Below are 43,791 nucleotides of genomic sequence, written 5' to 3'. Positions count from 1 at the left end.
CGACGGCCTGCTGACCGCGTCGGCAATGCCGGGCGTTGGCCGGCACTACACTGGGTTCCCGCCCCGGAGCCCTCGCCATGCCCCAGACCGTCATCCCGCAACTGCGCATGCGCCATGCCGATACCACCCTGCCGTTCTACGTGCAGGGGCTGGGTTTCGTGGTCGACTGGGAACACCGCTTCGAAGCCGGTTTGCCGTTGTTCGCCCAGCTCACCCGCGATGGCCAGACGATCTTCCTCACCGAGCACAGCGGTGACTGCGAGGTCGGCGGCGCGGTGTACTTCATCGTCGACGACGTCGACAGCCTGTACCGCGCCTTCAGCGCCGCCAACGTGCCGATCGAGCAGCCACCGCATGACACCGACTGGGGCAGCCGCGAGATGCTGCTGCGCGACCCCGACGGCAACCGCCTGCGTTTTGCCACCCACCTGGACTGAACAATGCGGACTTGAGGCATATATACGAAACATATATGCTTCGTATATCCACTCCGCCAGGACCGCCCATGGGCATCGTCAACATCGATGACACCCTGCACGACCAGCTGCGCCGTGCCTGCACTGTCTCCAGCCGTTCGATCAACGCCCAGGCCAACTTCTGGATCCGGGTCGGCATGCTGTGCGAAATGAATCCCACGCTGAGCTTCCAGGACATCGTCGCCAGCGAACTGCGGGCTGCCGGCGTGCAGCCGCCGCTGCTGGCACCGGGACAGGTCTGAGCAGATGGCGATCATCAAGCGCCCCGACGAGATCGCGCTGATGGCCGAATCCGGGCGCCTGCTTGCGCAGGTGTTCGCCGCGCTCGACCGGCTGCCGCTGCAGGGCCGCAGCACGATGGAGATCAACGATTTCGTCGAACGCATGATCGTTGACGAGCTGCAGGCGCGGCCGGCCAGCAAGGGCCAGTACGGCTTCCCGTACGTGCTCAACGCCTCGATCGACAACGTGATCTGCCACGGCGTACCCAGCACCACCGACGTGCTGCGTAACGGCCAGATCGTCAACCTCGACATCACCCTGGAGAAGAACGGCTACATCGCCGACTCCAGCACCACCTACCTGGTGGGCGAGGTCGACTACGCCGCGCGCAGGCTGGTGCGGACCGCCTACCAAGCGATGTGGAAAGGCATCGCTGCGGTGCGCCCCGGTGCACGCCTGGGCGACATCGGCCACGCCATCGCCCGCCACGCGCGCAGCCACGGCTACAGCGTGGTGAAGGAATACTGCGGCCATGGCATCGGCCAGGAAATGCACGAGGAACCGCAGATCCTGCACTACGGCCATCCCAACACCGGCAGGGTGCTGGAGGAGGGCATGGTGTTCACCATCGAGCCGATGCTCAACCAGGGCAAGCCGGCCATCCGCCAGCAGCCGGACCAATGGCCGGTCTACACCCGCGACGGCAAGCTGTCGGCGCAGTTCGAGCACACGGTGGCGGTCACCCGCAACGGTGTGCGCGTACTGACCCTGCGCCCCGGCGAAGCGCCATTGTGCGCGGTGGATGCGGCCTAGAGCGGACGCAACAGAAGCAGCGTTGCCAGGCAGAACATGAAGATCGCGACGCCCCCATCCAGCACCCGCCAGGCGTCCGGCCTGCGGAACACCGGCTGCAACAGGCGCGCGCCATAGCCCAGCGTGCAGAACCAGGCCACGCTGGCGGCGCACGCACCGGCGGCGAACGCCCAGCGCAGGTCACCGGGGTAGCGCGTGGACAGGCTGCCCAGCAGCACCACCGTATCCAGATAGACGTGCGGGTTGAGCAGGGTGAAGGCCAGGCAGGTCAGCAGCACCTGCCGTCCGCTGCCGCCCTGCGCCTCGGCGGCGGCCAGCGCACTGCCACCGCGCCATGCGCGCAGCCCCGCCTGCAGGCCATACCAGAGCAGGAAGGCCGCGCCACCGAAGCGCAGCCCCTGCAGCAGCAGCGGCCACTGCAGCACCAGCGCGCCCATGCCGCCCACGCCCGCCAGGATCAGCACGATGTCCGCGCCGGCGCAGGCCAGCACCACCTTCCCCACATGGCGCTGCTGCAGGCCCTGGCGCAGCACGAAGGCGTTCTGCGCACCGATGGCGATGATCAGGCCGGCACCTGCGAACAGGCCGGCGGCGGCAGCGGCGATCCACATCAGGACAAGCCAGGCAGCGAAGGGATGCGCAGGGTGGGGCCAACGGCCGGTTAAGACAATCTGGTTTTTCTTTATCCTGTGCAGAAAAACTGAAGGGGCACCGGCATGGATCTGGTACATCCACAATTGGCCGCATTCGCTGCGGTGCTGGAAGAAGGCAGCTTCGAGGCTGCGGCACGCCGCCTGTCGATCAGCCCGTCGGCACTGTCGCAACGGATCAAGGCCCTGGAGGACAGGCTCGGGCAGGTGTTGCTGGTTCGCCAGGCCCCCTGCCGCCCCACCGCCGCGGGTGAAGCGCTGCTGCGCCGGGTACGGCCGATGCAGGCGCTGGAAGCCGAGGCGCTGGCCGAGCTGCTGCCCGAGCGTGGCAGTGACACCGCGCGCACGCCGATCCCCCTGGCGGTCAACGACGACTCGCTTGATACCTGGTTCGTGCCCGCCATCGCCGACCTGCACCAGCGCCACGGCTACCTGTTCGACCTGCGCATGGACGACCAGGACCACACCCTGCAGTTGCTGCGCGATGGCAGCGTGCTCGGCGCAGTGACCGCCGAAAGCCAGCCGGTGAAGGGCTGCAACGTGCACCCGCTCGGCGCCATGCGTTACCACGCGATCGCTTCGCCCGGCTTCGCCCGCCAGTACTTCAACGATGGCATGCAGGCCGCGGCCCTGGCGCGCGCACCGATGCTGGTGTTCAACCGCAAGGATGAACTGCAATGGCGCTTCGTGCGGCGCCTGACCCGCGCGCGACTGCAGCCGCCGCTACACTACCTGCCCTCTTCCACCGGTTTCGTCGAAGCTGCCGCGTGCGGACTCGGTTGGGGCATGGCCCCGGAAACCCTGGTCGCGCCCGCCGTGCGCGCCGGCCGCGTGGTGGTACTGGAACCCCGCCGCTGGCTGGATGTGCCGCTGTACTGGCAACATGCCGCCGTGCGCTCAAGCACGCTGCAGCACATCACCCAGGCGCTGCGCACTGCGGCCAGCGGCACCCTTCGTTGAGGACAATCCGATGACCGCAGACTCGGGCTTCACGCCGCGCGCACTACCGTTTGCGCACTTCTTTACCACTGGGACGGCATGGGCGTGATCGGCCGACGTACAAGGATGCACCGCGCGAAGGCCGCGCTGGCGCTGGTGCTGGCGACCTGCCTGCCAACCGCTGCGTCCGCGCAGAACAGCAACGACGCGCCCGCATTGGACTGGGAACAGGCACGCCAACGCCTGGAGCAGGTCTCCGATGCGCTGGCAGCCGCTGATGCAGCGGTACGCAACAAGCAGGACCTGCAGGACGCCACGCGCCTGCTGCGCCTGCCGGAGATCACCGGCGAAGTGCGCCGCCTGCAGTTCCAGAAGACCCTGACCCTGCCACTGGGTTCGCTGGCGCCCGTGGCTGAAGCCTTCGGAATCGATTCGCCGCTGTCGTTCACCGAGCGCGACTGGCGTACACGCCCGGTAGTGACCGCGGTGCTGCCGCTGTACACCGGCGGCGTGATCCCGGCCGCGCAACGTGCGGCCAGCGCCGCCCATGAGCAGGCCAACGCCGAGCGCGAGGCACAGCGCCAATCATTGACCGTGCAGCTGGCCCAGGCCTACTTCGGCCAGCGCCTGGCCGAGCAGGCGGTGGACGTGCGCCGCGACGTACGCGACGGCCTCAACCGCCACCTGTCCGATGCAGAAAAGCTGGAGCGCGAGGGCTTCGCCACCCGCGCCCAGCGCCTGCAGGCCACCGTGGCCCGCGACAAGGCCGAGCGCGAATACCAGAAGACGGTGAACGATCTGGCTACGCTGAAGGCCGCGCTGGCCACGCTGCTGCGCAGTGGTGGCGAGGTGCAGCCGGTGTCGCCGCTGTTCGTGCAGCGCGTGCCGATGGAACCGGTGGCCAGCTTCGAGCGCACGGCGCAGGCGCGCCAGCCGCAGATCGCGCGCTTGCGCGCGATGGTGGCGCAGGCCGAACAGGGCGTGCGCGTGCAGCAGGCCAAGCTGAAGCCGCAGATTTTCGCCTTCGGCCAGTACGACTTCCGTCGCCGCGACGAGATGCTGACCGACCCGGACTGGGCGTTCGGCATCGGCCTGAAGTACACCTTCCTGTCGCCGAACTCGCGGCCGGCGCAGATCAGCGCCGCGCGTGCGCAGCAGGACCAGGCCGAAGCGGGCCTGCGCGAGGCCGAGAACCAGGTCGCACTGGGCGTGCGCAAGGCCTGGAACGAACTTGAGACCGCGCGCCAGCAGTTCGTGCTGCTCGACAGCAGCATCGCCCAGGCACAGGAAAACCTGCGCCTGCAGGAGCTGGCATTCCGCGAAGGCCAGGCCACCTCGCTGGATGTGATCGATGCGCGGCTCGGCCTGGGCGGCGCCCGTGTCGAGCGCGCACAGGCCGCCTACCAATACGACATTGCGCTGGCACAGTTGCTGGAGATCAGTGGACAGATGGACCGTTTCGAAGAATTCCGGCGGCGTGCGGACGAGGTGATGGACCATGAGTGATGTGCTGCACGACGATGCGACGACGCCCCCCGGCAAGCGACGGCTGGGACCGATCCTGCTGGTGGTCCTGCTGGTCGCGGTGGTGCTCGGCCTGTGGCTGGCCTGGCGCAGCCCGGCCGACCAGATCCAGGGCATGGCCGATGCGGACACGATCAACGTGGCCGCCAAGATCACCGCGCGCGTGGCCGAGCTGAAGGTGCGCGAGGGCGATCGCGTGCAGCCCGGGCAGGTGCTGTTCCTGCTCGACAGTCCCGAAGTGGCCGCCAAGGAACAACAGGCGCACGGCGCATTGGCCGCTGCGCAGGCGGTGGCCGACAAGGCCGATGAAGGCGCGCGCAGCGAAGACATCCGTGCCGCCGAAGCGAACTGGAAGCGGGCCGAAGCCGGCGCGACGCTGGCCGAAGCGACCTACCAGCGCGTGCAGAACCTGTTCAACGAAGGGGTGATGACCCGGCAGAAGCGCGATGAAGCGCATGCCCAGGCCACCAGTTCGCGCGAACTGGCCCGCGCCGCCCGCGCGCAGTACGACATGGCATTGGCCGGCGCCCGCGAGCAGGACAAGCGCGCCGCGCAGGGCCAGGTACAGCAGGCGCAGGGCGCGGTGGCCGAGGTCAACGCCGCGCGAGCAGAAGTGGAAGGACGTGCGCCGGTGGCGGGCGAGATCAACAAGCGCATGGCCGATCCGGGCGAGCTGGTGCCGGCCGGCTATCCGGTGTTCACCCTGGTCGACATCGACCGCATGTGGGTGGCGATGAACCTGCGCGAATCGCAGATGCAGGGCCTGAAGGTCGGCAGCAAACTGCAGGGCAGCGTGCCGGCGCTGGGCCTGGATGGTGAGTTCGAGGTCTACTTCATCAATCCGGCCGGCGACTACGCAACCTGGCGTACCACCCGCCAGTCGTCCGGCTATGACGTCCGCAGCTTCGAGGTGCGGGTGCGCCCGGTACGCCGCATCGAGGGCTTCCGCCCCGGCATGAGCGTGCTGTTCGCATGGCCCCAGCACTGAGCCCGGACCGCAACGGCTTCGCCGCTTCGTGGCGGCGCGAGCTGCAGTCGCTGCGCGGCAACCGTGCCGACCTGCTGCTGGTCATCGTGCTGCCACTGCTGATGCTGGTCGTGATGGCATGGATGTTCACGCCGTCGGTGATGCGCGATATCCCGATTGCTGTGGTCGACCTTGACCACAGCAGTGACAGCCGCCTGCTGCTGCGCATGCTCGACGCCAGTCCCGGCGTACGCGTCGCCAGCCAACCAGCGGACCTGGAGGAGGCACGATCGCAGCTGCGCAGCCTGGACGTGTTCGCCATCGTGCTGGTGCCGCGCGATGTCACCCGGCAGGCGCTGCGTGGGCGCCAGGGCACGGTGTTCGCCTATTACAACGCCACCTACATGACCACCGGCCAGTCGGCGTCGCGCGACATCGGCGACGCGGTTTCCGCATGGAACGCACGCCTGCTGCGCGAGCGCATCGGCCTGCAGGTCGGCCCGGGCAAGCTGCGCGCGGCGCCGATCGCGGTGCAGTCGGACATCCTCTACAACCCGGCGCGCAGCTACGAATTGTTCCTGCTGCCACTGATCTTCCCGGCGGTGCTGTCACTGGTACTGGCACTTGCCGTGGCCGGCAGCCTCGGCCGCGAGATCCGCGATGGCACCCTGCCCGCCTGGCTGGCTCGCACGCCGTGGTCGGCGATTGCCGGCAAGGTCGCGCCGTACCTCCTGCTGTTCTCGCTGTATGGCGCGCTCGGTATCGGCTACCTGGCCTGGCTGCGCGGCGATGGTGTGGCCGGCAGCGTGCTCCTGCTGCTGCTCGCACAGCCCCTGTTCTACCTGGCCACGGCCGCCTACGCGTTGTTCTTCGTCGGCGTCACCCGCGACATGGGTACCGCGCTGTCCGCGGTGGGTCTGAGCATCGGCACCGCACTGGCGTTTTCCAGTGCCACCTTCCCGGTGCTGGACGGGCCGTTGTTTACCCGCGTCTGGCACCAGCTGCTGCCATTGAGCGCCTACATCAAGCTGCAGACCCAGCAGCAGTTCATCGGCTCGCCGCTGCAGGTTTCGGCATGGCCGCTGGCTACGCTGCTGTTGATGACGGTGGTGGCCGGTGGCATCGGCGGCCTGCGCCTGATCGCCTTTGCACGCACGCCTGCCGCCGCACAATCCGCAGGGGCCGACGCATGAGCATGCTCTGGCGCAGCCTGCGGCAGACCCTGATGGCGGTGCTGTGCGACCGCTACGCGATCGTGGTGATGGTCGGTGCGGTGATCCTGTATTCGTTCTTCTATCCAGCCGCCTACCGGCACCAGGTGGCCGGCAACCTGCCGGTGCTGGTGGTGGACGAAGACCATAGCGCGACCAGCCGCGAGCTGCTGCGCAAGCTCGACGCACTGCGCGTTGCGCGCGTGGTCGGGCAACCGGCGGACGTCGACAGCGCACGCCAGCAGCTCGAAGCCGGCCACGCCGAAGGCATCGTCGTGATCCCGGCCAACCTGGAACGCGACATCCTGAGCGGCCATCCGGCCAAGCTGGTATTGCTTGGCAACGGTGCCTACCTGGGCCGTGCCAGCTGGGTGCTGGGCAGCGTGGCCGATGCACTGGGCGCATTCGGGCGCGACGCCGTGGTCGGCCAGGCCGCCTTCATGGGCGCGCCACAGGCACCGCCGGTCACCCTGGTACAGCGCCCGCTGTACAACACCCAGGAAGGCTATGGCAGCGCCATCGTGCCCGGCGTGGCCGAGCTGATCGTGCACCAGACGCTGTTGATGGGCATCGGCGTTCTCCTCGGCGGCCGCCGCCTCGCGCTCGGCCGGCGCCTGCGCTTCGACCTCCCGACCCTGGCCGGCATGGCGATGGGCTTCGGCCTGATCGGCCTGTTCGGTTTGTTCTGGTATGCCGGGTTCACCGCCTGGGTGCAGGACTATCCACGAGGAGGCAACCCGCTGGGCCAGCTGCTGGGCGGCACCTTGTTCATCGCCGCGACGGTGGCGTTCGGCCTGTTCATCGGCAGCTTCTTCCGTACCCGCGAACGCGCCTTCCAGTACATCATCGCCACCTCGATCCCGCTGTTTTTCCTCGCCAACCTGTCGTGGCCGGCGGTGATGACGCCGCAACCGCTGGTCTGGCTGGCACAGCTGCTGCCGACCACCTCGGGCATCAACCTGATGGTGCGCCTGAACCAGATGGACGCCCGCCTGGCCGACATCAGCCACGAACTGATCACCCTCACCGTCCTGCTGCTGCTCTACGGTAGCCTCGCCACCTGGCGCCTCCTCGCAAAAAAGGGGACGGAGGGAATTAAGTCGTAAGCGGCCTGTTCAAGCGGCGCGGCATGGCCGTTTTGACCCACGTTTATGGATCTGGGGCGTACCAGAACGGGATGCGGAACGCGCGGCGCCGTCCGGCCCCCCGCTCGCCGCCTGCAGCATTCCACACCAGCTCCAGGTCATGGCGTCCGGGTGCGAGTCCCCGGGTAGGCAGGTACCCCACCAGGCCGCGCATATCCAGGTCACGCCGCTCCATGGGCACGAAGCCATGCAGGTCAACCGGGGTGCCGTCCAGCTTGACCTGCCAGAGCCGGGAAAGGCACTCCACTGCGGCATTGGCGGCCTGTTGCCCGGTGGCCTCATTGCGCGCGTCCGGAAGTGCGGTGCAATGCTGGCGCGCCAGCGGATTGTCGCGTTGCGGGCGATGCGGAATGAACAAACGAAGCTGCGCACCGCTGATCGTGTCCGACGGGATCATCGGGTACGGCAGCAGCTGGTCATGCGCCGACCGCATCGATTCGTAATGCGCACTCAGCATGCCGTGCTCAACCGCCGCTTCCGTGACGATCTGGTAACGGTTGAACAGCGAGAACTTCAACGACGCCATCACCTGCACGGCCGCCAGCAGCATCGCTACCAGCACCGCGAACAGGTAGGCCGCCATGAACGAGCGTGAGCGCAGGTTGCTCTGCATGGTCAGCTGCATGGTCTGCATCAGGCGCAACAGCGGAACCCGTTGCAGTGCCGCCAGCATGCCCTGCAGCAGTCGCTGCGGTCGCTCATGGGGCTGCCCGCGCGCCTGCCGCCGCGCCACGATCTTCTCCAGGATCCCGGGGGTAACAGCCAGCGCCAACATTGCGGCCAGCACGGTGCACAGGGCGAGCATGGCGACATGATCGGCGCCACCGGACAGCGCGCCGATCACCATCGACACACCAAGCGTCAGGACGGCCAACACCAGAGTGCCCGCCAATGTCTGTACGGCAAGCAGGGTGGTCGAGAACAGCATCGTCGCCAGCCGGTCGGCACGTTCGATGCTGCCATCTAGGCCTCCGTCCCGGGCCTGCAGGAAGGCGCGCGTGACCGCCCCCATTCTTGGCAGGCGCCCCCAGTCAATGCCATCGGGGAAATGCGACCTGAGGCCGATCAGCCCGATCCAGTAGCCGCGCACCGTGAGGTGGATGATCAAAGCCACTGCCAGCACATAGCACATGCCGACACTGATGCTGAAACCGAACCAGAGCATCTGGAAGTACATGCCTTCGGTGTGCAGGCTGCTGCGCGCCCAGGCGTCGAACAGATAACCCGGCACGGCCAGCAGCGCGAACGCCAGCAGGCCCGAAATGAAGAGCTCGAGTTCATCGGTGCGATCACGCACCCGATGGGGATGGGCAGTCGCTTCCGGTATCGGGTCGTGCCTTGCGAGCGGTGCCGGTTGGGGAGCTGGAGCCGATTCGTTCACTGGACATTCATCCGTTGAGTCCGCGCAGTATAGGCACGACGCCGGAGTCAGCGATACAGGTCCGGAACGAAGAACGCCGGCGCGGGGCCGGCGTTCGAGTACTGCGATGTGTAAGGCGGAACGGGCGCTGTCGGCAACCGATCAACGATAGACACGCTCGCAACGGCGCTCAACCACGCGGTCGCCATTCTTCTGCTGGCTGTTGCCCTGGATCTGGCGACCCGCCGCACCACCGGCAACAGCACCGGCCACGGTAGCGAGCTTCTTGCCATTGCCGCCGCCCACCTGGTTGCCCAGCAGGCCACCGATCACCGCGCCGGTGGCCGTACCGGCGATGCGGTTCGGATCGCGCGAGTTGCGCTGCACTTCCACGTTCTTGCAGACCACGCGGCTGCCGTCGTTGAACTTGCGTCCCTCATCGCGCGGCCCATACGTCTGCGCGCCGGCCACCGACGAAGCCGCCAGCAGGGTGCCCAGCACAAGCAATCGGGTCGAGGTCTTCATGGCCATCTCCTGAGTTCCGGTATGACGCAAGTCTCCTCCTGCGGTTGGCAACCGGAAGTGAAATGCGCGTGTCCGCCACCTCATCGGCCATCGCGCGTTCAGGAAGAAAGTTGCGCCCATCGCGATCAGCCGTCGTGATGGGCGCCGTCTCCCTACCGGCCTGCCACGTTCTAGAACTCTTCCCAGCCACCGGCGTTGGCCGCCAGCGTCGGCTCGATGCGCGGCGACAGTGCCGCCGGCCTGCGCACCGGAGTGACCGTTGCGGCCACCGCAGCCAGGACCGGACGCACGGCTGCAGCCGCGGTTACCGCACCGGTGCGGAACACCGAAACCGCCTCGGCCAGCAGGTTGGCCTGCTCTTCCATCGAGCGTGCCGCTGCACTGGCCTCTTCCACCAGCGCCGCATTCTGCTGCGTGGTCTCATCCATCTGCACCACAGCCTGGTTCACCTGCTCGATGCCCGAGCTCTGCTCCTGCGATGCGGCGGAGATATCAGCCATGATGTCGGTCACGCGCTGCACCGACGCCACGATCTCGCCCATCGTGGTGCCTGCCTGGCGGACCAGCGCCGATCCATCGGCGACCTTGCCGACCGAATCCTCGATCAGGCCCTTGATCTCCTTGGCTGCACCGGCCGAGCGCTGTGCCAGCGTGCGCACCTCACTGGCCACCACCGCAAAGCCCCTGCCCTGCTCGCCGGCACGCGCGGCTTCCACCGCCGCGTTCAAGGCCAGGATGTTGGTCTGGAAGGCGATGCCGTCGATGACACTGATGATCTCGGCGATCTTCTTCGACGAGGCTTCGATGGCCGACATCGTGGTGACCACCTGGCCGACCACCTCGCCGCCCTGCGAGGCGACACCGTGCGCGCCGATGGCGAGCTGATTGGCCTGGCGTGCATGCTCGGCGTTCTGCTTCACGGTGGAGGTCAGTTCCTCCATCGATGCTGCGGTCTCTTCCAGGTTTGCCGCCTGCTGTTCGGTACGCCGCGACAGATCGGTGTTGCCCGAGGCAATCTCGCCTGCTGCCAGGTTGATGCTGGACGCACTGGACTGGATGCGGCCGACAATCTGCTTGAGCTGATCGACGGTGGCATTGCAGTCATCTCGCATGCGGGCGAACACGCCGTGGAAATCACCTTGCATGCGTACGGTGAGGTCACCGCGCGAAATCGCCTGCAGCAGCGTCGACACCTGCACCAGGTTCTCGTCGGTGGTCTGCATCAGGCGATTGAGTCCAGCCACCATGTCGCGGAAATCGTAGGCGAAGCGATCTTCATCGCCGCGCAGGCTGAAGTCGCCCGCCGCCGCGGCCGTCGCCAGCCGGCGGATCTCGCAGTTGATCGCCGACAGGCTGGTCTTGGTCTCGTCCATTGCCTGGGTGATCGCCGCCTTCTCGCCCGGCAGCGGATCCATGTCCACCGACAGGTCGCCACGGGCGTAATGCTTCATCACTTCGATCAGCCGGTTCTGCACCTGCACATGCGAGCCGACCAGCGCATTGGTCTCGTGCACCATGCGCCCGTAGTCGCCGGGGAAGGCAGCCTCGTCCATGCGATAGCTGAGGCTGCCGGCATCGTGCTGGCGGGCCAGCTCGCCCTGCGCCGCCATCACCGACTGCAACTGCGCCTGCATGCGCTGCATCGACCTGAGCAGCTGCGTCACCTCATCGTTGCCGGACGCGTCGATGCTGTTGTCCAGCCGCCCGTTGGCGATGCCGTCGGCCAGCTTCACCGCACCTTCCAGCGGGCGGGTCAGGCTGCGGGTGATGGCCCACGCGGCCAGCGAGCCCAGTATCAGGCTCAGCACGCCGAACACGATCGACAGCGTGCCGGTCCAGGATTCGGTTGAACGGTATTCCTCGCGGCTGCGCGCGGTCAGTGTCTCCTGATGCCGCAGCAGGGTCGAGATCGTCTCATTCCATGCGGCAGCCAGGCCGTGCTCGGCGAGCAGTTCCTTGGCCGCACCGTCGAAATCACCGGCCTTCATGCGCTCGTGCAGATGCTGGGTGGAGGCGTCGGTGGCCTTGCGTGCCGCGTCGATCTTCGCCACCAGGGCATCACCGGTGGCATCGCGTGGAATCTTGATGTACTTGGCCCAGATACCGTCGTAGGTCTGCGACAGCTCCTGCGCCTTCTGATAATCCTTGTCGAAATCCTCACCGCGCTTGATCACCATCAGCCGGCGATGCATCAGCACCGCGTTGTTGGTATCCAGCATCTCGTTCAACAGCCGCATCTTCACCATATTTACGTCCACCACTTTCGAGAACTGGGCAGACTTCAGATGGTTTCCGTACAGCGCCAGGCCGACGATGGCCACGATGAACAGCAGCAGCAAACCGAACCCGGCACCCAGCCGGGATCCCACACGGAGGTTGCGTAAGGCGAGCATCTCAATTCCCTTGATCATGGCCGTACGATCGATGGCGGCGCAGGCAGGGGAAACTTTATGGGTCGATATTATTATATCGATCTAAAACTCTGGAACTGTGCAGACAGGTGTGAAATAGGACGACTCACAAGGGCTTTCTATCCATAAGGTATATCGCCACGGATAGCGAGATGGGATCAGACAGGGACCTGCCAGCCCGTTGCGCGGCATTACGGGGTAGCTGGCCCCGGGAAGACCAGATCCTTCCCGAGCCTTGCCGCATAGACGCTCTCGAGCTGGAAGGAGAGTACAAACCGGAACCCGCACGCCGCAGCGTAACGCTTGATGAAGTGGCATATTTCCTCCCAGGCACGTTCAAACCCGGTCGCCTGGAAATGAAACGAGCCGAGCAGGCCCACCCGCCACTCGGCTTCAATCCCTTCCGCCACGACAGCTTCCGGCGGGTCGACGATGCTGAATCCGAAGCCCGTGTTGGAGGCTGGAAGATACCCATGCAGACCGTCAGTACCGTCGGAGTACTCGGCCTGGATCGAATCCAGAGCGTGCACCACGGCAGCCAGGTCGGCACCGGCTTCGACTTCGAGAAACAGCGAAATGCTCATTACCTGCGCAGGCCGATGAGGGTATGCCTGTTGAAGAACCGCATCTTCCCCTCGATCGTGAAGTCCGTGCGCCTGATCTCGCCCAGCATCATCTCGCGCTGCTCCTCGCTCAACGTGCAGGGCTCCAGAACATTGGCCTCCAGCACTCGCCCCGGGGGCGCCAGTCGCAGCTCGACAATGCAGGCATTGCCCTCGATGGGAACACCTGCTGGCCACGCCGTCATTGCGATCGCACGCATTTGCTCCTGGTACTCCACCTGCTCCGCTTCCTCTATCTGCGGGTCCGGCAGATCCGGCGGGTTCGCCGCCACGTGCAGAGCAGACTGCGTGGGCGTTGGCTCTGATATCGAACCAACGATCAGTTTGATCAGGGTGTTCTGTGAGGCCGTTACCGCCAAGGCGATCACCAGAGCGGTGTAGCTGACACCACCAGCCTTCTGCAGCTCAAGGTGCCGCCGATGTGCCCCGCGATGCTCAGCATCAACCTTGCGGACAATCCTTCGGCAATGCGCTAGGTACAGCGGATTCGCCAGGATTCCTGCAAGTACGCGAAACACCACGAAGGAGAGCAAGGACAACCATGGCAGCCCCAGCAGCACGAAGGTGGTCATCAGCAACGGCGAAAGGATGAACCAGATTGTGCCCCACGCATGCATGCGCCGGAAGAAGAACCAGAGTGACGAGAACAGGAACGCCGGCCAGTTCCATCGCCTTGGCGCCCTGCCGCTTGCTTCGTAGAGCCTCCAGTGATGGAGATAGGTGCGGAACCTGTCACCTACCACGATCGCCAGTGCTTCCTTCTCGCTCAACCCATCTGAGGCTGCATCTGTGCGCTGTACTGCTCCACCGTCGGCGCCACCGAAGGTGGGTTCAATCCTTGCTGTCATTATCTTCTATCCAAACTCGACACGAAATCACTCAAGACCACTTCCAAAGCGGCATCCCGGCCACTGCCCCCCCTGCCTGCATTCAAGGGCAATGCAGCGATGCATGATGATTTAATCACTGCGCCCCGACAGAAATCCAACGCACCAGTCAAACAGAAGACCTCATCCGTTGGAGCACACACTCAAATCAGGTCCAGACGTCTCCCTCAGGCGCGATCCAAACCAGTCCAAACGGAGCATCTGTAAGAAACCAAAATCCGTCCTCATCGAGATCTTCCTGATCTCTTGTACTAGGCCAGGCACGACGCAGAACACCCAATTGCGCATCGATATCGCCATCGGCAAAGACGCCGTCCGAGGCAAGCTTCAGCCTTCCTTCCTCCATCAGCATCCTAAGCATCGAAAAGAACTCTTCCGTTTGCTGCTCAAAAGTAACCCCACCCCCATCAAACTCCATATTCATATTTCTCCACAGAACCCCCATGGAGTATCCATAAGAGTAATGAAGAACATTCCTGATCGCATCAGACATCATTTGAACTTGATCTCCACAATTCTATTGGCGGCAGCCGCCGTCGCCTGCCTGTCTATCAGCAACGTGCTTGCATCAGCAATGCCTTCACCGCGCGCTGCGCTGGTATCGATGTTGACGCCCAGCTCAGCCGCCAACATCTGTTTGCCGTCGATGGTGAGGTGCGATCGATTTGGACTGGAATGCTACGTCCAATGCTCACGGCCATCTGCGCCAATCCAAACCAAGCCCGCCGGAGCATCGATCAAGAACCAAAGGCCGAATCCATCAATATCATCTTCGCCAGGACTCTCAGGCCATGCCTTTGAGATGAACAACAATTGTTCCCGCCAGTCACCCTCCAAGGTCCTCCCGTCCGATGCGAGTTTTACTTTCCGCTCTCTCAGCAAACGCCCCATCAACTCGAAGAACGCGTCCCTCCTTCCAGAAATCCCAACATCCCCCATCTCCATCGTCATGTGCTGCCAGACGGCACCAAGAGACAACCCAAACGAAGAATTCATCACTGCAGAATAGACTTCATCCCTCATTCTAGCCTCACCCCTACTTGCCCCCATTACCTATCGACTTGTCCCGCACATCAGTCGCCCAACTCGCACCAGATTGCGCTCGCCTGATCCCCTGCGTGGAAGTTGTTCTCAAACAAGTTCCTGGCAATCCTCACATTCAACACGGTCCCCGCCAGATCCTGCCCGACAACCCACCCGCCAGCGCTCCCACCGCTTTAGAGAGCGCCAGAACCGCCTCCGTTTGAATCATCGAACAGTCCAAGCTCTCCGGGCCACGAACCCATACTTGTACGAAACAGCCGCATTCACAAACGCCTGACACGCAGGGCTCGCCGAGTTCGCTGTACAAACCGAGAGCAGCTCACAGTCCATTCGCTCCGACAGTTGCTTGGCAACGTCACGCACCATCTTTTGGCATGACGTGTCGCTGCCATACTCGTCGAGTTGCTGCTTCATTACTCGAGCTTGATCCTCAGCAAGGAAGTTATTCTCAACCGAGTTCTTGGCAATCCCCGCATTCAACGCGATCCCGGCCAAATCCTACCCTAAAGCACCCAATAAGTTTCTGGCGATGGCACAGGCACAGCGAGCTCGCCAGTAATGCGTAAGCAGACGGCTCATCAGCGATGGCAACAGCGCCAGCCACAGCGCCCGCATCAACGATGCTGCAATCATCAGCAGGGCCGCAGTCTGGATTAGCCATTTCCCAGCTCATTCCGGCACAGCATTGAGCGAACGTACTCAGCCGATCCCGGAGTTCTTTCTATATACTTGAGACATGCCATACCCAGGTATCGACTAAACTCTTCATCACTAACAATCACAACGTCCGGGTCATACTTGAGCCCATATGAAAATTCCACCCCAGAAAAGTGATCATCCACGTCGAAGCTACTATTATCTGGGAATCTACAGTCAACATCATCGGTGCCAAAACCCCAGCCCCTTGATAAACACTCGAGCATCTGAATAAACACTCCCGAAGAATAAATCCAATCAAAGTAAGCAAAAACCACCCAAACAGAATCCCTCTTATCCATCCAAGATCCAAACAACTGATCACTCATACCAACCTCACTTAGGGTGGAAATTTTTAACTACACCGGCATCATCGATGTACACAACGAAAGAGACGCCTCCCGCATTGGACTCATATATCCTCTTCCCCGCAGCAACAGCGTCCTTGTAACCCTTCACAGCAGCTTCCTGGCCGAGCACCAAAACCTTCCTATCTGACATTATAGGATGCGATCATCGGTCGCCGTGGCACCACGCAACGCGGTATCGCCCCCGGCCTTCATCGAGATGTTATTGCGCGCCCCGCATCTTCTGCAGGCGATCATTGGGATTTCGAGCCGCGTCGACGTTGATGATCGGATCGATCAACCGGGACTTCGCCCCCCCCACCCGTAGAACCGATCCCACTCAGCTTCACGTAGTACCCAACCCTTGTGAATCACCCTTGCCGCAATCGCCAGTGGTTGAAATCCCCTAAGAGATCAAGCCTAAGCCCTCACGGAGCGGCGATTCCCTTCCAGATCAGACAATGGAACTCCCCAAAGGGCCGCGCGCATCATCAGTGAAAAATCTAGTGTCCAGATCCTGCGCCGGCTCCATCCCTCCAAACACAGTGCGCGCTTCACTTAGCAACTTCAATTGCTGGAAATGCCTATGGAGTATGGGCATGGCCACGGCAACATCCGACCAATCCATCTCGAATGAGAAATCTATACTTACCGTTCTGTCGAATCTAAAGACGCGAATCAGCAACGTAGGAATATGAACGGCGAATTCCAGCCTAAAACCATTGATCTCCTGGATCATGCAAGAACTGCACGGGAAGTCATCGACATTTCCCGCAAGCCAGTCGCCAACCGCTATCGGCTCGCCATCCAGCTCGGTCCGCGAGACGGACTCAGCCGTGCGACCGATCGATTCCAGCACCTAGGACTCGTTGACCCACGGGACGACCTCCATGGCAATCTCAAACGAGTCACTCATCAATAAACCCTCTCCGATTCCGTCAGCGACCGACTGGGTTAAGACCCTCGTCCATGTTTCGGATTCATTTTTCTTCGATCCGCCCCCCAGCAGCACTTAGATCTACGGACTGAAATAGCTACCATCTTCCAGCTTCCAGACAAAACCGCCAGGAACCCAGCCATATCCAGGCTTGGCAACCCAGAACATGTCCGGATCTCAGTCCAACTCAGGCGGTCAAGCCGCCATGAAACGCTCAATCTGCTCATTAACGGCACCGCCCCAAAAACCATTCACATCTTCGAGCCTAGCCCTCCCTTCACTTAAAACAGCACCCGACCCCCATCGGAAGAACTGCCTCCTCTCTTCAAGCGAAAGACCGGGAAGATAGTCAAAACAATTCCACCAGATCACATCAACATCAAGAAGCCCCACACTACCAATAAATCCCCTTACATCAAGACCATCCAACCAATCATTAATCACTTTAACTTAATCTACACTTTCTCAGTCTAACGCTCATTTGGTGAAATTGTATCCACGGTCCACTTCGCGCCAGTGACATTACTCAAGCTAGAACGATTTATTAAGCCCATACTCACACCATCCTTTCTAATGAGATTACTGCAGATACACTCAAAGATGACAGGAATCGCATGCAATCTACAGCTAAGAAATCCCGAAAGACTCAAGCTCCTTCAATGTAATGAATCGAAGCCTTTCACCTCTCAAAGCCGAACCATTCAAGAATTCGCCATAGCCGCATACATCACACTGAAATGCGGGCGTAAAACTGATCAACCCCATATATGCCCGCATATACGTCTCCCCGCAGCGGGAACACACCCTGTCAATCTCGACGGCGACCAACTCCTCCATCAGATCTCTGACAAACTGCGCGACACCGTCATCACTTGCGTTTCTCAACTGGGTCGCACGCGAATGCACGCGCCCAACATCCGCTTCCCCGATCTCCGCGAATGGATATTCATCCAATCGACCATCCATATTCACAATCAAGTCAAAGCCATAGCTTAGGAATGGTTCTCTGCGAACCTCGCCCTCGCATTCCATAACCCATTGGATCAGTGCCTCAACAACACCCCTCGCACCCGAATTATTATTTACGCTCGAAAGACCTGAAATCAGTCTATTCCTCAAAATTCCCGACAAGCGAGCCATTACTCTCCACCCTTTATTGGAAACGTTGTAATCAAGTTTCCCGCCTTATCTGTAAACACTTTGATGACGGAGGTTGGCTGCCCCCCCATCCTTCAGTGAAGATATCCCAATCGGCCTTCCAACATCAACAATACGAACGTATTGTCCTCCAGGAATTTCATAGACAGGAGAGCGAACAACAACCGCGCTTTGTAGAACCACCTTGAGCTCATCCGGATTAATACTGAAGATGGATCTATTTCCAGTTGGTGACTTTCCAAAGTGCCCATCTAGAACATGCTGAAAGCCCGCAGAAACCGGAGCCCCTGAGTCGCGCAAAGGCGTTGTTCGTGTCCGTCCGTTGGCCAGATTGACTCGCGAAAGCACTACACCACGCTGAACTGGATTTCCTGGAGCACTGAAACCCCCACCGTCATTGGTTACCTGTAACTTTGGCGGATTGGAATTTTCCGGACGAGAGAAGCCCTTCTCGTACCCAGCCGGCACGGAATTCGTTGTCGACGCCTCATCAGTTGGTCTGAGCGCTCGTGGCCGCGTTACACCAAGACCGCCCGTCTGAGGCAAAAGCCCAGTCCTGTTCACAAATCTCACTGCTCCGATGTTGGCCAAGGCCCCCATCGTCAACGTCAGCGCTCGTCGATTCTCTTCGCTCGCGCCACCCAACGTTGCGGCAATGAACGCGGCACTGGCGATAGCACTTGAAGCTTGAGCGTCATGTACAGCGAAGAAGTTCCTAAGCTGCATTGCTGAGGGAAGCAAGTCTTCGGAACGAGTTATTTCAAGCCCAGACTGCTTCAACGCAGCATCGTACAGGCGCTCGTTTTTCCCTTTGCCACGATAGATTAAATCTTCAAACCACGAATAGTTTGCATCCTTGTATGCCTTCTGGTCAGCCCCCAAACCGACATAGGGTCGCCCATAGGACTGCGACGGGTTGATTCCCTGCAATTCGCCAGGATTCAGAGAACCACTATTGGCGAGGAACTGCTTCTGTAGCTCCGGAAGGTCTAGCGGACCGTTTTGCAGTTCGTAACGATTGATATAAGTCGCGAGATCTGCGGCTTGAACCTCAGTCAGGGTCTCTCCTGCCAACGCCTTCCGGAGCAACCCCGCACTCATCTGGTCCGCAGCATCAAGCAGAACCAGTTCCAAGGATTCCTGTTTATCCAGCCCCCCCTGCCGCTTGGCCTTCTCGCGGAGATGCACCATCCGAGCATGATCGTCATTGCCAAGGAAATTGTTCTCAACCGAATTCTTGGCAATCCCCGCATCCAACGCAATCCCAGCCAGATCCTGCCCTGACAACCCACTCGCCAGTGCTCCCACCGCCTGCGACAACGCCAGCACCATCTCCTTCTGCTCCGGGCTCAGCCTGGAAGGATCTCCCCCGGTCAACGTATTAGTCAGCACCTTCGCGGCCAACTCGCCGCCAGCCGCAGAGACCGCTCCGGTTCCCGCACTGCCACCATTGGCTTCTGCCAGCAGCGCACCCAACACCGCATGCGACAGCAATTGCAGAGTCGCATTGGGATCGCTGCCGTGGTTCGAGTCCAGCTTGCTGCCGATGAAGTAAGCGGCATAGGGCGCCAGCGCATTGGACGCGACCTGACCGGCGCCCTGGCCGCCTACGCCCCCTACCACAGCCGTCGTCACTGCGCTCAGGGCACGACTGTACTCACCGCCATCACCCCACTTCTTCGCATCGTTATAAGCTTGGCTGTTTGCCGTCAGCACCGCATCGCGCTGTTCCGCGCTGAGCGCGTTGAACGCCTTCTTATCATTGGATGACAGGCCATCGTAGTACGCCTGGGTTGCCTTCTTGCTCTGATAGGCTTGAACGTCCCAGGCAATCTGCTGGCTGGTGGCCATCACCGTCCCCGCCGCAGCCGCCATCGCCTGCTGGTCAGCCAGCAACTTGCTCGCGTCCGGCAATGCATCCAGCGCACGATGCGCTCCACTGGCGTCGGTGTTGATGCCCAGCTCGGCCGCCGACGTCTGCTTGCCACCGATGGTGATGTTGCCCTCGGTCAAGGTGGCAAGGGTGGAGCTGCTGTCGCTGCCCTTCTCCATCATCGGCAGGCCCGGAGCACCTCGCGGTGCGGCCGTTCCCGGCTTGGGCGCCCAGCCATCCATCTGCCCGCCCGCACCACCACTGATGCTGCCGGAGCTGGCCGTGTAGTCCATGTGGTTCTGCAGGTCAGTGAACGTCAGCGAGCCCGCAGTCAGTTCACTGTTGCCCGCATGGGTGCTGGCAATCGCACCGCCCACCAGATTCACGTGGCCGGCATCGACGTGGTAGCCGCCGTTGCCGGCAAACAGGCCGCTCTGCTGGCCGACACCCTGATAGCTGCCGCTGGCCTTGCCTGCGCTCGCATACCCGTCGGCATTCCACGCGGTACCGAACGACACCTGCACGCGGCCACCCACCTGGCTGTTCCTGGACATGCTCTCGGCGATGTCCTGCAGCGACTCGATCGTCAGCGTGCCGCCGGTCTTGACGTCGATGCGATCAGCGGTCGCCGTGGCGCCACGCAGCGTGGTATCGCCCTCGGCCTTCATCGAGATGTTCTTGCCGGTCAGCGTGGTGTTCTGCCAGGTCCTGCTCTCGGCATTGGCCTTGCTGCTGCCAACACTCGCTTCGGCGTACACGTACACGCCGGTCTGCGCCCCTACCGAGACGCCCACGCCGACTTCGGCGCCGGCATTGCTGCTCTTGCTGCGGTCGGCCACATGCGCCTTGCCTGCTTCCAGCAGAATGTCGCCGGCCGAATCCAGGCTGAGGGTGTTGCCTGCACTCAGATTGCCCTGCACCACGTGAATGTCGCCCGTCGTGCTGGTGAGGTTGACGTTGCCGCCGCCCTGGATGGAGGAGCCACGCGACACCCTGCTGCTGCCATCGGCACTGCTGTTGGCGGTCTTGAAGCCGATGCCTGCTTCAGCACGGAACAGTTCGCCACTGCCGCCTCGGCCGGACAGCGCCGAGATCGCACTGGCTGCCTGGTACGCGTTGGCGCCCGCTGCCATGCCCTGCATCTTCTGCAGGCGATCATCGGACTGACGGGCCGCGTCCACGTTGTTGATCAGGTCGATCAACGGCGACTTCACCCGCGCGAACACGCCGATCTTCAGGTCCTTGTCGCTCTGCGAGTAGTGACCACTTTCGTCCGCGGTCAGCAACTCGATCTCGGCGGCGGTGATGTTCACGTCCTTGGCGGCCACCACGTTGCTGGCCGTCTGCGTGTACTTGCCCCCGGCGGTCAGGCTCACGCTGCCGCCCAGGCTGCCGATGCTGCTGGCCACCTGTGACACCTGCGCGCTATCGTCCTGGTGCTGCTCGCGGTGCCAGCCGGAGAACTTCTCTGTATCCGATATCTGTACCGTGCCGATCGCCTTGCTGTCGGACGTATTGGCGTTGCTGACCGTATCCTGCCCGCTGCGCACCAGCAGATCGCCGGCCGCACGAATGCTGACGTCCTTCTCGGCGGCGATGTTGGCTGCGGTCAGGCGGATGTTGCCCTCGGTGGTGGCCATGCGCACGCCGCCGCCGACCGACAGCTGCGTGCCGGTGATGGTGTCACTGCTGCCGCTGCCCTGGCTCTGCGCGTTGTTGGTACCGAACGGCAGGCCGCTGGTGTTGTTGGCAAAGCCCCAGCCCTTGCCGCGGCTGCCGCTGTCGCTGCGCTCGGTGTTGTGGGCCACGTCGAACACGATGTCCTTGGTGGCCAGCAGCACAGCGTTGCCCTCGGCCGACATCTGCGTGCCCTGGCTGAGGATCGAGCCCCCGTTGGCAATCAACGTGAGATCGCCGCCTGCAGCCAACTGGCTGACGCGGGCATCACTGGTCGAATGGCTCTGTTCGCTGTTGGTGCGCTGGCTGCCCGCAGTCACCACGGTCGACGTGGTGGCCGCGCGCAGGCCGGAGGCTGCGCCTTATATCCATAAGGTATATCACCACGTGAAGCGAGTGGTATTAGGCTAGGAGCTGCGACCCGGCTATCGGGCATTACGGGGCAGCAAGCCCCGGGAAGACCAGCTCCTTCCCGCGCCTTGCCGCATGGTGCTCTCGAACTGAAAGGAGAGCACAAAGCGTAACCCGCACGTCGCGGCGTAGCACTTGACGAAGCACACAGGACTCCATCGGAGGTCGTACCTACTTCTTGCTCATACGTGGCTTGCAGCTTGCTGCATTCCAGCCACTCTCAAATGGCCGACCCTGTTTCAGTGCCGCCCCTGCTCCTGCTGTTTCACTAGAGAAAAACCGTCGCGTGTATCAAGGCATCACAGTCGCCGATCCACGGAAATTGAATCCCAAGATGGAGCAATTGAATTCTCCTCGAGGTAGGTCTCAAGATCCCGGAACGGAGAAACGCCGATGTCACTCAAAGAAAACCATACAGCATCACATTCGTCGCAGACAAACATCTGAACCCCACTCTCCTTGACGCGGGCCTCAAGCATCTCACCTTGCTCACAACGCGGACAAATCACGAAACACCTCACTGTACAGGATACGCAGATATTATTTTATTGGTGCCAGGCTTAACAATAATTCTTATGTTCTTCTCACCGGCAGTGCCAATTACTCGCCCCATAGGGACTATGAATGCCCCCGGATCTCCAGGCACCGCAGCGCCCTTCATCCTCCAGGCCTCGTCGATAAGAGAGATCAACTTGGATCTATCCTCAACGAAAACGGAATGCGTGACCTTTGCTGGGTTTGGAACCGTATGTGCCAATATGTGCTTGATACGATTTCCATGTATAGAGCCCATCCCATAGTCAAGCCCTCCCGGACTACTCCAAGTCCGGGTCGCCTTGTTGAAGGTCAAAGGAGTGCCAATGTTCGCACTCATTGTGCCTGCTGTTGCCTCGGCCCGAGACGCAGCTCCCTTCACAATCTGCGTCGCTAGGTCCTCCGCCAACTCGGCTGCGGTCTTGGCCCCCGGCACCTTGGTGAAAATAAGAAGAGGCGCAGCTGCAAGGCTCGCAGACTCACCATCCCCCTTCAGTACATTCTTTACTACTGAGCCCCATCCCCCGATTTCTCCACTGAAGGTTTCGAGGATCATCACTCCATCGCGGCCACGTGCACTCGTGGCGAGCTCAGCGAGCTGCCGGTTGTAGTCCAGTCTTAACGCCGCTTCGGTTTTCCCACCGTCCAGCAGTGCTTCCGTCAACAGATTGAATTCCGTTCGCCGGGTGCCAAGCAGATCCTTGTACAGGCTGTGGTCATTGCGGCGATCATTGTCCAGTTCTATGAGCCCTTCGCGCTGCTGACCATCGGGACCAACGAACGTCATTGGGTTTGAGCCAATGAAGCTTGACGCAGCAAAGTCTGACTCGTACGAGCCGTATATGGCATCTACACGTGCGTAGGCTTCGCGCAACAGACGCCCCCGCGCCACCTTGACCTGATCGCTACTACAGTTTTCCCCGCATCCGAACAGCAGATTGGCGAAGTCCTTGGCCTTTGCGGCCAGGAAATTGATCTCATCAGGATGCAACTGTCGATTGAACTGATCTCCCAGCAGCGCCGTGCCCGCACCATCGGTACCACCCACGACCCCGCCCAGCGCAGCACTGGCGAGTTCGATCAAGCTGTTGAACTCACCACTTCGCGGATCTATGCCCTGGCCTGTGAGGAAACGCGTCATTGCCTCCTTGGCCAGCGCGGCACCGGTGGCACCCGCAGCGGCGCCACTAATATCGCCGCCACTCAATGCCGCAACGGCAGCGCCTGTCAGGCCATGCAGCAAGACCTTGTTGCGCCCGCTTTCACCCCACTCGCTGATCCGCCGCAGCGCGTCTGCCTCGGCCTCGGCATCACCATTGGCGCGCGCAACTTCCAGGTCCACCTTGGCGTGGGCACTCTTCTTGGAGGCCAGATTGCCAACGGCCTTGAAACCGATCTCTCCCAGGATCTGCGTGAGTTCCTGCCGCTCCTGAACCTTCTTCTCGTCAAAGATGGGCGCAAACCCGTTGGCGTTGTCCAGACTGGTTACGCCGCGCTGCAGGTCTGCCAGCGTGCTGCTGTCTCCGTTTCTGATATCGATCGTGCCGTCGGCTACGCCGCTCCGCGTGGTGGTGTTCCTGCTGTCACCCGTCGGCATGCCCGGCATCACCGACGGGTTGAAATTGAACCCGTCTGAGGGACTCCCACCGCCGCTGGTACCGCCAGTGATCGATGCAGAAAGGAACTCCGCTCGATTGTTTAGATCCTCAACCGTCAAGCTACCCGTCGACAGTAGATTCTTCGAGGAATCCGCGGTACTTGCGATGACGGCCCCGACCAGATGCGTGTTGCCCCCCACCTGCAACTGGAAGCCCCCGTCGCCAGCGGCGATTCCCGTCTGCTCACGGACGCCACGGTAGTCACTGTCAATCAAGGCGGCACTGCCGCTGGCACTACCCTCGAAGCCATAGCCAATCGTGGCTTCACCTTTCGCCGCAAGCTGCTGACTCTTGTATCTATCCGTGTCCTGTTCTGTGCGAACCGTCAGATTGCCCGCTACCTGGCCAATCACCTGGTTGGCAACCAGCTGTGCGCCCTGCAAAGTCGTGTCTCCACCACTCGCAAACGTAAGGCGATCCCCGGCCTTGATGATACTTTCGTTGTGGACGGTGCCGTTCCCGTCGGCCTTGCCACGCGCGGCATTGGCGCCAACATAGACACCGATCGCTGCACCACCGCCGCTGCTTCCACTGATCGCAACACCGATCTCTCCACCCTGGGACTGGCTTCTGCTGTCCTGGGCATAGCGATCCTCGCTGCTTCTGATCACCAGATCCTTGGCCGCCGCAAGATCTACGTTGCGACCGGACACGTTACTGCCCACCACGGTCAGATCACCGCCCGTGGCTGCGATCACCACATCGCCATCACTGTGCAATGTGCTGCCACGATGGGTCGTCTGCTCCATCGTCGTTTCCGACTGGGATCGCTGGGTTCCTGCGGTCACCCGGACGTTCAATCCGGCGCCGCCACCGCCATCGCCCGACTGCTGCCCCGCAGCCTGGGCCACCGCGATTGCACCCTGCGCCGCCTTGTACGCATAGAGCGCCTTGAGGCGATCGTCCTCGACCTCGTCTGCGCGCTTGGCGAAAGCGTACACGGCGCGTGCACTTTGAATCGTATCAACGGTCGCACCGCCCACGGCAACATTCAGACCGGACTGCCTGAAGTAGTTCCTGTCGTTGTACTCCGAGTGCTGTTCTGCTGAATCGATACGTACATTCTTGCCAAGCAACGTCATTCCGTTCTTGGAGAGAACATCGGATCCGCCGATGTGCAGCGTTTCTCCCGCCGTTAGTGTCACGCTGCCCAGCGCGCTGCCGACGATGCTTCCTTCCGCGATCGTCTCGGTCAGGGAACTGCTGTTGCCGCTGCTTCGGCTGCCGAAGGTAACCCCGAAGCTGCCATTCATCCCTCCAAGTAGCCCGGACTTCTTGCGATCGCTACTGTGCTGTTCGGAATGACTGGACTCCGCAGCAACAATACTGAGATTGCCCTTGGCAGCCATCACTACATCGCCAGTGGCCGCAATCTTGGCGCCCTCGGCTGTGATGTCACGACCTGCGCCGATGCTGATCCGCTCACCCGACAAAACCGTGCCAATGGCCAGGATGTCTTGGGTCGCATCATGCGTTGCGGTACGCGTAGTGGACGTGAGCCCACGCTTCTTGCGCTGGGTGTCTTGCTCCCAGGTATGCTCTTCCTGCGCAGATGTCAGATTCACATCACGGCCAGCACCAATACTGATCGCATCCTGTTCGCTTCGTACCTCCGCGGCTACCAGGTTCACATCGCGACCTGCACTGAGTGCGATTCCGCCGTCAGCAGACAACTGGCTGCCCCGCACCGTCTCATCACGCTGGCTGACCTGCAGCGAGCTGCGCTTGCCTGCATTGGCAAAATCCCGGCTCTCACTGTCCACCGGCCCCTGGCTGTTGATGTCCCCACCGGCCTGCAATGCCAGACCGCCCGCCGCCTTGATCTGCGCGGCGGCCAGGTTGATGTCCTTGCCGGCCGCCAGCACCACATCGCCAGCGCCCTGCACCGATGTGGCAGCGTGCGTCGTCCTGCTGCTGCGCTGGTGGTTGCGTTCATCGAAGGTGGCGTCGCGGCGCTCCTCCAGCGCAATCGCGCCAACATCCAGAGTGCCGCCTGCGGCCAGCTGGGTCAGGCCGTCGGCGCCGGCGTTGCGGATCTGTGCGGCCTGCAGGTTGATGTCACCGCCAGCCACCACCGACAGCATGCCGTCGCCACTGGGGTTGGTCACATACAGACCAGCAACCCGATCAATGCGGTTGGTCTCGTACTGGTAGGTGCCACCGCCCTGCTGTGTCTCCACCGTGGAGGCCACCGTGACATTGCCCGCGGCCTTGACCGACAGCGCATCGGTGGCCGTCACGGCGGCACCGACAACACGGATGTCCTTGTCCGACGACAGCCCGACGTACTGGCCGGAAATGCTGCCGCCCAGATGCTCGATGTTGCCGGCATCGATGGTCACCAGCTTGCGGCCGGCGATGTTGCCGGTGTTGACCAGGCCATTGCCCAGTTTGATATCGACATTGGCACCGGCCAGCAGTGCACCGTTGCCGTCGAGGTCTCCCGGGCGCAGGCGCAGGTAGACCTGCGGCACCAGCGCGGTGGTGGTGCTGCCATCGGCCAGGGTGACGGTCTGCTCGACCAGCCAGACGATGTCGCTGGTCAGCTGTGCCATCTGCGCTTCGGTCAGCGCCACGCCGGGGCGAAGGCCCCATTCGCTGGCCACCGTGGCACCGGCCTCCAGCAGCGCGCGGTACTGCGCCTCGTCACTGGCGTAGCCGTCCAGGAAGCGGCGACCGGTCAGCTGGCCGATCTGCTCGCGCACCAGCTTCTGCTCGTAGTAGCCATCACCCAGCCGCTTCTGCACGGTATCGGGCGAGTAGCCCATCTGGCCCAGCAGGTGGTCCGAACTCAGCCAGGTCTTGTGGTCGGTGAAGCGCGGATCGGTCTCGACCAGATAGTGGCCGCCGTTGGGATTGACGTTGAACAGGCTGGCGCTCGGCGCGCGCGTGTCCGGTGCACCCATCGCGATGCGATCCGGCGATCCTCCACTGGCTGCGACCACGCGCGGCCCGGACGAACCGGTGTTGCCGCTCACGCCGCCGACGCTGCCGCCCTGCTGGGTACCGGCGGCATCGGCCGCCTGCGCCAGCGCGCGTTCGGCACCGGTGCCGGTGGACTGGCCCGGCCCCTGCGCACCGCCGTGGCCCGGCCCATCCGGCAGCGCTTTGGGACCCTGCACGTTGAGGTTGGCCATCGCCGAACCGTTCTGCACGTTCGGCGCGTTTCGCCCCTGGTTGAGGTTGCTCAGGTCACCGACGTCGATGCTCAACGTGCCGTTGGCGGTAATCTGGCCGCCCAGCTGGCCGATCTTTTCGGAGATGGACTCTGCGGTCCATTGCGTTCGGGTGCCGTCGTAGGCAATGGAGGTGTTGTTGAAGGTGTGCGTGCGGAACAATTCGAGGCCGACGTTGCTGACGCGGCTGTCGGCGCCGTGACCGACGATCTGCAGATTGCCGCCCGCAGCAATCTGCGCGTAGCGGTTGTTCAGCTCGTCCACCGACAGGCGCATGTTGCCGCCGGAACGGATCACCGCATCGGCACCGGCACCGGGCTGCAGCTGGTCCTCATGGGCCACGTGGTGAGCAACGCGCTTTTCTTCATTGAGGCCGTGTTCCTGCGTGTGCTGGCGGCGGCCGACAATGGTCGCATCGGGATTGCTCAACGACGCCGGGGTGATGAACTGGATGCAGGTAGTGCTGCAGGTACCGTAGGCGCTGGAGAACGTCAGGCGGTCGTTCTGGTAGGTGAACTTCTCCTTCGACTTGAGTACGTCGAACGGATCGCCGCCCGGCACCTGGTCCGGATTGGCGGCGGCACCCTTGCTCACGTAGTAGATCGTGACGGTACCCGTGACCGGATCCATGCGCCAGCGCTCGCCGCGCACGTCATAGCCCAATCCACCAGAGCCGAAGAAGAAGCGCGAGGTGTTCGCGGTCAGGCGGACCACCGCCTTGCCCAGGCGAGTGCCGTCCGGCGCGATATAGGGCTCGTCCTGCAGCACGTCTTCCGGCGCGATGTAGTAGAACTCCCAGGCCTTGTAATTGCTGGTATCGCTGACCGTGCCTGCGGTGTTCTTCGAGTTCTTCTGCCACGCCGCCACCATCATGTTGACGGTAGTGTCGATGGTTTTGACCAGGGTCGGGGCGATCGCCACGTTCTCGCGGATGTTGTTGACCACCTGCGCATCGATGGACAGGTTGCCGGTCACATCGATGACCGAGCTGATGTTGTCGATCCGCCCGGCAATGCCGCTGGCGATGCGATCGGCACTCAGCGTGCCGCCGATGGCAGCATCACCGCCGCTGTAGATCAGGCCCTTGCCGGTGTTCTGCAGCTCGCGCACGCCCAGGTCCAGGCGCTCGCGTGCAGCCACAGTGCCGACGCGGGTGGCACCACCGGCCTCTTCGGCGCGATTCTTCAGCACGCCGGTGGAGATCGCCACGCGATCACCATAGATGCGCCCGGTGCCAAGATTGTCGATCTCGCCGGCCTCCAGGTGGGTCAGCGCGCCATCGATCAGGCCCCGGTTGGTCAGCTGGCCACGGGCATTGAGGTGGGTCGTGCCCTGGCTGGAGATCTCACCCGAGGCCGCATTGGTGATGTTCTGGGCGTTGAGGTCGAGGTTGCCACCACGCACCACACCCTGGTTGTCGAGGTCGCCGTGCAGGTTCAGCGACAGCGTGCCGTTGGCGATCCATTCGCCACGTTGGCGCATGCCCTGCTGCAGGGTGAGGCCGAGGTCACGCTGCGCATGCACCTGACCGTCTTCGCTGAGCGCACGTGCGACCAGGGTCTGGCTGCCATCGGCGCGCAGCAGGCCGCCGCTGTTGGCGACGTTGTCCGCCTGGCTGTCCAGGTTGCCGCCGGTGCTGATCACGCCGCCGGTGTTCTGCAGCTGGCCGTTGATCTGCAGCCGCGCACCGCCATCAGTGACGACCTGGCCATGGCTGTTGTCCAGCCACTGTGCACCGAACTGCAGCTGGCCCGCCTGCAGGCCACGCGTGCCGTCGCCGCCACGGGTGTTGCGGTTGTCCACGCTGGCGGCCGTGAGGGTCAACAGCTGGCCGGCCGCGATCGCGCCGTCAGCGTTGTCCAGGTGCCCGTCCAGGGTCAGGTCGAGGTTGCGCCCGGCCTGCACGCGCCCACTGGCGTTGACCAGGCTCGCCGTCTGCAGCGACAGATTCGCGGCGCTGGCAAGTGTTCCACCGGAACTGTTGTCGACGCGGGCCAGCAGCAAGCGCGCATCGCCTTGTGCATTGACTGCGCCGCCACGGTTGTCCAGCACGCCACCATGCAGCTGCAGCTTTCCGGCCGCCAGCAATCCACCGCTGCTGGCGGTGGCGCGGTTGTCGATGTCCTGCCCGGCCGTGTTGATGGCCAGGTCGGCCGCCGACTGCACGCGACCGCCCTGGTTGTCCATCGCGCCACTGCGAACGATCAGGTCGCCCTTCTGCGTGCCCAGCGTGCCGGCGCGGTTGTCCAGCCGCTGGCCGCGGGTATCGATGTCCAGCTGGCCGCCCAGCAGCGTGCCGCGCTGGTTGAGCAGGCCATTGCCCTGCAACTGCAGCCGTTCGCCGGCCTGCATCGCGCCGTCGCTGTTGTCTACGCCTGCCGCCGTGGTCGCGCTCAGGTCCTTGCCAGCGACCAGGGTGCCGTGGCGGTTGTCGAGACTGCCGGCGCCCAGGGTCATCGTGCCGATGCTGGACAGCAGGCCCTGGTCGCCATTGTCGAGACGACCGTCAACGCCCAGCACCAGCGCGCTGCCGCCCGCATGCACGGTGCCACCCTGGTTGCCGAGGCTGGCCGCGGTGACCGTGCCGGCACCGCCCAGCAGGATGCGGCCCTTCTGGTTGTCCAGCGCCTGGCCGATCGCCAGCGTGGAGTGACCCGCGCCTGCACCCTGCAGCGTGCCCTGTGCATTGATCAGCTGCTGCGCGCTGACATCCAGCGCGCCATTGCTGGCCAGCGATCCACCGCTATTGTCCAGCACACCCTGTACGCGCAGGCGCAGCGCGTCTTCACCGGTTGCGGTGAGCGTGCCACCGGAGGTGGTCAGGGTATCGGCGGTGATGTCGACGCGGCGCGCCGAGGTGGTTGCCGCGGTCAGATCGAGGTTGGCGCCATCCAGCGCGAAGCTGCCATTGCTGAGCACGCTGCCGCCGTTGCCCAGCAGGGTCTTCGCCGAGACCTGCAGCTGGCCGCTCCCCGCGTGCTGGATCCTGCCTGCACGGTTGTCCAGCGCCTGTGCCAGCAGGGCCAGGTCGCCATTGCTGGCCAGCGTGCCACCGGCATTGCCCAGCGTCGTGGCCTTGATGCGACTGGCGCCTTCGCCGCTGGCGATGATGCGGCCACCGGCGTTGTCGAGCGTGGTGGCCTCAAGGTCGAGGCGATCGGCGCCCAGCGTCGCGTCACGATGATCCACGTCGCCAGCACGCAGGGTCAGCGTGGCCGAGGAGACCAGCGTGCCCTTGCTGCCGTCCAGGCGGCCGGTGGTGATATCCAGGCCCAGGTTGCCGGCCTGGCGGATGCTGCCGCCTCTGTTGTCCAGCCGTGCGGAAGTGACCGTCAGGCGGTTGGCATTGCTGGCGATCGTGCCTTCGTGATTGTCCAGCGCTCCGGCGATCTGCAGCGTGCCGTCAACCGTTCCGGCACCGCTGAGCGTGCCCTTGCGGTTGATCAGTTCACCGGCCTGTACATCCAGCGCGCCGTTGCCGGCGATCGTACCGCCACTGTTGTCCACGCGCTGCGCCACGTGCAGCCGTAGCATGTCGCTGCCGGTCGCGCTGAGGTTGCCGCCGGCATTGTCCAGGTGCTGCGCATCGATGGCGATGCGCTCGGCCTGGGTAATGCTGCCGGCCCCCAGCTGCAATTGGCCGCCCTCAAGCATCAGCGACGACTGGCTGAGGATGCGGCCGCCCGCGCCCTGCAGGCCATCGGCGTGGATCTGCAAGATGCCGCCGCCGGCGTGTTCGATCGCCCCACTGCGGTTGTCCAGCCGTACCGCCTGCAATCGCAGATCGCCAGTACCGGCCAGGCGACCACCGTTGCTGTTGTCCAGGAGTTCGCGGGCCTGCGCCTGCAGCGCACCACTGCCTGCGGCCAGCACCTTGCCGCCCTGGTTGACCAGGCTGCCAACCTGCAGCTGCACCTGGCCATTGCCGGAGATGCCGCCGCCGCTGTTGTCCAGGATGCCGCGGACCGCCAGGGACACGCCCTGCGTACCGGCCGACTGCAGCGTGCCCTTCTGGTTGTCGATGCGACCGGCGTCGATGCGCAGGCCGCCGTTGCCGACGATCTGGCCGCCCTGATTGTCGAGCGCATCGCGCACGTCCAGTGCCAGCTCCGAGATACCCTGCGAAACGATCTGGCCCTGGCGGTTGCGCAGTGCCCCGGCGTGGATCTGCACACTCTGCGCCGATGTCGTACCACCACTCACGTCCAGCTCGCCGCCGGACAACACCAGCGCGCCGTTGCTGAGCAGGCGCCCTCCGCTGCCACGCAACGTATCGGCCTGCACGCTCAGGGTGCCGGTGCCAGCCTGCTGAACCAGGCCGTTGCTGTTGTCCAGCGTGGTCGCGACCAGTGCCAGATCGCCGTTGCCGGCCAACGTGCCGCGGGCACTGTTGTCCAGCGTCGTGGCCTTCACCGAACTGGCCCCGGTACCGAGCGACAGCAGGCTGCCGCCGCGGTTGTCCAGCGTCGCGGCGAGGATGTCGAACGCCGCCGCACTGAGCGAACCGTTGCGCAGATCGGCATTGCCGGTCGACCATTGCAGGCGGCCCAGGGTACTCAGTCGCCCACCGCTGCCGGCCCAGTCGCCCGTATCCAACGCGAGACCACCGCCACCGGCGTGTTCGATGCGGCCACCGGCATTGCCGACCTGGCCCGCGCGCAAGGCCAGCTGCGTGGCATTGGTGGCCAGCAGGCCACCGTCGTTGTTGAACAGGCCCTGCACCGTCCACGACGATGCCGCCTTGCCGGCGTGGCGCAGTTCACCACCGCGGTTGTCGAGCGCCTGCGCATCAAGCGACAGGTCGCCGGCCACGCTCAGCGCACCCTTCTGGTTCGACAACAGGCCCACCTGCAACGCGGCATCGCCATGCACCTGCAGCATACCGCCGTCATTGCGCAGCTCCCCCCCGGCCTGCAGCGCGCTCACGCCCAGGCGACCGCCGCTGTTGTCGAGACCGTTGCGTGCGGCCAGTGACACCGTGCCGCCGTTGCTGATGCTGCCGCCGTCGTTGTCCAGCGTACCGGCGATGGCGATCAGGCCCTCGGCCAGGGGCAGCTCCGGCGACGTCGGCATGCCCGCCGAGCCGCCATTGCCGCCTCCGGTTCCCGGCGTGCCGGTTCCGGGTGTTCCACCGCCATTGCCGGGCGACGCGCCGCTGCCAGCGCTGCTCCCGTTACCACTTGATGCCATGGCATCCAGTGCACCCAACAGGCCATTGCTACGGTTGCTGGCTGCGTCGGCCTTGAGTGCCAGCGCTTGCACACCGGTCTGTTCAATGGCGCCGCCACGGTTGCGCAGGCTCTGCGCCTCCACCTGCAGGCGCTGTGCATTGAGCGTGCCGCCGCTGTTGTCCAGCGTGCCGCCGGTGGTGATCGCAACTTCGCGCGTGGCGGCGATGGTGCCGCCATTGGCAAGATCGCCACCGGCCTGCACGCGCACGTTCTGCCGCGACTGCAGGGCACCGGTGTTTTCCAGCCGGCCATCCACCGTCACCACCAGCTCGCCGGCCTGTGCGCCAATGCTGCCGGCATTGCGCACGCCCACGCCGTGCTCGTTGCCGACCAGCCAGATCTTGTTGGCGAACATGCCGCCCAGCGCACCAACGTCCAGCGCGAAGGCCGGCGCCCCGCCGCTGGCTGCGGTCGCACTGGCCTGGTCGGCACTGACCACGTTGTTGCCCAGCGTCGCCTGCAACTGATTGGCCCAGATGCCGGCGTTGACCTGCAACGAACGGGTGATCAGGTCGGTGTAATCGGCACGGCTGGTGTCCAGGCCATCGCCATCGATCTGGATCGCGCCCCCTGTGACGCGGTAGCCCTCAAGTGCGCCTGCACCCGTGAACATCGGCGTGCCGGTGGTCAGGGTCACCCGGCTGGCATTGAGGAAACCGCCGCCATTGACCTGGATGCCGGCCGGGTTGGCAATGATCACCTCGGCGCGCTGCCCGGCCACTTCCACGTAGCCGTTGAGCCGGCTGGCCGGACCGTTCACCTCATTGAGGATGACCCGCGCACTGCCGGTGGCAAGCCACGGATTGCCCTGCACCCAGCCACCCAGCTGCGTCTGCACCTGGCCGCGGGCGTTGTTGAGGATGACGCCCTCGCGTCCGACATCGAACTGCGAATAGCGGTTGCGCGACACACCCGCCGCCGACGGCGTGGTGATGTTCACCATCGGCACGCCATTGGGTGCGGTCACCATCGTCGGCCGTTCACGGCCCGGCGCATTCGGATCGGAAATGATGCGCGCATCGGACTGCGCCAGCGCAGGCGTTCCCATGCTGACCCAGCCCAGTGAGCACATCAGCGCGAAGCCCAGCGGCGACAGCGCAGCACTCTGCCGGCCCGGCACATGGCCGACCAGGCCACCGCCGCCCTTCACCAGCTCCGAAGCCACCTGCCAGACGCGCAGCGCGCGGTTGAAAACCAGACGATAGATAGTGTTCATGTCACGTGTCCTTGTGGCGGATCAGTAGCGCCAGGCCAGGCTGAAGCCGAATGTGGTGTAGTCGGTGGGGAAATGGGCGGGTTTGTGCAGCGCCGAACCCACGAAGCCATCCCAGGAAAGCTGCTGCCAGCCGCCGCGCAGGCCCAGTGCCATGCCGGCCAGGTCATGGCCGGACTGCCACTGCGCGGATGGGCCGCCGATGCGGCCGTAGTCGGCAGCCACGTAGAACTCCTGGCCGCCCCCGATACCGAGCGAAAGATCGTTGCGCAGCGACCATCCACGCTCGCCACTGAGCGAACTTTCACCGTCGAAACCGCGCACGGTATAGCGGCCACCGATGGCGAAGCGATCCTGTGGCGAGAGCGGTGTGCGGTTCCACTGCGCCCGCCATGCGGCGGTGTAGCGCAGGCGCTGCTTGCCCAGCTGGAACGGCACGCTGAACTGCGCGTCGGCGGTGATCAGCTTCATCCGCGAGGTGCCTTCCAGCGGCAACGTCGGGTCCCACAACTGCGCCATCTCTTCCGGCGAACGCAGTGCGTGGAAGGCGCCCGTGCCACGCCGGTAGGCCACGCTGGCATCGAGCGTGGCAGTGCCGATGAACTGCTTGTGGGTCAGGCCCAGTTCCCAGCCAGCGGTGCGGCGGCGCTGCACTTCGATCTCGGTATCGTCGATGTAGTTCTTCGACTCGCGCTGCCAGCCGCGCGCGTAGGCGCTGAACTTGACCTTGGCATTGCGCAGCAGCAGCCGGTCCACCCGCGCTTCGGCGTTGCGGCTGCGGCCACTGTACTCGTAGCGTTCAAAGGCACCGACCACGTTCTGGCTGTAGTCGTAGGCGCTGGCAGTAGCACCGAACAGCCAGTAGCCGTAGGGCACGTCGTAGTGCGCGGTCCAGCTGTCGGTGTCCTTGCCGCGGCCGTTGAACACACCGCGGCCAGCACTGACGTAGAACAGCTCGTTCAGGCCCAGCGGGTTGTCCAGCGACAGCGTCGCGTTGGCCTGCAGCTTGCCGGTGCCGCGGCTGCCGGCATCGTCCAGGGTGACGCTGGCGCGCACCGGCGAGCGCTGCGTCCAGTCGATCTGCAGGTCGCTCTGGCCCGGCGCCGCGCCCTCGCCGTCGGCCGGCGCGATCTTGATGTCGGCGCTGACGGTGGGCACGCGCTGCAGGTTCTCCAGGCCCTGCTCGATGTCACGCAGGTTGAGCAGGCCGCCACTGCGGATCGGTAGTGCATTGGCGAGGGCCGGATGCCGTCCCTGCGGATCGGAGAACACGGCCTCGCGGAACCGGCCCGGCACCACCGACAACGCCAGCGTGCCCTGGTTGAGGTCCTGCGGTGCCGACAGCACGCGCGTGGTGACATAGCCACGGGCGATGATCGCGTTCTGCACACGCTTCATCACCACGTTGATGCCTTCGGTTCCCAGGCAACGGCCAGTGGCCGGATCGTCCGTCGGGTCGGCCGCCGCCAGTGCCCAACCGAAGCGCTGGCTGTCTTCGCCTTCCAGCACGATGCGATCGATGCGTACGCACGGGTGCTCATGCGCCGGCAGGCGGTCGCTCTCCTTCTGCGCGTCCCGCTCCAGGCGGACGTCGGGACGTTGTTCCTGCTGCTCGCGCAGCACGCGTTCGCGCTCCTGCTGCCGCAGCAGTTCCTGCGCGGCGGGATCACCGGCCTGCTGGGCGGTCGCCGGCCATGCGGCAACGGCGAGCATCAACGACCAACCACGATGGAGCCTCGGCCCCGGGTGCTTCTTCCCTGTTTCCACGCTACGTTCCATTCGAAATCGTCCTGCCAGCCGCGGTGCTGCAGGAACGTGAACCGAGGCTGCGCCACCATGGACAGCCACGGCATCGCGCGACAGGCGCAATGCCGCAGTACAGATCGGCCGGCGCGGGAGTTTCTGAAGGATGAATTTCCGCAGGGCGCGCGTCAGCCCGGCGCAAGGGCTAGCGGCAAAGCGTTGGCAGGTTGCGGAACGAGCGTTCGCCTCGTACCTGCAAAGCGGCACATGCGGCTGCACGACAGCCGTGCAGCGAAGTGCAGCCGCCAAGTATGCGGTGCACGGCCCACGCCCGCAAAGCGAATCCGTTCAGCCGCACACACCCTGCGCGCGGGTCACGCTACAGTCGGCGCATGACCATCGTCCTACAGATTGAAGGCGCCGCCATCGATGACATCGCCAGCCTGTACGCGGAGATCAACCGCGTGTTCATGGCTGGCGAGGCGTGGCAGCTCGGGCCAAGCCTTGATGCGCTGGACGACCTGCTGCATGGCAGTTATGGCGCGTTGGCCGGCCAGGCGCAGGCCACGCTGATCTGGCGCGATATTGCCCACAGCCGCACGGCCCTGGGCATGGAGACCACCCGCCAATGGCTGCAGGCAAAGCTGGACACACCGGGCAGCTTCAACACGCAGGCCATTGCCCACCAGCTGCAGGCCCTGCAACGGGGCGAAGGCCCGACCTACTTCGAGATCGTCATGGAGATTTTCACCAGCCACCGGCAGATCACGCTGGTCCCGGCCTGACTCCTTTACGTGCCGTACCAGCCTGCCACCGGTGGCGGCAGCCCTGCGCCCCAGCAGTTACCATGGACGGCCCTGTACCCGCTCCGCTGCGACCGCCCTCCGGCGCGGCCGGATGCCCAGATCCACGAGTCCCATGTCCAAAGACAAGTCCGCCGAACACACCCCGCTGATGAAGCAATTCTTCGCAGCCAAATCCGAGTACCCGGACCTGCTGCTGTTCTTCCGCATGGGCGACTTCTACGAGCTGTTCTACGACGATGCGCGCAAGGCCGCGCGCCTGCTCGACATCACCCTGACCCAGCGTGGCAGCTCCGGCGGCGCACCGATTCCGATGGCCGGCGTGCCGGTGCATGCCTACGAGGGCTACCTGGCACGGCTGGTGGCGCTGGGCGAGTCAGTGGCGATCTGCGAGCAGATCGGTGACCCGGCGCTGGCCAAGGGCCTGGTCGAACGCAAGGTGGTGCGCATCGTCACCCCCGGAACCGTCACCGACGAAGCGCTGCTGGACGAGCGCCGTGACACCCTGCTGATGGCGCTGTCGCGCACGAAGCAGGGCTACGGCCTGGCCTGGGCCGACCTGGCCGGTGGCCGCTTCCTGGTCAACGAAGTGGAAACCGACGACGCCCTGGAAGCGGAACTGGCCCGACTGGAGCCGGCCGAGCTGCTGGTGCCCGACGAAGAGAACTGGCCGGAATTCCTGCGCCAGCGCACCGGCGTGCGCCGTCGCGCCCCCTGGTTGTTCGACGCCGACAGCGGCCGCCGCCAGCTGCTGAACTTCTTCAAGCTGCATGACCTGAGCGGCTTCGGCATCGATGACAGGCCGCGCGCGACCGCTGCCGCAGGTGCCCTGCTCGGCTATGTCGAGGAAACCCAGAAGCAGCGCCTGCCGCACCTGACTTCGATCGCGATGGAAACCGCTGGCGAGGCGATCGCGATGAATGCCGCCACCCGTCGCCACCTGGAACTGGATACGCGCGTCGACGGCGATACCCGCAATACCCTGCTGGGCGTGCTCGACAGCACGGTGACGCCGATGGGCGGCCGCCTGCTGCGGCGCTGGCTGCACCGCCCGCTGCGCCTGCGCGAGGTGCTGGTGCAGCGCCACCATGCGGTGGAAACCCTGATCGATCGCGGCAGCGACGCCGACATCCGCGAACAGTTCCGCCGCCTGGGCGACCTGGAACGCATCCTCACCCGCGTCGCACTGCGCTCGGCGCGCCCGCGCGATTTTTCCACCCTGCGTGATGGCCTGGGGCTGCTGCCCGCCGTGCGCGAGGTGCTGGCGCCACTGGACTCGCCGCGCCTGCAGGCCCTGCACGCCGCGCTGGGCGAGCATGACGCGTGCGCGCAGCTGCTGGCCAGCGCCATTGCCGAAATGCCGCCACTGAAGCTGAGCGACGGCGGCGTGCTGGCCGACGGCTTCGATGAAGAGCTGGACGAGCTGCGCCGCCTGTCCACCCATGCTGACCAGTTCCTGGTCGATCTGGAACAGCGCGAACGCGAAAGCAGCGGCATTCCCACCCTGAAGGTGGGCTACAACCGCGTGCACGGCTACTACATCGAGATCAGCAAGGGCCAGTCCGACCGTGCGCCGGTGCACTACACCCGTCGCCAGACGCTGACCAATGCCGAGCGCTACATCACCGAAGAACTGAAGGCGTTCGAAGACAAGGTGCTGTCCGCGCGCGACCGTTCGTTGTCGCGCGAGAAATACCTGTACGAGCAGCTGCTGGACACCCTCGGCGAACAGCTGGAACCGTTGAAGCAGTGCGCCGCTGCGCTGAGCGAACTGGACGTGCTGGCCGCCTTCGCCGAGCGCGCGCAGGCGCTGGACTGGTCGCGGCCGGAACTGGAAACGGCACCGTGCCTGAAGATCGAGCGTGGCCGCCATCCGGTGGTCGAAGCGGTGCGTGAGCAGCCGTTCGAACCGAACGACCTGGACCTGCATCCCGACCGTCGCATGCTGGTCATCACCGGCCCGAACATGGGCGGTAAATCGACCTACATGCGGCAGAACGCGCTGATCGTGCTGCTGGCCCACATCGGCAGTTTCGTGCCGGCCAGCCGTGCGGTTATCGGTCCGATCGACCGCATCCTGACCCGCATCGGCGCCGGTGACGACCTCGCCCGCGGGCAGTCGACCTTCATGGTCGAGATGGCCGAGACCAGCTACATCCTGCATCACGCCACCGCCCATTCGCTGGTGCTGATGGACGAGATCGGCCGCGGCACCTCCACCTACGACGGCCTGGCGCTGGCCGATGCGGTCGCACGTCACCTGGCCTACCAGAACCGCTGCTATACGCTGTTCGCGACCCACTACTTCGAGCTGACCGCGCTGGCCGACGAACAACACGAGGGCGGCCGCAGCGGCATTGCCAACGTGCACCTGGATGCCGTCGAGCACGGTGAAGCGCTGGTGTTCATGCACGCGGTGAAGGACGGTCCGGCCAACCGCAGCTTCGGCCTGCAGGTGGCCGCGCTGGCCGGCCTGCCGCGCACTACCGTGGCGCAGGCACGGCGGCGCCTGGCCGAGCTGGAGCAGCGCGGCGGTGAAAGCCATGCCGCCGAGCTGGCGCCGCAGGCATTGGATGCGCCGCAGCAGTTCGGCCTGTTCAGCGCCCCGGCCAGCAAGGCGCAGGAAGCGCTGGCGGCGATCGACCCGGACGAACTGACACCCAAGCAGGCGCTGGAAGCCCTGTACCGGTTGAAAGCGCTGCTGTAACTGCAACGCATAGAGACGGCCTCCGGCTGCCATGCAGGAGGTCTCTTGAAAGTCTCTGCAAATCCGATTTTGCGTTTCAATTGACAGAATCTATCAATCTGAACGGATCATTCGATTATTCATTTCATCTGGCCCTAGCTAAAGTCGAGTGAAGATGTTCCACCCCGTCTTCACCCGCAGGAGCCAGCCATGAGCCAGTCCGATAACAACAGTCCCAAGTGCCCGTATCACACCGCTCCGTCGCCGGCAGAAGGCGCCCAGCAGCAGCGTGAGCTGAGCACGACGCCGAAGCAGAAGCACGGCGACGATCCGGTCACGCCGATGACCACGGCCTTCGGCGCACCGGTGGTGGACAACCAGAACAGCAAGACCGCTGGCCCGCGCGGCCCGCTGCTGATGGAAGACGTGTGGCTGCTGGAAAAGCTGGCCAACCTCAACCGCGAGATCATTCCCGAGCGCCGCATGCATGCCAAGGGATCGGGTGCGTTCGGTACCTTCACCGTCACCCACGACATCAGCAAGTACACCCGCGCCAAACTGTTCGAGAAGGTGGGCAAGCAGACCGAGATGTTCGCGCGCTTCACCACGGTGGCCGGCGAGCGTGGTGCCGCCGACGCCGAGCGTGACATCCGCGGCTTCGCACTGAAGTTCTACACCGAAGAAGGCAACTGGGACCTGGTCGGCAACAACACGCCGGTGTTCTTCCTGCGCGACCCGCGCAAGTTCGCCGACCTCAACAAAGCGGTCAAGCGCGACCCGCACACCAACCTGCGAAGCGCGCGCAACAACTGGGACTTCTGGACGCTGCTGCCCGAAGCCCTGCTGCAAGTGACCGTGGTGATGAGCGACCGCGGCATTCCGCGCAGCTTCCGCCACATGCATGGTTTCGGCTCGCACACCTACAGCTTCACCAACGCCGACAGCGAGCGCTTCTGGGTCAAGTTCCACTTTGTCAGCCAGCAGGGCATCGAATCGCTGACCGACGCGCAGGCGCAGATCCTGGTCGGCCATGACCGCGAAAGCCACGGCCGCGACCTGTTCGACGCGATCGAGAAGGGCGACTTCCCGAAGTGGAAGCTGTTCATCCAGGTCATGCCGGAGCTGGAGGCGGAAACCTACCGCATCCATCCGTTCGACCTGACCAAGGTATGGCCGAAGAGCGACTACCCGCTGATCGAAGTGGGCCAGTTCGAACTGAACCGCAACCCGGTCAACTGGTACCAGGACGTGGAGCAGTCGGCGTTCGCACCGAGCAACCTGGTGCCGGGCATCGGCCCGTCGCCGGACAAGATGCTGCAGGCACGCCTGTTCGCCTATTCCGATGCGCAGCGCTACCGGCTGGGCGTGAACCACCACCAGATTCCGGTGAACGCCGCACGCTGCCCGGTGCACAGCAATCACCGCGATGGTGCGATGCGCGTGGATGGCAACTACGGCGGCCTGCCGCATTACGAACCGAACAGCTACGGCCAGTGGCAGGAACAGCCGCAGTACCGCGAACCGCCGATGAAGATCCGCGGCGACGCCGACTTCTGGAACTTCCGTGAGGACGACGCCGACTACTTCAGCCAGCCCGGTGCGCTGTTCCGCAGCTACAACCAGGCACAGAAGGACCGCCTGTTCGCCAACACCGCCCGCGCCCTGGGCGATGCACCGGACTTCATCAAGCAGCGCCACATCGACAACTGCAGCAAGGCCGACCCGGCCTACGGTGCCGGCGTCGCCGCAGCCCTCAAGGCGCTGGCCAGCCAGCCATCGGATCCGTTCAAGCCGGCGCAACCGGAAGCGGACTTCCCTACTGCGACCCCGGGCGCGGAAGACATCGAGCTCTGATCGCCCTCCCCGTGTACGGCACGCCGCCCCCCTGTGAGGCGGCGTCGCCGTTTTAACGGTCCGCGTCGTACCTTCTGCACGCCCCACCCCAATCAAGGAATCCGCAGATGAGCCTGACCGATGAACTTCTCGCCAAACTGCAGGGCGCGCCGCTGCAGCAGGTCTCCCAGCAGCTCGGTATCAGCGATACCCAGGCTTCCGGTGCGATCAGCGCCGCACTGCCGGTGCTGATGGGCGCGCTGGGCAACAACGCCTCGCAGCCACAGGGCGCACAGGCGCTGCTCGGCGCACTGCAGAACAACCACAGCGGCCTGGACCTGGGCAGCGTGCTCGGCTCGGTACTGGGCGGCGGTGGCGGTGGTGCCGCCAGCGATGGCGCCGGCATCCTCGGCCACATCTTCGGCGGCAGCCAGCAGAAGGTCGAAAGCGGGCTGGCGCAGGCTACCCAGCTGGACAGCGGCCGCACCAGCCAGTTGCTGCAGATCCTCGCACCGATCGTGATGGCCTTCCTCGCCCAGCGTCTCGGTGGCGGCCAGGCCGATGCCGGCTCGCTCAGCCAGGCGCTTGGCCAGGAAAAGCAGCACGTGCAGCAACAGGGTGGTCTTGCCGGTGGCCTGCTCGGCAGCCTGCTGGACCAGGACGGTGACGGCCAGCTCGGCGTGGGCGATCTGCTGAAGATCGGCGGCAGCCTGCTCGGCGGCAAGCGCTGACGCCTGCGGGCGCCGGACCCGGCCCGGCGCCGCATCATTTACAGCGCGTCAATATCGCCCAGCGCGCGGATCAACCGGCGCGCGCGCTTGTCCGGCTTGTGCTCCGGCGGCTGGAACCCATCGCGCGCGGCGATGCGCAGCGCACGCTGTTCGGCACGACGCGCCTTGGAGGCCTCGCTCTCGGCATACAGCTGCTGCGCCGTCGCTGCGGGCCCGCGCTGATCGCTCAGGCCGAGCACCTGGACCTCGAAATGCTCTTCACCACGGTCGACCTGAAGCTGCTCGCCCACGCGCACCGCGCGTGAGGATTTCGGACGCTGCCCGGCAACGCTGACCTTGCCGGTCTCGATCGCCTGCTTGGCCAGGCTGCGGGTCTTGAAGAAACGGGCCGCCCACAACCAGATGTCCAGGCGGACACTGGGTGACAGCGGGGAAAGCTCGGGCATGGGGGAAGGCTACTCCAGTGGCTTGTTGAGGGGACGCGGATTGTCCGGGTCGGCCCGGCAGCCGGTGCCGCCGATCAATGGCCGCCCCCCGGAGGCCAGGTCCTGGCGCTGGCTGCCGACCAGACACTCGGGACGGTCGGTTGGCCGGATCTGGGTATCACCCAGCCGGTCGTCCATCGAACATGCGGCCAATACGACGCTGATCAAGGCCAGCGCCAGCCTCCGCTCCACCTGCAGTCGTTGATGCATTGCCACATCCCGCAAACCGGCTTGGTGCTAGTGTGCGCCTCCCGGGATTCGATCACCACTCCATGGCCAAGGCACCGCTTGACCTGACCTCCGGCCCGATCGGGCGCAATCTCCTGTTGTTCTCCCTGCCGATCCTGGCGGGCAACATCGCGCAGTCGCTGAACGGCTCGGTAAACGCGGTCTGGGTCGGGCGCTTCCTCGGCGAGGCGGCGCTGACCGCCACCGCGAACGCCAACAACATCATGTTCTTCCTGATCGGCTCGGTGTTCGGTTTCGGCATGGCCTCCACCATCCTGATCGGCCAGGCGATCGGCGCGCGCGACATCGTGCAGGCGCGGCGCGTGGTCGGCACCAGCGCCACCTTCTTCATCGGCCTGTCGGTGATCATCGCCCTCGCCGGCTGGTTCATGGCCCATCCGCTGCTGGCGGCGATGGGCACGCCGGCCGCTTCGCTGCCATTGGCCGAGGCCTACCTGCAGATCATCTTCCTGGCGATGCCGACGCTGTACGCGTTCGCCTTCCTCACCGCCGCGCTGCGCGGTGCCGGTGATTCGCGCACGCCGTTCCGCTTCCTGATGGTGTCGGTGGCGCTGGACATCGTGCTGAACCCGGTACTGATCTTCGGCATGGGGCCGTTTCCCGCGCTGGGTATCGCCGGCTCGGCGTGGGCCACGCTGGTCGCGCAGACGCTGTCGCTGGCCGGCCTGCTGCTGTACATGCGGCACAAGCGCCACACCCTGTGGCTGGGCCGCGCCGACATGCGCCTGTTCAAGCTCGACATGACCATCCTCAAGGCGCTGGTGGTCAAGGGCGTGCCGATGGGCCTGCAGATGGTGCTGATCTCGCTGTCGGTGATCCTGCTGATGACCATGGTCAACCAGTACGGGACCGACACCGGCGCGGGCTACGGCGCTGCCCTGCAACTGTGGAACTACCTGCAGATGCCAGCGATGGCGATCGGTGCAGCGTGCTCTTCGATGGCCGCACAGAACGTGGGGGCGCAGCGCTGGGATCGCGTGCGCGGCACCGCGCGCCAGGGCGTGCTGTTCAACTTCCTGCTGACCGGCGCGTTGATCCTGCCGCTGGTGCTGTTCGATCGCCAGCTGCTGGCGCTGTTCCTGCCACCGGCCAGCCAGGCGCTGGAGATCGCGCGCCACCTCAACCACGTAGTGATCGGCTCGTTCCTGTTCTTCGGCGTCAGCTTCGTGATCTCCGGCGTAGTGCGCTCCACCGGCGCGGTGATTCCACCGCTGCTGATCCTGGCTGGCTCGCTGTGGGGCGTGCGCGTGCCGTTCGCCGAACTGCTGCAGCCGTACTGGGGCGCCGATGCGATCTGGTGGAGCTTCCCGGTCAGCTCGCTGGTGTCGATGCTGCTGTCGCTGGCGTATTACCGCTGGGGTGGCTGGCGCAAGGCGAAGATGATCGGCAAGCCCTCGCATGCCGAAGAACTGGCCACGCCCTCTGAGATTCCCGCCTGCCCGCCGTCGCCGGTGGCCGACCCGGATGCCGCACCGCTGCGGTAGTGCCGGCCGCTGGCCGGCAATTTCAACCCCCTCCGCAAGCATCGCAGAACAGCCGGCCAGCGGCCGGCT

Annotated in this window: 32 protein-coding genes; 13 read left to right on the top strand and 19 right to left on the bottom strand. The window is 64.2% G+C overall.

Translation table 11 applies throughout. From position 1 onward, the window contains the following. Nucleotides 1–77: 77 nt before the first annotated feature. From ABGA94_RS08655 to map, 3 genes are all read left to right on the top strand, one after another. Nucleotides 78–437 carry a VOC family protein gene (locus ABGA94_RS08655; protein WP_053498166.1) on the top strand — a complete coding sequence of 120 codons (360 nt, stop codon included), beginning with the start codon at nt 78–80 and terminating at the stop codon, nt 435–437. A gap of 68 nt (nt 438–505) precedes the next feature. Then, nucleotides 506–718, top strand: coding sequence for a ParD-like family protein (locus ABGA94_RS08650; protein ID WP_005415768.1), 213 nt, complete (start codon nt 506–508; stop codon nt 716–718). Nucleotides 719–728: 10 nt separating this feature from the next. Beyond that, nucleotides 729–1,511: a type I methionyl aminopeptidase gene (map, locus tag ABGA94_RS08645; protein WP_170944914.1), complete on the top strand. Its 783-nt coding sequence runs from the start codon at nt 729–731 to the stop codon at nt 1,509–1,511. Here the strand turns inward: map and ABGA94_RS08640 are convergent. Further along, a complete protein-coding gene (locus ABGA94_RS08640) occupies nt 1,508–2,122 on the bottom strand; it encodes a LysE/ArgO family amino acid transporter (RefSeq protein ID WP_111127956.1) in 615 nt (204 codons plus the stop codon). The genes map and ABGA94_RS08640 overlap by 4 nt on opposite strands. A gap of 105 nt (nt 2,123–2,227) precedes the next feature. On the opposite strand from ABGA94_RS08640, the gene ABGA94_RS08635 reads away from it, so the two are divergent. The 5 genes from ABGA94_RS08635 to ABGA94_RS08615 all read left to right on the top strand — a co-directional run bounded on the left by ABGA94_RS08635 (nt 2,228) and on the right by ABGA94_RS08615 (nt 7,908). Then, nucleotides 2,228–3,121 (top strand): LysR family transcriptional regulator ArgP, encoded by an 894-nt coding sequence (locus ABGA94_RS08635; protein ID WP_005415765.1) that lies wholly within the window; start codon nt 2,228–2,230, stop codon nt 3,119–3,121. 78 nt (nt 3,122–3,199) lie between these two features. Continuing rightward, nucleotides 3,200–4,606, top strand: a complete 1,407-nt coding sequence (locus ABGA94_RS08630; RefSeq protein ID WP_095377796.1) for a TolC family protein — start codon at nt 3,200–3,202, stop codon at nt 4,604–4,606. Then, nucleotides 4,599–5,612, top strand: a complete 1,014-nt coding sequence (locus ABGA94_RS08625) for an HlyD family secretion protein (protein ID WP_005415763.1) — start codon at nt 4,599–4,601, stop codon at nt 5,610–5,612. The genes ABGA94_RS08630 and ABGA94_RS08625 overlap by 8 nt, the downstream gene beginning before the upstream one ends. Beyond that, complete coding sequence (locus tag ABGA94_RS08620) at nt 5,597–6,784, top strand: ABC transporter permease (protein ID WP_134955609.1); 1,188 nt, start codon at nt 5,597–5,599, stop codon at nt 6,782–6,784. Before ABGA94_RS08625 ends, ABGA94_RS08620 begins: the two co-directional genes overlap by 16 nt. Further along, nucleotides 6,781–7,908, top strand: a complete 1,128-nt coding sequence (locus tag ABGA94_RS08615; protein WP_111127958.1) for an ABC transporter permease — start codon at nt 6,781–6,783, stop codon at nt 7,906–7,908. The genes ABGA94_RS08620 and ABGA94_RS08615 overlap by 4 nt, the downstream gene beginning before the upstream one ends. A gap of 43 nt (nt 7,909–7,951) precedes the next feature. Here ABGA94_RS08615 and ABGA94_RS08610 read toward each other — a convergent pair whose 3' ends face one another. The 16 genes from ABGA94_RS08610 to ABGA94_RS08535 all read right to left on the bottom strand — a co-directional run bounded on the left by ABGA94_RS08610 (nt 7,952) and on the right by ABGA94_RS08535 (nt 35,421). Next, nucleotides 7,952–9,244 carry a hypothetical protein gene (locus ABGA94_RS08610; protein WP_329846370.1) on the bottom strand — a complete coding sequence of 431 codons (1,293 nt, stop codon included), beginning with the start codon at nt 9,242–9,244 and terminating at the stop codon, nt 7,952–7,954. Between the two features lie 225 nt (nt 9,245–9,469). Further along, entirely contained in the window at nt 9,470–9,838 is a 369-nt protein-coding gene (locus ABGA94_RS08605) for a glycine zipper 2TM domain-containing protein (protein WP_005415760.1), read from the bottom strand. A 164-nt stretch (nt 9,839–10,002) separates the two neighbouring features. Beyond that, the gene (locus ABGA94_RS08600) at nt 10,003–12,225 is read right to left on the bottom strand and encodes a methyl-accepting chemotaxis protein (RefSeq protein ID WP_375367019.1); all 2,223 of its coding nucleotides are present in this window, start codon (nt 12,223–12,225) and stop codon (nt 10,003–10,005) included. Between the two features lie 209 nt (nt 12,226–12,434). Next, nucleotides 12,435–12,827, bottom strand: coding sequence for a hypothetical protein (locus ABGA94_RS08595; RefSeq protein ID WP_095377792.1), 393 nt, complete (start codon nt 12,825–12,827; stop codon nt 12,435–12,437). Then, the gene (locus ABGA94_RS08590; protein ID WP_240431587.1) at nt 12,827–13,636 is read right to left on the bottom strand and encodes a DUF2628 domain-containing protein; all 810 of its coding nucleotides are present in this window, start codon (nt 13,634–13,636) and stop codon (nt 12,827–12,829) included. Before ABGA94_RS08590 ends, ABGA94_RS08595 begins: the two co-directional genes overlap by 1 nt. Nucleotides 13,637–13,901: 265 nt before the next feature. Next, the gene (locus tag ABGA94_RS08585) at nt 13,902–14,246 is read right to left on the bottom strand and encodes a DUF596 domain-containing protein (RefSeq protein ID WP_162911576.1); all 345 of its coding nucleotides are present in this window, start codon (nt 14,244–14,246) and stop codon (nt 13,902–13,904) included. After that, nucleotides 14,246–14,386: a hypothetical protein gene (locus tag ABGA94_RS08580; RefSeq protein ID WP_162911575.1), complete on the bottom strand. Its 141-nt coding sequence runs from the start codon at nt 14,384–14,386 to the stop codon at nt 14,246–14,248. The genes ABGA94_RS08585 and ABGA94_RS08580 overlap by 1 nt, the downstream gene beginning before the upstream one ends. Before the next feature lie 45 nt (nt 14,387–14,431). Beyond that, nucleotides 14,432–14,776 (bottom strand): DUF596 domain-containing protein, encoded by a 345-nt coding sequence (locus ABGA94_RS08575; RefSeq protein ID WP_162911574.1) that lies wholly within the window; start codon nt 14,774–14,776, stop codon nt 14,432–14,434. Between the two features lie 674 nt (nt 14,777–15,450). Next, nucleotides 15,451–15,822, bottom strand: coding sequence for a ribonuclease toxin immunity protein CdiI (gene cdiI, locus ABGA94_RS08570; RefSeq protein WP_375367016.1), 372 nt, complete (start codon nt 15,820–15,822; stop codon nt 15,451–15,453). A gap of 472 nt (nt 15,823–16,294) precedes the next feature. Continuing rightward, entirely contained in the window at nt 16,295–16,699 is a 405-nt protein-coding gene (locus ABGA94_RS08565) for a hypothetical protein (RefSeq protein WP_065196530.1), read from the bottom strand. A 273-nt stretch (nt 16,700–16,972) separates the two neighbouring features. After that, complete coding sequence (locus ABGA94_RS08560; RefSeq protein ID WP_134955893.1) at nt 16,973–17,221, bottom strand: hypothetical protein; 249 nt, start codon at nt 17,219–17,221, stop codon at nt 16,973–16,975. Between the two features lie 183 nt (nt 17,222–17,404). Then, complete coding sequence (locus ABGA94_RS08555) at nt 17,405–17,917, bottom strand: hypothetical protein (protein ID WP_134955892.1); 513 nt, start codon at nt 17,915–17,917, stop codon at nt 17,405–17,407. A 45-nt stretch (nt 17,918–17,962) separates the two neighbouring features. Continuing rightward, on the bottom strand, nt 17,963–21,808 hold the full coding sequence (locus tag ABGA94_RS08550; RefSeq protein WP_375367014.1) for a hemagglutinin repeat-containing protein: 3,846 nt from the start codon (nt 21,806–21,808) through the stop codon (nt 17,963–17,965). A 387-nt stretch (nt 21,809–22,195) separates the two neighbouring features. Beyond that, the gene (locus tag ABGA94_RS08545; RefSeq protein WP_081275792.1) at nt 22,196–22,405 is read right to left on the bottom strand and encodes a zf-TFIIB domain-containing protein; all 210 of its coding nucleotides are present in this window, start codon (nt 22,403–22,405) and stop codon (nt 22,196–22,198) included. 8 nt (nt 22,406–22,413) lie between these two features. Then, entirely contained in the window at nt 22,414–33,711 is an 11,298-nt protein-coding gene (locus ABGA94_RS08540; RefSeq protein ID WP_375367013.1) for a hemagglutinin repeat-containing protein, read from the bottom strand. A 21-nt stretch (nt 33,712–33,732) separates the two neighbouring features. Beyond that, nucleotides 33,733–35,421 (bottom strand): ShlB/FhaC/HecB family hemolysin secretion/activation protein, encoded by a 1,689-nt coding sequence (locus tag ABGA94_RS08535; protein WP_375367011.1) that lies wholly within the window; start codon nt 35,419–35,421, stop codon nt 33,733–33,735. 422 nt (nt 35,422–35,843) lie between these two features. Here ABGA94_RS08535 and ABGA94_RS08530 point away from each other — a divergent pair, with 422 nt between their 5' ends. From ABGA94_RS08530 to ABGA94_RS08515, 4 genes are all read left to right on the top strand, one after another. Beyond that, the gene (locus tag ABGA94_RS08530) at nt 35,844–36,236 is read left to right on the top strand and encodes a barstar family protein (RefSeq protein WP_053498144.1); all 393 of its coding nucleotides are present in this window, start codon (nt 35,844–35,846) and stop codon (nt 36,234–36,236) included. Between the two features lie 133 nt (nt 36,237–36,369). Then, nucleotides 36,370–38,961 (top strand): DNA mismatch repair protein MutS, encoded by a 2,592-nt coding sequence (mutS, locus tag ABGA94_RS08525; protein WP_375367009.1) that lies wholly within the window; start codon nt 36,370–36,372, stop codon nt 38,959–38,961. Between the two features lie 273 nt (nt 38,962–39,234). Next, a complete protein-coding gene (locus ABGA94_RS08520) occupies nt 39,235–40,794 on the top strand; it encodes a catalase (protein ID WP_372486456.1) in 1,560 nt (519 codons plus the stop codon). Between the two features lie 107 nt (nt 40,795–40,901). After that, complete coding sequence (locus tag ABGA94_RS08515; protein ID WP_065178082.1) at nt 40,902–41,504, top strand: DUF937 domain-containing protein; 603 nt, start codon at nt 40,902–40,904, stop codon at nt 41,502–41,504. A gap of 38 nt (nt 41,505–41,542) precedes the next feature. Here the strand turns inward: ABGA94_RS08515 and ABGA94_RS08510 are convergent, their stop codons facing one another. Together ABGA94_RS08510 and ABGA94_RS08505 are read right to left on the bottom strand one after the other, a co-directional pair. Then, nucleotides 41,543–41,950 (bottom strand): RNA-binding S4 domain-containing protein, encoded by a 408-nt coding sequence (locus ABGA94_RS08510; RefSeq protein WP_005415742.1) that lies wholly within the window; start codon nt 41,948–41,950, stop codon nt 41,543–41,545. 9 nt (nt 41,951–41,959) lie between these two features. After that, a complete protein-coding gene (locus tag ABGA94_RS08505; RefSeq protein ID WP_111127963.1) occupies nt 41,960–42,199 on the bottom strand; it encodes a hypothetical protein in 240 nt (79 codons plus the stop codon). A 62-nt stretch (nt 42,200–42,261) separates the two neighbouring features. On the opposite strand from ABGA94_RS08505, the gene ABGA94_RS08500 reads away from it, so the two are divergent. After that, entirely contained in the window at nt 42,262–43,722 is a 1,461-nt protein-coding gene (locus ABGA94_RS08500; protein ID WP_262221253.1) for an MATE family efflux transporter, read from the top strand. The last annotated feature ends 69 nt before the right edge of the window (nt 43,723–43,791 follow it).

The organism is Stenotrophomonas sp. 3diitr2024, from assembly GCF_042136455.1.
Classification (GTDB): domain Bacteria; phylum Pseudomonadota; class Gammaproteobacteria; order Xanthomonadales; family Xanthomonadaceae; genus Stenotrophomonas; species Stenotrophomonas sepilia.
The sequence above is the reverse complement of the archived record's forward strand: the minus strand, read 5'-3'. Positions and strand labels throughout refer to the sequence as shown.

Coding starts and splice junctions, on each gene's coding strand:
- ABGA94_RS08625 (WP_005415763.1), top strand. CDS start 4,599: ATGAGTGATGTGCTGCACGACGATGCGACGACGCCCCCCGGCAAGCGA.
- ABGA94_RS08650 (WP_005415768.1), top strand. CDS start 506: ATGGGCATCGTCAACATCGATGACACCCTGCACGACCAGCTGCGCCGT.
- ABGA94_RS08615 (WP_111127958.1), top strand. CDS start 6,781: ATGAGCATGCTCTGGCGCAGCCTGCGGCAGACCCTGATGGCGGTGCTG.
- ABGA94_RS08630 (WP_095377796.1), top strand. CDS start 3,200: ATGGGCGTGATCGGCCGACGTACAAGGATGCACCGCGCGAAGGCCGCG.
- ABGA94_RS08595 (WP_095377792.1), bottom strand. CDS start 12,827: ATGAGCATTTCGCTGTTTCTCGAAGTCGAAGCCGGTGCCGACCTGGCT.
- ABGA94_RS08635 (WP_005415765.1), top strand. CDS start 2,228: ATGGATCTGGTACATCCACAATTGGCCGCATTCGCTGCGGTGCTGGAA.
- ABGA94_RS08605 (WP_005415760.1), bottom strand. CDS start 9,838: ATGGCCATGAAGACCTCGACCCGATTGCTTGTGCTGGGCACCCTGCTG.
- ABGA94_RS08600 (WP_375367019.1), bottom strand. CDS start 12,225: ATGCTCGCCTTACGCAACCTCCGTGTGGGATCCCGGCTGGGTGCCGGG.
- ABGA94_RS08640 (WP_111127956.1), bottom strand. CDS start 2,122: ATGTGGATCGCCGCTGCCGCCGCCGGCCTGTTCGCAGGTGCCGGCCTG.
- ABGA94_RS08655 (WP_053498166.1), top strand. CDS start 78: ATGCCCCAGACCGTCATCCCGCAACTGCGCATGCGCCATGCCGATACC.
- ABGA94_RS08555 (WP_134955892.1), bottom strand. CDS start 17,917: ATGGCTCGCTTGTCGGGAATTTTGAGGAATAGACTGATTTCAGGTCTT.
- ABGA94_RS08585 (WP_162911576.1), bottom strand. CDS start 14,246: ATGTCTGATGCGATCAGGAATGTTCTTCATTACTCTTATGGATACTCC.
- ABGA94_RS08510 (WP_005415742.1), bottom strand. CDS start 41,950: ATGCCCGAGCTTTCCCCGCTGTCACCCAGTGTCCGCCTGGACATCTGG.
- ABGA94_RS08530 (WP_053498144.1), top strand. CDS start 35,844: ATGACCATCGTCCTACAGATTGAAGGCGCCGCCATCGATGACATCGCC.
- ABGA94_RS08540 (WP_375367013.1), bottom strand. CDS start 33,711: ATGAACACTATCTATCGTCTGGTTTTCAACCGCGCGCTGCGCGTCTGG.
- ABGA94_RS08535 (WP_375367011.1), bottom strand. CDS start 35,421: ATGCTCGCCGTTGCCGCATGGCCGGCGACCGCCCAGCAGGCCGGTGAT.
- ABGA94_RS08580 (WP_162911575.1), bottom strand. CDS start 14,386: ATGTTGGCGGCTGAGCTGGGCGTCAACATCGATACCAGCGCAGCGCGC.
- mutS (WP_375367009.1), top strand. CDS start 36,370: ATGTCCAAAGACAAGTCCGCCGAACACACCCCGCTGATGAAGCAATTC.
- ABGA94_RS08620 (WP_134955609.1), top strand. CDS start 5,597: ATGGCCCCAGCACTGAGCCCGGACCGCAACGGCTTCGCCGCTTCGTGG.
- ABGA94_RS08500 (WP_262221253.1), top strand. CDS start 42,262: ATGGCCAAGGCACCGCTTGACCTGACCTCCGGCCCGATCGGGCGCAAT.
- cdiI (WP_375367016.1), bottom strand. CDS start 15,822: ATGAGTGATCAGTTGTTTGGATCTTGGATGGATAAGAGGGATTCTGTT.
- ABGA94_RS08505 (WP_111127963.1), bottom strand. CDS start 42,199: ATGCATCAACGACTGCAGGTGGAGCGGAGGCTGGCGCTGGCCTTGATC.
- ABGA94_RS08575 (WP_162911574.1), bottom strand. CDS start 14,776: ATGAGGGATGAAGTCTATTCTGCAGTGATGAATTCTTCGTTTGGGTTG.
- ABGA94_RS08515 (WP_065178082.1), top strand. CDS start 40,902: ATGAGCCTGACCGATGAACTTCTCGCCAAACTGCAGGGCGCGCCGCTG.